Annotated in this window: 43 protein-coding genes; 18 read left to right on the top strand and 25 right to left on the bottom strand. The window is 44.7% G+C overall.

Going from position 1 to position 43,247, the window contains the following annotated elements:
• The 5 genes from FW758_RS18275 to FW758_RS18255 all read right to left on the bottom strand — a co-directional run.
• On the bottom strand, positions 1 to 1,310 hold a 1,310-nt coding region (locus FW758_RS18275; protein WP_446446138.1), incomplete at its 3' end, for a TonB-dependent receptor plug domain-containing protein.
• 589 nt (positions 1,311 to 1,899) lie between these two features.
• Positions 1,900 to 2,823 (bottom strand): IS5 family transposase, encoded by a 924-nt coding sequence (locus FW758_RS18270; RefSeq protein ID WP_446446137.1) that lies wholly within the window; start codon positions 2,821 to 2,823, stop codon positions 1,900 to 1,902.
• Between the two features lie 335 nt (positions 2,824 to 3,158).
• The gene (gene ushA / locus FW758_RS18265) at positions 3,159 to 4,913 is read right to left on the bottom strand and encodes a bifunctional UDP-sugar hydrolase/5'-nucleotidase UshA (RefSeq protein ID WP_446446136.1); all 1,755 of its coding nucleotides are present in this window, start codon (positions 4,911 to 4,913) and stop codon (positions 3,159 to 3,161) included.
• 363 nt (positions 4,914 to 5,276) lie between these two features.
• A complete protein-coding gene (locus FW758_RS18260) occupies positions 5,277 to 5,948 on the bottom strand; it encodes an alpha/beta hydrolase (RefSeq protein WP_446446135.1) in 672 nt (223 codons plus the stop codon).
• Positions 5,949 to 6,047: 99 nt separating this feature from the next.
• Positions 6,048 to 6,275, bottom strand: a complete 228-nt coding sequence (locus FW758_RS18255) for a DUF3389 family protein (RefSeq protein WP_446446139.1) — start codon at positions 6,273 to 6,275, stop codon at positions 6,048 to 6,050.
• Between the two features lie 252 nt (positions 6,276 to 6,527).
• Here FW758_RS18255 and FW758_RS18250 point away from each other — a divergent pair, with 252 nt between their 5' ends.
• On the top strand, positions 6,528 to 8,471 hold the full coding sequence (locus tag FW758_RS18250) for a M1 family metallopeptidase (protein ID WP_446446134.1): 1,944 nt from the start codon (positions 6,528 to 6,530) through the stop codon (positions 8,469 to 8,471).
• A 233-nt stretch (positions 8,472 to 8,704) separates the two neighbouring features.
• Here FW758_RS18250 and FW758_RS18245 read toward each other — a convergent pair whose 3' ends face one another.
• The 3 genes from FW758_RS18245 to FW758_RS18235 all read right to left on the bottom strand — a co-directional run bounded on the left by FW758_RS18245 (position 8,705) and on the right by FW758_RS18235 (position 10,832).
• Entirely contained in the window at positions 8,705 to 9,193 is a 489-nt protein-coding gene (locus FW758_RS18245; RefSeq protein ID WP_006082096.1) for an FKBP-type peptidyl-prolyl cis-trans isomerase, read from the bottom strand.
• Positions 9,194 to 9,337: 144 nt separating this feature from the next.
• Positions 9,338 to 10,654, bottom strand: a complete 1,317-nt coding sequence (locus FW758_RS18240; protein ID WP_446446133.1) for a lytic murein transglycosylase — start codon at positions 10,652 to 10,654, stop codon at positions 9,338 to 9,340.
• 43 nt (positions 10,655 to 10,697) lie between these two features.
• On the bottom strand, positions 10,698 to 10,832 hold the full coding sequence (locus tag FW758_RS18235; protein WP_259212633.1) for a hypothetical protein: 135 nt from the start codon (positions 10,830 to 10,832) through the stop codon (positions 10,698 to 10,700).
• 253 nt (positions 10,833 to 11,085) lie between these two features.
• Between FW758_RS18235 and FW758_RS18230 the strand changes: the two genes are divergently transcribed.
• Entirely contained in the window at positions 11,086 to 11,445 is a 360-nt protein-coding gene (locus tag FW758_RS18230) for a DUF2750 domain-containing protein (RefSeq protein ID WP_006082098.1), read from the top strand.
• 51 nt (positions 11,446 to 11,496) lie between these two features.
• On the top strand, positions 11,497 to 12,138 hold the full coding sequence (locus FW758_RS18225) for a hypothetical protein (protein ID WP_446446132.1): 642 nt from the start codon (positions 11,497 to 11,499) through the stop codon (positions 12,136 to 12,138).
• Positions 12,139 to 12,321: 183 nt separating this feature from the next.
• Here the strand turns inward: FW758_RS18225 and FW758_RS18220 are convergent, their stop codons facing one another.
• Together FW758_RS18220 and FW758_RS18215 are read right to left on the bottom strand one after the other, a co-directional pair.
• Entirely contained in the window at positions 12,322 to 13,266 is a 945-nt protein-coding gene (locus tag FW758_RS18220) for a chemotaxis protein CheV (RefSeq protein ID WP_012089505.1), read from the bottom strand.
• Between the two features lie 315 nt (positions 13,267 to 13,581).
• Positions 13,582 to 14,196, bottom strand: coding sequence for a class I SAM-dependent methyltransferase (locus tag FW758_RS18215; RefSeq protein ID WP_259567757.1), 615 nt, complete (start codon positions 14,194 to 14,196; stop codon positions 13,582 to 13,584).
• A gap of 101 nt (positions 14,197 to 14,297) precedes the next feature.
• On the opposite strand from FW758_RS18215, the gene FW758_RS18210 reads away from it, so the two are divergent.
• The 5 genes from FW758_RS18210 to FW758_RS18190 all read left to right on the top strand — a co-directional run bounded on the left by FW758_RS18210 (position 14,298) and on the right by FW758_RS18190 (position 17,908).
• Positions 14,298 to 14,849 (top strand): LON peptidase substrate-binding domain-containing protein, encoded by a 552-nt coding sequence (locus FW758_RS18210; RefSeq protein ID WP_446446131.1) that lies wholly within the window; start codon positions 14,298 to 14,300, stop codon positions 14,847 to 14,849.
• A 145-nt stretch (positions 14,850 to 14,994) separates the two neighbouring features.
• Positions 14,995 to 15,657 (top strand): sigma-70 family RNA polymerase sigma factor, encoded by a 663-nt coding sequence (locus tag FW758_RS18205; RefSeq protein ID WP_006086176.1) that lies wholly within the window; start codon positions 14,995 to 14,997, stop codon positions 15,655 to 15,657.
• Entirely contained in the window at positions 15,650 to 16,384 is a 735-nt protein-coding gene (locus tag FW758_RS18200) for a ChrR family anti-sigma-E factor (RefSeq protein ID WP_446446130.1), read from the top strand. The genes FW758_RS18205 and FW758_RS18200 overlap by 8 nt, the downstream gene beginning before the upstream one ends.
• Before the next feature lie 822 nt (positions 16,385 to 17,206).
• Complete coding sequence (locus tag FW758_RS18195) at positions 17,207 to 17,380, top strand: hypothetical protein (protein WP_006082106.1); 174 nt, start codon at positions 17,207 to 17,209, stop codon at positions 17,378 to 17,380.
• A 300-nt stretch (positions 17,381 to 17,680) separates the two neighbouring features.
• The gene (locus FW758_RS18190; RefSeq protein ID WP_446446129.1) at positions 17,681 to 17,908 is read left to right on the top strand and encodes a hypothetical protein; all 228 of its coding nucleotides are present in this window, start codon (positions 17,681 to 17,683) and stop codon (positions 17,906 to 17,908) included.
• Positions 17,909 to 18,013: 105 nt separating this feature from the next.
• Here the strand turns inward: FW758_RS18190 and FW758_RS18185 are convergent, their stop codons facing one another.
• On the bottom strand, positions 18,014 to 19,018 hold the full coding sequence (locus FW758_RS18185; RefSeq protein WP_446446128.1) for a 1-aminocyclopropane-1-carboxylate deaminase/D-cysteine desulfhydrase: 1,005 nt from the start codon (positions 19,016 to 19,018) through the stop codon (positions 18,014 to 18,016).
• A gap of 285 nt (positions 19,019 to 19,303) precedes the next feature.
• Between FW758_RS18185 and FW758_RS18180 the strand changes: the two genes are divergently transcribed.
• Positions 19,304 to 19,711: a YccF domain-containing protein gene (locus FW758_RS18180; RefSeq protein ID WP_006086172.1), complete on the top strand. Its 408-nt coding sequence runs from the start codon at positions 19,304 to 19,306 to the stop codon at positions 19,709 to 19,711.
• Positions 19,712 to 19,715: 4 nt separating this feature from the next.
• Here FW758_RS18180 and FW758_RS18175 read toward each other — a convergent pair whose 3' ends face one another.
• The 3 genes from FW758_RS18175 to FW758_RS18165 form a co-directional block, all read right to left on the bottom strand.
• On the bottom strand, positions 19,716 to 20,657 hold the full coding sequence (locus FW758_RS18175; protein WP_446446127.1) for an alpha/beta fold hydrolase: 942 nt from the start codon (positions 20,655 to 20,657) through the stop codon (positions 19,716 to 19,718).
• Positions 20,654 to 21,682 carry a M14 family zinc carboxypeptidase gene (locus FW758_RS18170; protein ID WP_446446126.1) on the bottom strand — a complete coding sequence of 343 codons (1,029 nt, stop codon included), beginning with the start codon at positions 21,680 to 21,682 and terminating at the stop codon, positions 20,654 to 20,656. Before FW758_RS18170 ends, FW758_RS18175 begins: the two co-directional genes overlap by 4 nt.
• Before the next feature lie 187 nt (positions 21,683 to 21,869).
• Complete coding sequence (locus tag FW758_RS18165; RefSeq protein ID WP_446446125.1) at positions 21,870 to 22,616, bottom strand: substrate-binding periplasmic protein; 747 nt, start codon at positions 22,614 to 22,616, stop codon at positions 21,870 to 21,872.
• A gap of 271 nt (positions 22,617 to 22,887) precedes the next feature.
• On the opposite strand from FW758_RS18165, the gene FW758_RS18160 reads away from it, so the two are divergent.
• On the top strand, positions 22,888 to 23,160 hold the full coding sequence (locus tag FW758_RS18160; protein ID WP_006082112.1) for a PGPGW domain-containing protein: 273 nt from the start codon (positions 22,888 to 22,890) through the stop codon (positions 23,158 to 23,160).
• A 102-nt stretch (positions 23,161 to 23,262) separates the two neighbouring features.
• Here the strand turns inward: FW758_RS18160 and FW758_RS18155 are convergent, their stop codons facing one another.
• Together FW758_RS18155 and FW758_RS18150 are read right to left on the bottom strand one after the other, a co-directional pair.
• Positions 23,263 to 24,975 carry an AMP-binding protein gene (locus FW758_RS18155; protein WP_446446124.1) on the bottom strand — a complete coding sequence of 571 codons (1,713 nt, stop codon included), beginning with the start codon at positions 24,973 to 24,975 and terminating at the stop codon, positions 23,263 to 23,265.
• A gap of 139 nt (positions 24,976 to 25,114) precedes the next feature.
• Positions 25,115 to 25,495: a DUF6508 domain-containing protein gene (locus tag FW758_RS18150; RefSeq protein WP_446446123.1), complete on the bottom strand. Its 381-nt coding sequence runs from the start codon at positions 25,493 to 25,495 to the stop codon at positions 25,115 to 25,117.
• 277 nt (positions 25,496 to 25,772) lie between these two features.
• Here FW758_RS18150 and FW758_RS18145 point away from each other — a divergent pair, with 277 nt between their 5' ends.
• The 3 genes from FW758_RS18145 (at position 25,773) to FW758_RS18135 (ending at position 28,468) form a co-directional block, all read left to right on the top strand.
• Positions 25,773 to 26,234 carry an EVE domain-containing protein gene (locus FW758_RS18145; protein WP_446446122.1) on the top strand — a complete coding sequence of 154 codons (462 nt, stop codon included), beginning with the start codon at positions 25,773 to 25,775 and terminating at the stop codon, positions 26,232 to 26,234.
• A 91-nt stretch (positions 26,235 to 26,325) separates the two neighbouring features.
• A complete protein-coding gene (locus FW758_RS18140; RefSeq protein ID WP_011847087.1) occupies positions 26,326 to 26,670 on the top strand; it encodes a hypothetical protein in 345 nt (114 codons plus the stop codon).
• Positions 26,671 to 27,193: 523 nt separating this feature from the next.
• The gene (locus tag FW758_RS18135) at positions 27,194 to 28,468 is read left to right on the top strand and encodes a hypothetical protein (protein WP_446446121.1); all 1,275 of its coding nucleotides are present in this window, start codon (positions 27,194 to 27,196) and stop codon (positions 28,466 to 28,468) included.
• A 145-nt stretch (positions 28,469 to 28,613) separates the two neighbouring features.
• Here FW758_RS18135 and FW758_RS18130 read toward each other — a convergent pair whose 3' ends face one another.
• Together FW758_RS18130 and FW758_RS18125 are read right to left on the bottom strand one after the other, a co-directional pair.
• Entirely contained in the window at positions 28,614 to 29,408 is a 795-nt protein-coding gene (locus tag FW758_RS18130; RefSeq protein WP_259580654.1) for a TIGR00266 family protein, read from the bottom strand.
• Positions 29,409 to 29,723: 315 nt separating this feature from the next.
• Positions 29,724 to 30,638: a LysR family transcriptional regulator gene (locus FW758_RS18125; RefSeq protein ID WP_006082119.1), complete on the bottom strand. Its 915-nt coding sequence runs from the start codon at positions 30,636 to 30,638 to the stop codon at positions 29,724 to 29,726.
• Positions 30,639 to 30,852: 214 nt separating this feature from the next.
• Here FW758_RS18125 and FW758_RS18120 point away from each other — a divergent pair, with 214 nt between their 5' ends.
• Together FW758_RS18120 and hppD are read left to right on the top strand one after the other, a co-directional pair.
• On the top strand, positions 30,853 to 32,013 hold the full coding sequence (locus FW758_RS18120) for a homogentisate 1,2-dioxygenase (RefSeq protein WP_338727959.1): 1,161 nt from the start codon (positions 30,853 to 30,855) through the stop codon (positions 32,011 to 32,013).
• Positions 32,014 to 32,110: 97 nt separating this feature from the next.
• Positions 32,111 to 33,151, top strand: coding sequence for a 4-hydroxyphenylpyruvate dioxygenase (hppD, locus tag FW758_RS18115; protein WP_011847092.1), 1,041 nt, complete (start codon positions 32,111 to 32,113; stop codon positions 33,149 to 33,151).
• 116 nt (positions 33,152 to 33,267) lie between these two features.
• Here hppD and FW758_RS18110 read toward each other — a convergent pair whose 3' ends face one another.
• The 6 genes from FW758_RS18110 to FW758_RS18085 form a co-directional block, all read right to left on the bottom strand.
• A complete protein-coding gene (locus FW758_RS18110; protein WP_446446120.1) occupies positions 33,268 to 33,639 on the bottom strand; it encodes a maltose acetyltransferase domain-containing protein in 372 nt (123 codons plus the stop codon).
• A gap of 172 nt (positions 33,640 to 33,811) precedes the next feature.
• Positions 33,812 to 34,294 (bottom strand): Atu1372/SO_1960 family protein, encoded by a 483-nt coding sequence (locus FW758_RS18105; RefSeq protein ID WP_028759588.1) that lies wholly within the window; start codon positions 34,292 to 34,294, stop codon positions 33,812 to 33,814.
• Positions 34,291 to 35,280, bottom strand: coding sequence for a glycine betaine ABC transporter substrate-binding protein (locus FW758_RS18100; RefSeq protein ID WP_446446119.1), 990 nt, complete (start codon positions 35,278 to 35,280; stop codon positions 34,291 to 34,293). The genes FW758_RS18105 and FW758_RS18100 overlap by 4 nt, the downstream gene beginning before the upstream one ends.
• Entirely contained in the window at positions 35,267 to 35,743 is a 477-nt protein-coding gene (locus FW758_RS18095) for a VOC family protein (RefSeq protein WP_263265473.1), read from the bottom strand. The genes FW758_RS18100 and FW758_RS18095 overlap by 14 nt, the downstream gene beginning before the upstream one ends.
• Positions 35,744 to 35,884: 141 nt before the next feature.
• A complete protein-coding gene (locus FW758_RS18090; RefSeq protein ID WP_446446118.1) occupies positions 35,885 to 37,051 on the bottom strand; it encodes an L-dopachrome tautomerase-related protein in 1,167 nt (388 codons plus the stop codon).
• An 11-nt stretch (positions 37,052 to 37,062) separates the two neighbouring features.
• On the bottom strand, positions 37,063 to 37,638 hold the full coding sequence (locus FW758_RS18085; protein ID WP_446446117.1) for a YbhB/YbcL family Raf kinase inhibitor-like protein: 576 nt from the start codon (positions 37,636 to 37,638) through the stop codon (positions 37,063 to 37,065).
• A gap of 233 nt (positions 37,639 to 37,871) precedes the next feature.
• Here FW758_RS18085 and FW758_RS18080 point away from each other — a divergent pair, with 233 nt between their 5' ends.
• On the top strand, positions 37,872 to 38,387 hold the full coding sequence (locus tag FW758_RS18080; RefSeq protein WP_446446116.1) for a hypothetical protein: 516 nt from the start codon (positions 37,872 to 37,874) through the stop codon (positions 38,385 to 38,387).
• Positions 38,388 to 38,585: 198 nt separating this feature from the next.
• Entirely contained in the window at positions 38,586 to 39,209 is a 624-nt protein-coding gene (locus tag FW758_RS18075; protein WP_012089517.1) for a LysE family translocator, read from the top strand.
• Between the two features lie 130 nt (positions 39,210 to 39,339).
• Here FW758_RS18075 and FW758_RS18070 read toward each other — a convergent pair whose 3' ends face one another.
• Complete coding sequence (locus FW758_RS18070) at positions 39,340 to 40,770, bottom strand: GNAT family N-acetyltransferase (protein WP_446446115.1); 1,431 nt, start codon at positions 40,768 to 40,770, stop codon at positions 39,340 to 39,342.
• 108 nt (positions 40,771 to 40,878) lie between these two features.
• On the opposite strand from FW758_RS18070, the gene ggt reads away from it, so the two are divergent.
• The gene (gene ggt, locus FW758_RS18065; protein WP_446446114.1) at positions 40,879 to 42,618 is read left to right on the top strand and encodes a gamma-glutamyltransferase; all 1,740 of its coding nucleotides are present in this window, start codon (positions 40,879 to 40,881) and stop codon (positions 42,616 to 42,618) included.
• Positions 42,619 to 43,247 lie beyond the last annotated feature (629 nt).

The raw sequence follows: 43,247 nt of genomic DNA, 5'->3' as shown, positions 1-43,247 counted from the left end.
ATTCCAGAGGTATTGAAAATATCATATTGCTCTGAATCTATTTCTTGCTGAATAATATTGTCATTCAGTAAATTGTAGTTAAAACTGTTTGTTGTTGAGGTCGCATGCTGGGCATTTAATTCCCAGTCGATACCATTACCGGAATCTATTGTGCCAACAAAGCCACCAAGAATATCAAAATTGTTGGTTTCAGTTAATGTATCTCGCTCGCCAAGTTGTGCGCCTCGCATAGAAATCACTAATTCTTCGCCAACTGGGTTGTACTTATTATCGGCACTCATCACAGGGGTATTAGTTGATACTGGCGTACCGGCATAACGGGTTTCAGTTTCAGCTAATGAAGCAGAAGCTCGGCCTCGGAATTTTATATTTTCTGAAATCTCATAGGAGAAATTAGATAACAGCGAATTACGAGTTTGATCGCCAAATAGCTTAGTGACATTACCATGATTATATAAACAACGACCATCACCTGAGTCTATGGTATTTTCCGTTTTTTCACATATATCTGAATTACTATACCAGCTACCATTGCCTGGTCCATATTTACCATTTGGTACTGAGCTATATCCGCTATAGGCGTTATAACTTGAGTCATCCATTCGCCAAATATCACGGTCCATTACCGCTTTTGTATCATAATATTCATAGGTGAGAGTGATATTGCCTTTATCTGTATTAAAGCCAGTTGCAAGCGATAAACGGTTAGCATCGCCCCCTTCTACGCTTGGTTGCTCTGTACTGTAATCAAGCTGAAAACCTTCAAACTCTTTCTTAGTGATAATGTTTATCACGCCCGCAACCGCATCGGAACCATAGACTGCTGAAGCGCCATCCCGCAGGATTTCAATACGCTCCACGATAGCCATAGGGATAGAAGATGTATCCGCCACTGAGCCAGAGCTCGAGCTTGTCCCTGGCATACGGCGTCCGTCTAATAACACTAAGGTCGCAGACGATCCTAAACCGCGTAAATTGACATTGCTGGTAGAGCTTGCACCAGATCCATAACCTGAAATACCACGCCAAGAACCAAAACTGTTTATCGCAGAGTTATTCAATACGTCAGCAACGGTCTTTTCCCCCGTCATAGCAATATCCGCGGCATTAATGACTGTCACGGGTGAAACAGTTTCCATATCAACTTGTTTAATACGAGAACCCGTCACTTCAATGCGTTCAACTTTCGTATTTTCTTCTGCTGCATTTCCCATTGCAGAAAAGCCTAATCCCGAAAAAACCACACTGCTTGTCGCCACTGTAATTAAACTAGCACGAACGGCTTTGGCCGTTAAACTTAAATAGCGCATTAATCTCTCCTTGAGGTAAATAAAATCTTATGTTTGTTATTTTTATATTTAGCTAGCGAACTCTATTTCGCTGTAGGGATAATGTTAATGTGCAACATTTAAGTCAACCATTAAAAAGTTAATTCATGAATAAAACAAATTGATACAAAGTAAAAACATAAAGCACTAAATTTAGACATAGGAAAATTAATACGCATCATGGACTTAAGGAGTTTGGGTTGGTTAAATATATTAAAAAAATAACCTGATACAATAAAACTTATTTGTTACCAAAAATAGCACAACCAAGTTTAGTGTCACAAATAAATCAATATGTATCATTGATAGGCCCCTGAACATTAAATTACACTTAATTCAATATTAATTAGCCATAAAAATGCCACTCCATTGAATGGCATTTATATTTAAACACTGAGTAATGATTGATTACTTAAAGTTGACAACCTTCAACACTGTTTGAGTTTTCATAAACGATATCGCCTATCGGACTGTAGTCAGCAGCTTTAATCGCTTGTTTCTCTTTCAAGAAAGAATAGGCTTTGTTTCCTAAATCGAGTCAGCGAACAAAACTCTCATCATTGTTCAAATATCAAGCTACATAGTGGGTTTCAGGCATACCTAGCCCAGTAAGCTTGTTCAAAGCCCTAATCATCGCGTAAGTTTCTCCCACCTGAGCGTTATAATTCCGCATGCTTAACGTGCCTCCTAGCAGTTGTTTTATCCTGTATATGGCGGTTTCTGAGATTGAACGGCGATGATAACCATACCGTTTTTTCCACTGCTTATTTGAGCCATGAAGCTGTTGCCAACTGACGGCTAAGTTTCGTGGATGCCCTTGTTCCCATAGCGCAGCACCTTCCCTAGGTGGAATGAGCACTAAAGCGCATTTTCGACGAACGGCTTCGTGACAGGCTTTCGTGTCGTAAGCACCATCACCCGAGATATTGCGGATTTTTCGATGGGTTTGCTTAAGTAAATTCGGCATCACTTCAGCGTCTGTGACACCTGATAAACTGAGTTCAGCTGCAATAATTTCATGGCTATGTGTATCTACGGCAATATGCAGTTTACGCCACACTCTGCGCTTTCCATCTGTGCCATGTTTCTTCACTTTCCACTCACCTTCGCCATAGACCTTCAAGCCTGTTGAGTCGATAGCTAAGTGCTCAATGGCGCCGCGAGTCTTGGTTTTAAAAGCAATATTGACCGTTTTCACGCGTTTACTGATGCAGGTGTAATGCGGGCAAGATAATGGGATGTCACCCAGTTTAAACACCGAATTGATAAAGCCCTGTAAGGCTCTCAGTGGCATAGAGAAAATACGCTTAACCATCAACGCAGTGGTAATGGCTAAGTCGCAAAACACTCGAGGGCGACCTTTCTTGGGCTGCTCGACCTTGGCTTTCCACTTAGCAATTGCATCCTCATCAATCCAGAAGGTAAGTGAACCGCGGTTGATTAAGGCTTGGTTGTATTGCTTCCAGTTGGTTGTTTTATAGCGAGGTTTTGACACGGTTGATGGGTAAGTTGATAGGCTATGCCGATCAGATCTGCGGCTACGGTTTTAGTTCCAGTTATTTAGGAAACAAAGCCATTCCTGAGACATCACTATATACTGTGCCGTACTAACTCCTAGATAAATAAGCTCACAAATAAAAGTTTCAATTATCAAGGAATCACTAAATTATGCTAAAACCACTAAATCAGAGTAATCTTAACATTAAAAATATTCTGACGACTCAGACTAAATAATGGCGATAAATTAATTTAGATGCTTAAATAAAAACACCAGTTGATAATAAAATCAACTGGTGAGCACATTTACATAAATGTTATCTAAGCCTTATATTACAACTTAGGAGCAGCAGGACAACCTTTAACTTCGCCACCAGCTGATGTATAAGTTATATCACCAGCAACAGGATTAAAGTCAGCAACCTTGATATCTGTTTTAGTTTCAATAAAGTCTCGCAAAACTAAAGCATCAGCAACCTCAATAGATGTCGCACTGATCACTGGATATTTGTCTCCACCAGCGGCACTAAATGTAGAGATTGAGAATGTATATTCTTCATTGTCACTAAACCCTTTACCATTGATATCGTTTACAGTGACTTTTTTTGCATCACAATCAACGGCCATCTTAATACCGTCGAATTGAGCATATCCGCCACTATCAACACTGATTGTTGCAACAGTGTTTAAGTATTTCGTAATATCTGAGCCTTTCATCTTAGCTTTAGCAACCATGTTGCCAAATGGCTGGACTGTTAGTACATCACGATATGTAATGTTTCCTGCCGGAATAGATGCTCTTACACCACCAGAATTCATGATACCAAAGTCACTGTTAACTAGTTTATATTGGCTTTGAGCTCTAGCTAATAAATGGCCAAGATTAGTCTGTTCAAAACGAACAATGTTTCGCTCTCCAACTAACATTCCATCCGTATTACCAATGATAACATCTAATAACGCTTGTCCTTTCTCCTGATAAGGTCTTAGGACTTGTAACACTCCGATATCTTCATCAATTTGTGATGTACCTGGTACTAATGTTGTAGATTTTTTGTCGCCTTTAACTGCAAGTGCAGGAGTACCATATGCATCTAAAACCATTAAATTGACTGGCACTAATTTGTAACTTGCTAAATGCAACTCACCATTAAAATATTCAAAATCGGCACGACCTACATATTTGCCCCATTCATGGGCCTGCATAATGTAAGTACCTTTTTGCTGATCAGGCTTACACTCGTCGCCACGGTTAAATGCTGCATAAGATTCATTACCTGGTTCCATGCACACAGGATTTTGTGAATGTCCACCAATGATCGCTTGTAAATCACCTTCATTAAGTGCTCTTGCTAGCGAGACATCTCCTGGCGCATTACTTCCACTTGCTGCATTAGCATAATGTCCCATATGTGTTGTGGCAAAAATTAAATCAGCAGCTTTTGCATCTTTAATTTCTTTTATCACTTTCTTGATTTCAACTTGAGGATCGGTAAATTCAAGGTTAGTCAAATACTCTGGATTACCGATTTTAGCGGTGTCTACAGTAGTGAGACCAATAACGGCTATACGTAATCCATTTATATGAAAAACTTTATAAGGATCAAAATAGCGTTTCCCTGAAACTTTATCGTATATGTTAGCGGCTAACATAGGGAAATCAGCAAGTTTCCTCTGCATTTCAACAATATCTAATGGATTATCAAATTCATGATTTCCCACTGCCATCGCATCATAACCAATCAGGTTCATACCAATAAAATCTGGTACAGCATCTTGCATATCTGACTCAGGGACTCCGGTATTGATATCACCACCAGACAGGAGTAATACTTGACTACCACGTGATTCAACTTCATCACGGATCTGATCAATTAGCGTTTTACGAGCTGCCATACCATATTCACCATACTCACTCTGCCAGAAGCGGCCGTGGTTATCATTGGTGTGTAAAACGGTAAATGTTGTGCAAGCGCTTCCCGCTTCAGCACACGTTGTTGGGACTTTATCATCATCACTATTATTACAACCCGTAAGCGCAGCGACAACAGCAGTTGCAACTAGTCCTTTAATAAGCATATATCTCATTACATCAACCCCTTGATTTTAATTATTTTATCATAGAAAGATTGCCGTGAACTCCATCAAGTTCAGCGTCACGGATAATAACAAAGAATAAAGATAAATTGTGTCATTTTTATTAAAAACTTGACATTTATAGGGGAATTCGCGGGCGCTTTAAGACAGATTTGTTTCATATAAAAAATAAGCTGAATGACTGATTTATATATATTTAGAGAATTAAAAATAAAAATGAAATAAATTAATTTAAATCGTTAAGTATAAATGACTTAGAAAATATTACAGATAACAGTGATTGTTCCCATAAAAAAACAAGCATGGGCAATTTTCAATTTACCGCATGCCGTTTTTATCAGCAATTAGACTTCTCTACATTTCAAATCGCTGTAATAACCACTTAGAAATCTCTTTTAACTGCGCAGGGATCACTGAATGCGGCATAGGATAAGTCTGCCACACCACATTATAACCGCCCGTAATTAAGGCTTCTTTGGCTAATGTTCCAGCGGATAATGGCACTACATCATCTTGAAGACCGTGTTGCTGTAATATGGGTGTATTGCGATTCGCTGCGCTTAATTCAGCGGGTAATACATCGCCCGTCGGTAAATAGCAAGACAGTGCCATAATCCCTGCAAGTTGCTCGGGGAAACGCAGTCCAGAGAATAAACTCATGACTCCGCCCTGACTGAATCCTGCTAATACGATACGTTGGCTCGCAATACCCGCCGCGATTTGTTCATTAATTAATGCAGCAACCCTTTTCTCCGACTCAAGCACGCCTTGCATATCAGCTCTGTCGTGCAAATCCATGCTTTTAATATCGTACCAAGCGCGCATCACATAGCCGCCATTGATGGTCACGGCTTGCTCCGGTGCATGGGGGAAAATAAACCGGATAGCATGATCGGCAGGCAAACCTAATGCAGGCACTACGGGGGCAAATCCGGCACCCGAATCCCCTAATCCATGTAACCAAATGACCACGGCGGTAGCAGGCGTCTTAGGTTCAACGACAATACGCTCAAGAAAAACTGACATTCTAAAAATTCCCAATTCGATATTAAACACTCATCAACTAAAAACTGATGATAAATCTATAAGTTAACCACTATGCACTATGCACTATGCAGGCGTACTTTATTCCGCGTCCATTCCCAGCACATCTTGAATCGCACGTAACTGGGCATTTGAGTCCAACACTAAGCTCCAACGCACACCGCCACCATCGGCGATTAACATAGGTGGCTGACGTCTCAAACCGATATCCTCAGCACTCGCTTGCAGCACGATACTGGCAACATTGAGCCGCACTTGCACTTCGAACTCAGTGACGATTAACTTACCCTGCGAAAAAACTAACACCATTTTGATAACCGCCCTATGTGAAAACGCCGACATCATAGCAAACTTGTGGTCTTTTACCGATGGCATTTCCTTGCCGGCATACGAGCCATTAAAGTTTGATTACATTTGAGCTAACAGTGAGATAACAAATCCAGTGGATTATCAGGTAAACTTTTGCCCTATATAGATAGAGCCGATAGAAAACCAAGCAGCATTGATGCTGTTATCGGCCCAAACTCGAACCAAAATACTTTATCATTAGGCTGTTAAATAATGCTTTCACTTCGCCGTAACGTCCTGAGCAGTGCCCTACTTTTTGCGCTGCAACTCCTTCCTAGCACTGATGCCAATAGCGCTCCTAATACGTTAACTACTGAGCCGACTGCCACTGTTGTACAAGCACAGACGCAGCAGAACCTAGATGCACTGACCTATGCCAATTACATTGAAGTCAGCGTGAGTCATGTGGAGCTAGCACTTGCCGTCGATTTTAAGCAAAACCGCTTATCCGGTGAAGCCACCCTCGATTTAGCTTGGCATAAACTGGGGAAGGAACTCATCTTAGATACCCGAGATCTGACGATTAACAGTGTGAGTGCTTTGAATAGAAATGGGAAATGGCAAAGCGTGCCCTTTACCTTAGCCAAAGCGGACGCTGTAAAAGGCGCGGCACTGACCATCAAACTGGCCGATGAAGATACCCAAAAAGTTAAAATAAAGTACCACACGTCGAATAATCCATCCGGTATTCAATGGTTAACTCCTGAGCAAACCCAAGGTAAACAGTTACCTTTTATGTTCAGTCAGAGTCAGGCGATTCATGCTCGCAGCTGGATCCCACTGCAAGATACCCCAGCCGTGCGCCAAACCTATAGCGCAACGATTACTGCCGATAAAACCATTACTGTGGTCATGAGTGCCGATCGTAAAACCCTGTCGAGCACGCAGACCCAATTCACTATGCCGCAGGCGATCCCAGCTTATTTAATCGCCATTGCAGCCGGGCATTTAAAGTTCGCCCCTTTAGATAACATCTCGGGCATTTGGGCTGAGCCAGAAATCCTCGACAAAGCCAACAAGGAATTTGCCGACACGCCGGAGATGATCAAAATCGCCGCTAAACGTTACGGCGATTACCGTTGGGGACGTTATGACTTGCTTATTTTTCCGCCAAGCTTCCCCTTCGGCGGGATGGAAAATCCACGGCTTTCGTTTATTACGCCAACAGTGATCGCGGGTGACAAAAGTTTAGTGAGTCTGATTGCCCACGAACTTGCTCACTCGTGGTCGGGTAACTTGGTGACCAACGCCACTTGGCGCGATCTCTGGCTTAATGAAGGTTTTACGACCTATGTAGAGAACCGCATCATGGAAGATCTCTACGGCCGCGACCGAGCGCTGATGGAGCAAACCATCGGCTATTCTGAGCTGCTTGCCGAGCTTGCAGAACTCACGCCTGGCGATTCAGTGTTGCATATAGATCTCGGTAAGCGCTCACCCGACGAAGCCTTTAGCGGTGTCCCTTATGTTAAAGGCCAGTTGTTTTTAATCTTTTTAGAGCAGAAATTTGGCCGCGAGCGCTTCGATGCTTTTGTGAAAAGCTACTTCAATCATTTTGCATTTCAAAGCATTACCACAGCGCAGTTCCGTGAGTATTTATCTTTGAATCTATTAAACAAATATCCCAATGTTGTCAGTGAGGCCGAAGTGGATACTTGGATTGAAGGTCAAGGTTTGCCGTCATTTTTAGTGCCGCCCAATTCCCACGCCTTCGATGATATCGATGCCCAAAGACAAACTTGGCTTGACGGAAAACTTAGCGCAAGCGAGTTGAAAACCAGTACTTGGACAGTGCACCAGTGGTTAAGGTTTATCAATGAAATGCCAAGAGTCAATCTAGACCAAGCCAAGCTTGCCGAGCTGGATAAGGCGTTCCATTTTACGGGCACAGGCAACAGTGAAATCGCTTTTACATGGTATTCACTCGCCCTAGACAACGGCTATTACGCGGTACTACCCGCATTAAAACAGCACTTGACCCATATTGGTCGCATGCGCTTAATCGTGCCGTTATATCAAAAGCTTGCAAGCACAGATCAATACGACTGGGCCAAGAGTGTCTATCTCAAGGCTCGCAGCGGTTATCATCCACAAACCCAATCAAGCCTAGATATGATGTTTGCCGACAAACCACTCGAGCATGAACATAGCCATTAGCCAGATAAAGAGCCATTAGCGAGATGAAGTGCCATTATTAGTGTTAAGTGCCATTAGCGGTTGCGCTAATCATTAAGCCATTAGCACCATAAAAACAAAAAAGCCCAAACCTAGGTTTGGGCTTTTGCTATTCAATCTTCTGCCTCGACTCATTCAACTTATTCTGAACTTATATTCATCTCACATTGAGTCAGATAAAAGCCTAGTTCGAAGCTGAACCCGAAGCATAAAAATTAGTGGTGATGACCACCAGCGCCATGGGCATGGCCGTGGGCGATTTCTTCATCACTCGCGTCACGAGCACCAACGACTTCGATATCAAATGTCAGTTCGCGGCCCGCTAATGGATGGTTTACATCCACAGTCGCCATAAACTTACCCACTTTAACGATAGTCACTTGGCGTTGACCTTGGTCAGTATTAACCACAGCAGTCATACCCGGTTTCCACGCAGTCGCGCCCAATAAGTGCTTAACCGACACACGTTGGTGCGCATCAGCATCCGCTACGCGCTCACCGTAGGTTTCGGCAGCAGGTAAAGTCACAGTGAATTTTTCACCTATGGCTTTACCATTAATGGCGTTTTCTACACCTGGCATCATATTGTCATGACCGTGTAAATAGGCAATCGGATCGCGACCTTCGTTCGTCTCAATTACTTCGCCTTTCTCGTCACGCAGTGTGTAGTTAAACTGCACAACCATATCGTCTTTAATGCTCATCGAATATCCTTTGATTTTCTTCGATTTCAATTGTGGGCCGAGCTTAACAAAACTGAGCTTTTCACTCCACTTTTTTATCCGGCCTAAAAGCGCTCAAAACCCGCAGCGAGCGCTCTTTGGCTACAGTAACGACAGTGACAGTGGCTACAGTGATAGTCCTAAAGCGCTAAACACCTCTGGGCTTGGGAAGCCATCGGCAATCATCTGTTTGCTCCGTTGAAAGGCTTGCAATCCTGCCACAGAGTTACGCCCTAACACGCCATCTGGCTTGCCAACATCAAATCCGGCCTCATTCAGTTTTGCTTGCAATTGCTTAACTTGCTCACGACTTAAGCGTGGCTGTTCTGGCGGGCTCACTGTCAAAGGTAACCCCCCATTAATGCGATCGGCAAGATGTCCAACTGTAATGGCATAATACTCAGAACGATTCCAACGCATAATCACGTTAAAGTTTTCATAACCTAAAAAGGCAGGCCCCGTATGGCCTGCTGGCAAATACAGCGCGGCTTGAATATCCACGGCGGGCAAAGGTTGGCCATTCGCTTGCGTGACATTAAGGGCGGCCCACTCTGATAAGGCCAATGGCTGTTTCGCCCCTAAATGGCTGTAACTAAAATCCTTTGGCAATAAGACTTCACGGCCCCAGCGTTCATTTCGCTGCCAGCCTAAGTGCTGTAAAAAGTTCGCGGCGGAAGTCAGCGCGTCAGTGGTGCTATTCCATAAATCGGCTTTACCATCGCCGTCACCGTCGACGGCATATTTGGCATAGGCCGACGGCATAAATTGCGTGTGTCCCATGGCGCCAGCCCATGATCCCACCATAGTGTCATCATCGAACTGATACTTTTCTTTCAGCTTTAAGGCTTGCATCAGTTCTATGGTGAAATAATTGCTACGGCGTGGTTCACAGGCCAAAGTCGCGAGCGAATTCAATACCGACATCTTGCCTTTATAGGAACCGTAGTTGGTTTCAAGCCCCCAAAAAGACAAGACATATTGCGGTGGCACGCCATATTCTTTGGCTAGTTGATTGAGTAAAACGCTGTGTTTTTTCAGTAAGCGACGGCCTTCATTGACGCGCCATTCGGTGGCGCGCTTACTGAAATAATTATCGAAGGTCTGGCTGAATTCAGGTTGTTGCTGATCGAGCTCAATCACCCGAGGCACAAATTTCAAATTTGCAATGGTCGAGTTAATCGTCGCCTCTGACAGCCCTTCAGTGCGCGCCCGCGCTTGTAGCCCAGTCACACAAGTCGGAAATGCCTCGGCATTTGCTTGTACGCTAGCACTGATATCGGGCATTTGAGTGGCTTCAGCAGCTATGCCACTTGCGTTGCTACTGATTACGTTAGTACTTGCCTTAGTACTGGCACTCGCCGCTGGCACGCTGGAACAGGCACTCAGACTGACACAGGCGGCAATACTCGCAAACAGAAAAGTTAACCCTTTAATTTTAATCAAATCAACAACTCCAATATTTGATTTCACAATAATGACACAGTAATCACACTGCTGTGGCTAAACACGACAATCTTCCTTCTTCGAGAGGAAATTGCCCTAGAGAGATATTCGCCTTGGCATAACGAGTTAAAGGTTCTACTACAAAAAAACCTTTAACGGCCAAGGGTATAGATGACATGTTTCTCCCCCACGGAAAGCCTCTATCTGAGCCACTCTTGAACAGTAAAGCACACTGCATCAAGGCTTATCATCGCCAATAATCCTGACCCATAGCGACACGTAACACAATCTTTATCACCATAAATACCTTGTGGCACCGGCTTATTGCTCAGTTATCCAACACAAGAAAAATCTTAACAAAGAATCCCTTGGTATCGCAGCATGTTACCGTATAATGGATAAGTTAACAGCACACATCAAAGAGACCTATCATGACTGAAATCAATGCGGCTTTGGCTGGCTTTATCAAAAATGTAAAACAACATCAGACGCTTTGGGGTCTAATGGATGAAACTGGCGAAGGCTGGGTCGTTTGTGACTCTTCAGAATTTGAAGACACAGATGTGATGCCATTGTGGTCAAGTGAAGCCACTGCAAAATCCCATTGCAGCGACGAATGGCACGACTACCAACCGGTTGCTATTTCATTAGAAGAATTTCTGGAATATTGGGTGTCTGATCTCAACGACGATGGTGTATTGATCGGTGTGGATTGGCAGACTGATGAAGACTGCCTTGAACTTGATCCAATTGTTTTAGCAAAAGATTTGGTTGATGTTGAAGAAGTTTAATCCCTTCAATATGCCATTAATGACATCAAGGACTGAGGTGCTCATTCCTTGATGTCTGCTATCCCGCTTATCGATATTCCCTTCGACCAACGTCATACCTGTTGGTTTTGCGGCGAACCGAGCAATCAACGCTTCGAATATATTGCCCACACACATACACCACATCCTTCATTAGCTGTGCCCGCCTGCAGTGAATGTTTGCGATTAGCCAAACAACATACCCTAAGTTCAATTTGGGATTGTCGTATAGCCGTCAAAGATGCACTGATGCGCATTTATGCAAAACACCTCGCGATTGGGATTAATTGGACCGAAGAAGAACTTGCCGAGTCTGAATTTTCCTGCAAAGTGTTTGAAGGCTTTAAGAAAAGTGCTTGGATGATGTACCAGATTGCCCGCGACCGTATCAATGCACCCGGCTGGCCACTGGTATTAGAAGGCGAAGAAATTGACGACCAAGGTTATAACGCAGGTTTCGAATTTGATGGCGTGACCTTTAACTCAGTCAATGCTGCAATCCAGTACTACTCGACGCAATTCACCTTAGATCCTCAGTTTTTTGCCGAACTGGTACGCCTCGTCGGCCGAGCAAGATTCAACTACGCCCTACGACTCGCCCGCATCCATATTGCCGCCGCCAAAGAAATGAAATGCCAAGTATTACAAGATGTAGAAGCCGAATTCGCCTCGTAATCGAGCGTAAAATAAAAAGGTTATTTGGTAGGATTTGCACAGAAGCGATGGAAAGGTTGCAATTGAAGGGCTGATATTAAAAGTCTGATATAAACAGGCCACATTTAAAGCAATTATTAAAAGCGCTGAGCCTACCGATGACCAACACAAGGTCAATCACCGATAGTTCGAATCTCAAGATGCTTAGTGATTGATCACTTGTCTTAATCTTTCTTGTACCACTTCCACCAGCAAATCAGGCTGGAACTTAGAAATAAACTTATCACAGCCCACCTTCTCAACCATGGCATGGTTGAAACTGCCGCTCAGTGAAGTATTCAAGGTAATATATAGATCTGACATAGCTTTATCACCGCGAACTTCAGAGGTCAGTTTGTAGCCGTCCATCTCGGGCATTTCGGCATCGGTAATCATCATCAGTAATTCTTTAGATACTTGCTTACCTTCATCACGCCATTTCTGTAATAACGTCAGCGCCTGCAAGCCATCCGAGGCTTCAATGATTTCTATACCTAGTTGGCTTAAGGTTTCACGCACCTGACGCCTTGCGGTCGATGAATCGTCCACAATCAAGATTTTTCTGCCTGGCATTTCATGGACTAAAGTTTCATCGAGCACACCTTCAGATAAACTAATATCGTAGTGAATGATCTCCGCCAGTACTTTCTCTACGTCGATAATCGACACTAATTGCGATTTGCCTTGATGTTCGATGCGGGTAATTGCCGTCAGATAATTATTGCGCCCCGCCGTTTTCGGCGGCGGCATGATGTCACTCCATGTCATGTTGATAATGTGCTCAACCTTGCCGACTAAGAAGCCCTGCACGCTGCGGTTATATTCTGTGATGATCATATTAGCATCATCATCTGGCGGCACAGGTTTAAACCCAATCGCCGAACGTAAATCAATCACAGGGATAGAAATACCGCGAATATTAGCAACACCATAAATATGAGGATGACTCCCAGGCATGGCATTAAGGGGAGGAAGCTTAACCACTTCTTTGACTTTGAAGACGTTGATGGCAAATAACTGCGTGGAATTAATGCTAAAGAGCAACAACTCGAGGCGGTTCTCACCCACGAGTTTGGTACGCTGATCTACGGTTGCAAGTACGTTTGCCATAATGCTGCTTCTCTACTCTTGAGGAAAATCCTTTCCTCACATGCGACGGATTAGCTCAAATTATAGCGGTAAACTCCCATGAAGAACCATGCCGAGGTGCTATTTTATCTAAAAATTACAACCACTCTCGCAAAATCACGCCGCTAACTTGGTTTACTCCACCTCGAATATCAATGGTGCTGCTGGCTCATGTCGGTGCTCAAGCGGCGAAATAGCCAAAACATTTGGCTTCGGCATAAGTGTTAATATTAGCAAAAGCACGAATATTCAATCCATTCAAAACGAACATTCAATTTGCGTCAGCGGCGCTGCCACCTAACGCTGCACTTTCTGGGCAAGCACCATGCCCGCAAGATCCAAGGCATTTCTGTCGCAGACTATCTCAAACCCCGCTTGACGCAACACAAGTAGCCACTCGCGGTGATTAAAGCGATTTTGCTGTGGATGCTCAAATAGGCGTCGACTCAGTGGATTACAAATCGCAGCGCGATATAAATCCTCTACCACAAAGTAACCGTTTGGTTTCAGTACTCGGGCAACGTCCTTGATGGCCGCCTGCCAATCTGGAATATGGTGGAATACAGCAAAATCAAACACCATATCGAACTCGCCATCGGCAAAGGGAAGACAAGAGGCGTCGGCAACCGAGAAACTCAGCCCTTTCAAACCTTGTGGCCGAGCTTGCCAGCGAGATTGCGCCGCTGCGACCATTTCAGGGTCGATATCCACGGCCGTGATATGTCCTGCGCCAAAATGCTCGCGGATCAACTGAATACCATTACCAAACCCACAACCGATTTCTAATGCACGCTCGCAGCGAGCCATAGGTTTAGGCATCATAGACGTAAGCAAAGGCGCTTCGACATGATTTTGTAGCCAAAAACGTATTGGATGCTGAACGAGCTTTTTCTCAAATGGATTTAATTTCATGCCATCCTCTAAATATGGGTAAACTATTGTTGAATAATTTTACTGATCGAACTGCCACTATGGTACGTAATGATAGGAACATAAGTTCACCAGAGGCCACGATGAAATTACCTCTTTTTCCACTACCCATTTGTTTATTGCCCGAAGGTTACACACAACTGCGGGTATTTGAACCTAGATATAAGCGTTTAGTCGCCGAATCGTTAAAGTCAGGCGAAGGCTTTGGCTTATGTATGCTCGAAGAGGATGGCAAAACAATTCAGCCCATAGGTACCTTAGTGCATATTATTGATTTTGAAACCCTACCCGATGGACTATTAGGGATCAGCATTCAAGGTTCAAAGCGCTTTAAAGTTAATGAAATCAGTGTCGAAGACGATGGCTTGAAGCGCGGTGATGTTAGCTTTATCGTCAATTGGCCTGCGACACGTATTGCGACCGATGAGCGTTACTTGAGCCAAATGTTACAAAACATCCTCAAGGAATATCCGCAACATCTCAAGCACTATCAAGCGGAACAGTTTGAAGACATTGCTTGGGTCTGCCAACGCTGGCTAGAAATATTGCCCGTGCAAGCCTCTGAAAAGTACAACTGCATTAATACCTTAGATCATATTATGACCCGAGACCTATTACGGGCCGTGATAAAATAATCCTGTGAATGATCCTTTATATAAGCCACTCCGTATTGATTGACAGTTTGACAGTAAAACTGGGCTCAGAAGTGAAACAAGCCTCTCAATTTTGTCGTTACTGATCTCAAACTCAGCACTAACGACTGGGATAAGAGCGAAAATAATGGAAAATATTCAATCACAAAGCAGGCAAAATCGGTATCATGGCCCTATCACGTCTCTGACTCATTCGGCTATGGATAACGACATTCCCGCTCTCAAAACCTGCGAGCCTCAAGCGGATACTTTGATCACGTTTATGCTACAAGTAGCAGACAAACGAGACAGAGCCGCCTTTGGGCATTTATTCCAGCATTTTATGCCCAAGATCCGCGCCTTTGGTTTACAAAGACTGAATCAACAAGGCTTAGCCATGGATTTAGTTCAAGAAACCATGACCAGCGTGTGGACTAAGGCCCATCTGTACAATGCAGAGAAAGGCTCAGTGACAACTTGGGTGTTTACCATAATGCGTAATCAGTGTTTCGATATGCTGAGACGAGTACAACACAATAAAGAAGATACCTTTGGCGATGATATTTGGCCGCTGTGCGATGCGACCATGGCTCAAGACACACTCACTGATCATAAATTGACGGCGAAACTCCTCCAACATCTTGATGCCCTTCCCCTAGCGCAACGACAAGTCGTGCAAGGTATCTACATGCAAGAACTCACTCAACAAGAGCTAGCCGATGCCCTCAAGGTGCCAATAGGCACCATAAAGTCACGATTAAGACTCGGGCTAGAAAAGTTGAAAAGTTTCTTGGAGACACACAATGATTAAGCATCATCCCCAACAAGAATTACTCGTGAGCCATGCGAACGGGGTCTTACCTTTATCGATGGCCATCGCGGTATCAGCGCATTGCGCGTTATGTGAGACGTGTCGTGAGCAACTTGCCCTGTTAACCGAGCAAGCCGCCAATTCAGCATTAAATCCAGATGGCGCTCATGCTCATGCTCATGCTGCAAATAATACAGACCAAGAGTCGATTCACACTGCGCATATTGATGCTGAAAACACTCAAGCGACTAATGTACCAGTGATGGATATTGACGCTATGCTGGCGCAAATCATGGCCCAGCCTGCGGCAACGGATGTGCCTAATAATGCTCCTCTGGATGTTCAAGTAAAACAACAGCATTACACAGTGCCATCGGTGTTTCGCCAGCATTTGGCCCGTCCTTGGCAAATCTTAGGCAAAGTCAGTCGTATGCGTTTTGATGTGGATGAAATGAACACCCGCGCGAGCTTATTGCACATAGATGCGCAAGGTGAAATCCCCCAACATACCCATAAGGGCTATGAGTTAACCCTATTGTTAGCGGGAGCGTTTTCGGATCTTAACGGTGACTATGTGCCAGGTGATTTTATTGTGCTCGATAGCCAACATCACCACTCACCTAAAACCGTTGACGGTTGCTTATGCTACACAGTGTTAGATGCGCCGCTGCATTTTACCAAAGGCCTAAGCAAGCTGCTTAACCCCATAGGTGAACTGATTTATTAAGCCTGTAGCCAGTGCTTTAATATGACTTATTTACACCGTTTTTTAAATGAGTCCGTTACTAATTTTTCAGTTACTGAATCTTCAATTACTAAATTTTCAGTTACTAAATGACAGCCATTAATCCCATTGAAATAACCTATTTCAGTGGGATTTTTTATTCTATTCGCGTGAGTTTTTTATTCAGTTTGCTAGAATTTTTAATTCAATTGGCTAACAGTAGCCACATCTTTTTCGCCTAAAAAGCCGCAATATGGACACTCAGCATTACCGCCAAATACAAAATAAGAACATGATCTATGCCAAGCTTTATGCTTTAAATCAAATGAATAGCCAGAAAAAATTCACGTTAATTCAACATCAATCAACAAATAATCACATTGAATAAAAATTAAACTTGCATAAGCTATTTTTATTGATATACTGCACGTCGTTTTGAGAAACACCTTGTTGTTTACCTTTTTAAAACCAGCCTGATCATTAGCAATCAGAGTTCGGTCCTCATAAAGAAAGCCTACTACAAGCAAAACCCCATAAGCTCAAGCATTCGATACCACTAAAATCATGTGGTTATGTCTGTGAACTTACTGTTCTCCACACTGTCATAGTATTGTCATTAAGCTATGGTCAACTGGCAGAATCAAGTTAGTCCATTGGCATAATCGACAGCATGTATTATTTATCGATTAAGCATCTCTTGATTAATGAATCAAAGATGGGGTAACCTCGATACTCAATAGAACGAATCTTTCGCAAATTGCTAAGGATATTTTATAGTTACAACTATCTCACCTATGGGTGAATTAACAAAAAGGAGTGTGGCATATGTCATACAAAATTAATGGACATGAAATTACAGTGAACTTCCCTGTAGATTCAATCTCAGTAAATAAAACCTCAATTGCTTTTACCGATCGTCAAGGTAAAAACAGACAGACTTTTTCAAAACGTACAGAAGCCATCAGCTTTATGAAATGGTTATTGTCCGCAAACAAATAAGTCAAAAAATAAATTAGACGATAAGTTAGAAATAAGTACTGTAATACCCCGTTTGCTCAAGTGTATTTAATCGGTTTCCATTCTCTTCGCAGTACCGAGCACTTAAGTAAACTGATAGCCGAATGTCACGAACACGCTATCCTTTTTTACGTCATCATGACGAACACATTTGGTTCAGGCTGTATCTCTCTCACACAGATACCTGCCGAACCAAATGAGTCAAATCCAGCTTAGATCACCTACTTCCACTGCAGCATCCGCTAATATTTATCCCTATGAATACTGTTCAGCACCTCATCTATGCCAAAACCCAATACCCAAATCGCCATGCAAAGCTTGATAAGCCAGATCAAAGCGACAATTCCGCTCAATCTAGCGGAAGCTCAACTGTGCCAAGGACAATGTTTAGGTTGTTCGAAAAAAATGCTGGAAATGTTAGATGCTGAAATCAGCTATTGGCAGTTTAGCGATGTAATACCTAGCCTAAAAGATTTAAAAAATCTCGAGAATATAGGCCAACGTACCTAGAAAATCCTTAAGCGAAACCATCTACTATCTTAAGAAACCATCTGCCGTCTTAAAAATGCAGTCTTAATCTATTGCGCTGGTTATATTACTATTCTTTGAAAAGTCTTATACTCCAGCAAACTTACGCTGATAACGCGGCAACATGGTCTCATTCCCTAATATTCCGCCTTGATGCAAATACATCACATGACCTAATTCACTACGCTGTAAGTAATCCTCAAGCACAATAAAGCCTAAGGGATCGTAGAGTAGTTCAAACTGAATCCCTGAGGCACAAACGCGCTGCCACATGGCATAAAATTCTGGGTAGAGTTTACCAAAGTGATATTTTTTGCCGACATTCACTATCTGTGGATGCTCGAGAGTATTTGGATTAAGCATAGAGAATTGCAAACGTAAATAATCATCGCCGCCCACCACAGCGCAAGTCACAACGCGAATCGCCGTTTGTTGACGAATAAAGTACTGATTTAAAAATAACGCCGTCGTCCCCGTCCCCGACGGTAAAAATACCGTTAAATCGACTAAATCATTCGCCTGCGCAAATTGCACTATTTCTTGCGCTAATACATTTACCCCGTATTCAGCGTAGGAACAACGCCCGCCCTCTGGGATAAAAAGCGCCGTCGGCTCATTCGCGAGTACCTGAGTCTCGATATACTCTTGGCAACTCAGTCGCGCACTAACCGTTTGCAGAGTAGGCTCAAAATTAGCATTAAGGCCTGATAAAACCTGAGGTTCACCTTGTGACGGAGTGAACGCCTGCTTTTGCGCCATTAACTCACTTAAATCGATAATATTGACACCATTTTCCAATGCAGCAGCGTAATTCCCCGTGGGATGCTTAACAATTTGACTGGCAATATGGTCAACATAAAAGTCACACTGCCAGCCTTTCATCTTGGCTAATGTCGATAGGGAATACAAAGAGTTTGCTAAGGGTGAACCATGACCTATCACCTTGTTGATGCCTGCAAAATCATGATTTAAAAAATAGCCGAATTTGCGCGCTTTATTACCGCTAAACGCTGGATGCAATAAATCATCACGTTTTAGAAAAATGTCTCGCCCTGCAAAGGCAAAAATATCGACGGGGGAATTTGCAAACATCAAGGTACTCAAACGATAAAAAACTCGGGCTTTTAAGCCATTGGATGGAATGGATAGTGTAACTGCGCCTTTGCCCTTCTGCTCTTAAGAAATTAGCAATTTAGCGAAGAATTAGTGAAAATCACAAATAAAGCTTAAACAGGCGGATGTAAGATATTGATTTTTGAAAATAAAATAATTGGCACGTTTCTCGCTTAGTCATTGGTATATATTCAGTTTATCAAAGCTAACAGCATTCATTACAGCTAACGATAAAGGCTAAAAAAGTAACATAAGGAGTTTTCAATGGCAGTATTACGCTTAATATTCAACATCGCTTGGTTTGTGCTCGGTGGATTTGTGATGGGACTCGCTTGGTGGCTCGCAGGTATCCTGTGTTTTATCAGCATTATTGGTATTCCCTTTGGCCGCGCCTGCTTTGTTATCGGTGAAATGACCTTCTGGCCCTTTGGCCAAGAACAAATCAGCCGTCGTCACTTAACCGGTCGTGATGATTTAGGTACGGGTGCCCTAGGCATGGTGGGAAATATTATTTGGTTCTTGCTGTTTGGGATCTGGTTAGCCATAGGCCACCTGGTCCATGCCTTAGCCTGTTTTGTGACTATTATCGGTATTCCCTTTGGAATACAGCATCTTAAACTGGCATTACTCAGCCTAACACCGATAGGCCAAACCGTTGTGGCTAAAGCCTAATCGATTATGAGTTAACCGGCTTAGCGCTGTTCATTGCCGATGATTTACTGTGGAGAGTGGATAGCGCTTTTTCATCCCACACTGAAAATATCGCCTCGTTAAAGGCCATTTCTTCCTCCAGTAAATCGTTGCAATTATATTGAGTATGGGCATATTGAGCATGGGCAGGTTCATCATCCTCTTGGACCTCAGTTTGCGGCTTAGTCGGCGCCACAATTGCCAACAGATAATGTGCCAGTTTTGCAGGGGCATCAATGGCCGCATCATGGCCGCAATAAGCTAATACAATCAAATCCGTGTGAAAGTGCTGTGCCAAGGCTTTGCTCGATGCCATGCTCACCAAAGCATCACGGTCGCCACAGAGTACACTTATCGGCACTTCCACGGTCAATGGACACTGATATTGAAAAGCCGCCCACAGTTGCCGCCAGGCGTTACGAATAGTTGGCGACGATTGGCGGCGAAATTCACTCCATTCGGCAATTAAACTGCAGTCTCGCCGATGGCGAAAACTGGTTAAACGCACTATCGTCGACTCGATGGGATGTAAGGCTTTACCTCGAGCCCGCAAGAAAAACGCCTTCAATGCATTCAGTGGATTAAATCTTTGATACCAAGCAGATAAATTTGCCGCACTGCTGTTTAGTACAAATACATGCCTTATCTGCCAAGGTCGCTGACGCGCCATTTCCAGCGCTAACATACCGCCCATAGACAAACCGAGAAGGTAAATGGCTTCTCCTTCTTGTACCTGCTCATCCAATTGCTGCCACACTGCATGGGCATAGTCAGCAATCTTAAGCGGACTGGCCTCGGTTGATAGCGTTCCATTGCCCAGCAAGTCAGGAGTCAGTACTCGCAGCCCCTTTTGTCGCAGTCGCTGATCGAAGCCATTCCAGTGGCGTTGATCACGCATTAATCCCCGCAATAACACCCAAGTTGTCATGACTGTGGCTCCCGATACCAATACTGCAGCGCGCACTCAGTAAGTTCAGTCAAGCGTTCAGGCGTTAACTGCTCTAACGATTGGGCGTAGGCCGCTTCCATCATAAATTGCATCAGCACTGTGTGCCTGCGTAAAATTCTGTGGTGACGATGTGTTTTCTGCGGATTGAAAAAACCTGCAAAATTAAATATTTGTCTGGGATTTTTCTTTATCCAAGCCCAGGATCCCATCTCTAATGTCAAAGGCAGAAACGGTACCTGAGCATGGGGATCGGCAACTTGATGTTGGCGATAGAGGTAATCCCAAATATCCCCATGGGTGCGATAAAACTGACTCTGGGGTGCGAGCCTATAATGGCCATGATGAGGATAACTTTGTTCAAACAATTGTTTTAGATGAAGAATATAATTGGCATTTTCGAAGGCGGTACGCGTATGGGCGTAGGGGAACCAAATATGATCACTCAAGCCAAAGCCTGAGTGAGCATCGAGGGAAATTAAACTGGTGCTGCGGCTCAGCAATTGCTGTACATAAGCAACTAAGCCAGTAGTTTCAAGCTCCATTCCCCCCATGCCGCGATACCATGGTAGCCGCGACGATATCCGCTGCCCTCCGACCATAAAAGAGACTTTTTCGCTAGATTCTATCGGGGCGTTACGCATCAAATCCACTTGATTGCCATTGCCCCGCGTTCCCATAAATAAACCAACGGGATTCACCACAGGCACAAAAGCTAGCCGCACGCCCGTTAACATCTGTTGTAGATGTTTATCCCACACCAGCCGCTGCAACAAACTGTTCAGCAATGCCAAGATGACTTGAGAGCCAATACGTTCAACCCCATGCACGCCGCCCACAAAGAGTACTGTCGGACAGGGCTTATCTCCTCCACCCAGTTCAACACTGTAGAGAGGAAAATGTTCATGACGAAATGGAATGTCGGCAAGAATTTGATACTGCAACTTAAGATGATGAGTATCAATGAGTTGTTGCAGCGTATCTAACTCAAAGGGAAGTTTATTCATGTCACCTTAATCAAAAAATGAGAGAGCAACTCATGCCGTTAAGGTCATGCCGTTAAGGTCATGCTAATAGTGAACAAAGACAGAATGATGACAAGCGGAATATCTGATGTAATTTTGAGAGGAATTGGCTGAAAATAGAGGAAAAAATAAGGGGAAAAATTGAGAGCACACTAACCTAAATCATGCATTAGTCTTCACGATACAGTAGCTCTCCGATGATGGTTTCGACATCAATTTGCGCCAAGCCTTGGTCGAAAATATCTCGCCAACGTCGGCCTTCTTCGGTATTACGAAACGCGATATAAAGCTGCTTATTCGCTAAAATTTGGCGGTTGATTTGCAGCTTGTCCGCCAATGGCTGCAAGGGCTTTTGCTTAAGTAAATAGTGCAGCACGTTGACATCGATTACCGCGGCATCAATACGGCCTGCAGCCACTTTCTTAATATTGTGCTCATCTGAAGTCACCGCTTCAGTCGGCTGAACGCCTGTGGAAATCATGCGATCTAAAGCCTGAGTATTCACATAATCTTTCACCACACCTAAGGTATAGCGATTCATATCTTCGACATAATTCCAACTCACAGGATGGGCTTTTTGCTCCACCAGTCCCAAAGGACCGTCGCCAATCGATTTAGAAAAAACAAACTTTTCAGTCTCAAAATAATATTCAGGGAAATAACCCAGATAGTCAGAATTAGGCATACTGGCGAGCTTTACTGCGCGGCTCCATGGGTAAAAATCCACTTCTAATTGGTGCCCCATCACTTTGAGCGCCGCCCGCGCCACAGCAATACTCGCGCCCTGCTCTGCTAACTGCTGCCCCGAATAAGGCGGCCAAAGTAAGGATGTCAGCATTAAGGTATCCGCCTTCACTGTGCTCAATCCCATGGAGGAAAGGCAACACGCAAGGAGCATTGAACGCCATCGAACCATTTGGGACTCCTTAGCCTGCAGAATGGATTGACTACTAAATCATCGACAAATTGAGCTTTAGTTTTTATCTGCCAAGATTTTTTCTCTGGTTTTAGTATAGCCATGAAGCCACTGCGGGGAAGTGAAGTTTTGTTACAATTAGGCTGACGACATAAGCTGCCAATAAATGAGCAAAGGATTAGACTGAAAACTGATATACAGTTAGCACACAACTGATAGTACAGCTGATAGTACAGCTTGATTCGATTAACTCACCATAAGGCCAACTCCTATGCGCAAAGTTACCTTTTTCAATCGCGCGCCGTCCTCCCATGCAAAAGGCGCGATAACTAAAGCGGGGATCACTGTGATTGGTGCAGCTTTAACCTTGCTCGGGCTAGTCTTTTTACTCTTACCCGGCCCAGGTTTACTCTTGATTATCTTAGGATTGGCGCTACTCAGCACACAATATGCGTGGGCAAAGCTGGCGCTACGTCGCAGTCAGCGAAAGTTAACTCAAAGTGCCGCTTGGCTTGATGGCATGACTCGTCGACTCTTACGTTAACTCGTTAACTTGTCGGTTAAACGACATGGGTAGACAGAATAAAATTCAAGCCGCATTGTGCGGCTTGAAAGTCAAAAAAGCAGGCTCGCCAAATCACATCACTTAAGCATTAATATCTTCATATAACTCTTGATACATCAGCTCACGCATTTTGAATTTCTGAATTTTCCCCGTCACTGTCATTGGATACTGATCCACAAACTTGATGTAACGCGGCACCTTAAAGTAGGCAAACTTCTCAGTAAGGAAATGACGAATATCTTCCTCGGTAATCGTCGCGCCAGAGCGGACTTTAATCCAAGCACACACTTCCTCTCCGTATTTATCGCTTTGAACGCCAAAGACCGCCGCATCCTGCACATCTTTATGGGTGTAAAGTTTCTCTTCAATCTCACGGGGATAGATATTCTCGCCACCGCGAATAATCATATCTTTAATGCGACCCACAATTTGCACATAACCTTGCTCATCCATTTGGCCGATATCGCCCGAATGTAGCCAACCCGCACTGTCTATGGTCGCCGCTGTTTTTTCGGGATCGTTCCAATAGCACTGCATTATGCAATATCCCCGACTACAGACTTCACCGGGTTGATTAATTGGTAACACTTCACCAAATTCATCGACAATTTTCACTTCGGTATGGGGCAAAGCACGGCCAACAGTGAGCACCCGTTTCTCAACTGGCGAATCGATTTCAGTAATATGATTGAGCGGACTGCACTCAGTCTGACCATAACCAATTAGTACTTCCTTCATATACATGAGATTTTGTACTCGGCGCATCACTTCTTCTGGGCAAGTTGCCCCCGCCATCACCCCAGTTCGTAAAGAACTCAAATCAAAACGCGTAAATTCAGGATGCTCAAGCTCGGCAATAAACATGGTCGGTACGCCATGTAAAGCGGTGCAACGCTCTTGTTCAACTACTTGCAATGTCGTCAAGGGATCGAAGGATTCGCCGGGGAACACAGCCGCGGCGCCTTTGGCTAAGCAAACTAAACTGCCGAGCACCATGCCAAAGCAATGATATAAGGGCACAGGAATACAGAGTTTATCGTGGCAGGTAAACTTCATCGCCTCTGCGACTAAATAACCATTATTCAAAATGTTATGGTGGGATAAGGTCGCACCTTTTGGGCTGCCCGTCGTGCCAGAGGTAAACTGGATATTGATTGCATCGTACGGGCTTAATGCTTTGCCGATACTCTCGAGTGCCGCCTTATCATCGGCGGTCACATCGACGAGCAAATCATCAAAATTCAGCATGCCGACGGATTTTTCAGCACCCATGCGGATCACAAACTCGAGATCAGGAACGGCCTTCGCCTGTAGTTGACCCGCAGGGCAAGAAGTTAGCTCAGGCGCCAATTCGTATAGCATTTCGAGGTAATTGCTGGATTTAAACTTGTCGGCACAAATTACCGCGCGGCACCCCACGTTACTCAGCCCGTATTGCAACTCTTCAGGCCGATAAGCGGGGTTAATACACACCATGATGGCGCCAATTTTAGCGGTCGCATATTGGGTTAAGCACCATTCAATATTGTTGGGTGACCAAATGCCCACCCTATCACCGGGCTGAATGCCAAGCTTCAATAACCCTGTGGCGAGCGCCTCGATTTGAGCGAGATATTGGCGATAGTTCCAGCGGATATGTTGATGATGTACGACAACGGCTAATTGGTCGGGATAGGTTGCCGCAACCTCATCAAGATATTGACCTATGGTTTTCTCAACGAGTTTCGGTGATCGCACACCATGAAACTCGCTAACGTTGAGCGGACTGATAACTTGGCTTGTTGGAACTGACATTAAGGCCTCCGTGCATTTATTATTATGATTAGCGAGCTCCAAACTAACCAATCCACGGATCATGTCACAAGCAAAAAAGCACTTTATTAGACTAAAGAGTAAGATAATCGATTAAATAACAATCCATTAAAGTGCGAGGTTAGCGGCTGATAAATTCAAGATGAGTACTCGACTTAGGCACATTTAAACTTTGCAAGCGCTCAACAATGGCCAGTAAAATCCCTTGGCGGCGCATATTCTCTAACACGCCAGGGCTAAAGACCTCAAGTCGCGTCATGGCGGTCAGCAGCAACTTGCATTGTGCTATGCTCGCTTCACGAATGTAGGCGGGTTTATCGACTAAGTAACTGTTGTTATACCAATAGTCCCAAGTGAAATTTGCCAATAACCAACCTTGGGTTGTCAGGTCATTAATAAATTCCAGCATCCGCTCATGGCTTAGGATCACATCACCGGCTGTAAAATCCTTAAGATATTTATTGTATAAACCACAGTCGGACGTCATTGTTGAAGTTCCCATAACACACCTCACAGGTTTTGATTGCCACTGCTGCCACAACTTGTATGGCACCAATCACAACCCGAGATCGAATTTGACGCTTTGCCTTAGTATCGAGAATCTGCATAAGGCATACCAAATAAGATTGCAGCCCACAGGCTAAGCCACCTTATCTGAATCGAAACTTAATCAAACTCACAATGCTTGATATGAGTGGCGAACTGGGGTGTTCGACTAAATTAAGATAAACTCAGGGATATTGAAGCGCTTAACGGCCACTATGAATAAAGGAAACAAGATGAACTACTGGCTTATGAAATCGGAACCCGACGAATTCGGCATAGATGATCTTAAGGCTTGCCCGAACCAAACCGAAGCTTGGCATGGGATACGTAACTATCAGGCGCGTAACTTTATGCGCGATGAGATGCAGATTGGCGATCAGGTATTTTTTTACCATTCAAGCTGTAAAATACCCGGTATTGTTGGTATCGCTGAAGTCGTGACAAATGCGTATCCCGACAGCACGGCCTTCGATCCCGAATCTAAGTATTTCGACCCTAAGTCAGATCCGACCAAACCAAGATGGCTACGAGTGGATATCCGCTTTGTCGAAAAATTTAACGATATTATTCCCTTAAGCTTGATTAAAAACCTGCCGCAATTGGCCGACATGTATTTAGTGTCTAAGGGCTCAAGGCTGAGTATCCAACCTGTGACCGCCGAACAATGGCAAGCTGTGCTAATGTTAACCCGTTGAGTTTAAGCATCTCGACTCAGTAACGTTCAGCTAAGGTTCATTTAAGATACACTATCGTCACAGTATTAACTCAATGCCCTTTGGAGCACAGATGAATAAATCAACGTCAGTGGTTATCGCAGGACTAGTGCTCAGCTTAATGGCGCCTATCTCAGTTTTTGCTAAAGATGGCCATGAGCACGAGCACCACAAAAAAGAGAAAGGCTTACCACCTGGATTACAGAAAAAGGTCGACCACGGTGAACGTTTACCACCCGGTTGGCAGAAAAAACTCCATCGTGGTGATGTGCTTGAGCATGATATTTATGACCGCGGCCGTATCATTGTGCCCTTAGACAGAGATGGGATTATTAGCATTCAAGTTGAAGGCGCATTGATCAAACTCGATAATAACAGCCGTAAAATCCTCGATATCGTTAATATCATTACCGAATAGTTACGCATAACATGTGCGAAATGGCTAATCACGGCAGTTTTATTAGCACGCCCAGTTCTTATTAGGGCGTGCCATCATCCCAAATCATGATGCTTTCAAAACCCTATCCCTTGTCTGTACTTCTATTTATCCCACAATTCCTCGCGAGTTAACGACTACAGTTACAATTAAGCAACATACTGATATTTATCATATCTTTACTATCAGACGCTTGGTCACCTATCGGCTGAATGCTAGACTCAGCCAGTGCTAATATGCGTATAAACTTAAATGAAATTTCTTCGGCGGTACTCAAGGTTTTAGCCTGAACAGAAGGCTAAGCCCCTGACATCAAAGCATTTGGTATCAAGCTCTTTGCATAAAGTTATAGCATCGAACCGAATCAGATAAGCGTTATCAAAAGGTACTCACGCAGCTAAAGTAACCAAAGCAGCCAAAGCAGCCAAAGCAGCGACTAAAGCAAAACCTTAACGACACCCATAGCATCCCTATAATAACCGCAGACTAAAGCTGGATTTTGACAATGGAACACACCACATCACTTCAACGGGTTAAGCAGGCGATTATTGCGGGGTTCTGGGCATCACTCGCCAGTATTTCTGTGGGTTTTCTCTTTAAGCTTTGGTTAGCACAATGGGTTGCTAAAGCAGATCTGGCTCTCTATCACACGGTTATCGATATTATCTCACTGTCGCTGATCCTGATGACAGGATTTCGCTCCTCTATGGTGGTGACTTACTCCCAGACCAAGCAAGATGTGGATATCACCAATATATTCCGCTACAGCTTGATAGCTATGGTGCTGCTGACATGGGGCTTAGTCTTGCCCTATATCAAACACAAACTTCACCTTAACGTTGAATATTTTCAATTGGTTGGCATTGTTTTGAGCATGGGGCTCAAGGTGTATTTTACCAATCAAATCGCTATGTACCGGCTATATGCCATCTCCAATCGAGTGACTTGGCTGGAACCGATAGCGCAAGTTACCAGCTTTTTCTTGTGTTTCTATGGGTTAAAACAAACGGCCATTGCCTCACTCTTTTACAGCATGACACTGTCATCGCTCATCGTTGCCTTATATATGTACTTAAAACGGCGCAAAGATATCGCCACGCCGCCCTTAAGTGCGGTGCATTTTGATACGGGTTTACGCAGTTTTATGAAGAAAAGCCTGACAGCGTCCATGGAAGCGGGTGCCAGTATCTTGATGATTTACATCACAGTACTGCTGACCATTGCCTATTTCAGCATAGATGAACTGGGTGATTTCCAAGTAGTGGTGCGGCCGATGATCACTTACCTCACCTTGCTGTTTGTATTCCCCATCTACCGCTTTGTACTACCCGAAGTTGCTGTGTGTGTACGAGAAAAACGCTTTGACGAAGTCCAACAAATTAAGTCATGGCTGACTAAAGTTTCTTTGTGGATCAGCGGTATTTTTTTTGTCGTTATGGTCTTTGCGAGCAAGCCATTAGTCGCTTGGTTATTCCCCGAGCAATACATAAAAGCGGCCCCAGTATTAATGCATTTCTCCATGTTTTTTATATTCATGATGCTCAATGGCTATCAGTTGGCCTATATCAAAGCTCACGGCTACTTTACCCAAAGCCTGCTCATTCGCCTCGCCGGAATCGCAGTGCTAGTGGGTACTTTCTACGCTTATCGCCTATATACCGAGAATGTCGTCGCAGTGATTTTAGCTTTGGGAACAGGCTATTTAATAATGTATCTGATATCGAAACTGGTGGAAAGACGCATTCAGCAAAGCCTTAATAACGGCCAAACACAGCTTTAATAGCAGCGAAATATGCTGAAAATGATGAAGGAAATAACATCTAGCAACTAAAAAGGCATCCCAGAGGATTATCTGGAATGCCTAGAAGAGACAGCGTAATTTGAAAATAGTGCTGTGATTGAATTACATCGATTCAGCTTAGGGCTTAACGCCCGTCGAGCATGCGGCCAAGACCACCAAGCACTGAGCCTTCGCCACGATCACTGCCACCCGCTGATGGGGCATGGGCGATAATGCGATCCGCCATTCGTGAGAACGGTAAACTTTGCAGCCAAACCGTGCCGTGGCCTTTTAAGGTCGCTAAAAATAAGCCTTCGCCGCCAAATACCATAGACTTTAACGAGCCAGCGCGCTCAATGTCGTAATCTATCCCAGGTGTAAATCCAACCAAACAACCGGTATCAACCCTTAAGGTTTCGCCTCGCAGTTCTTTCTTCACTAAGGTGCCGCCCGCATGGATAAAAGTCATGCCATCGCCTTGTAGGCTTTGCAGAATAAACCCTTCGCCACCGAAAAAGCCCGTGCCTAAACGGCGATTAAATTTCATCGTCACCCGTGTACCTAAAGCCGCCGCTAAAAAACTGTCCTTCTGGCAGATAAGCTCGCCGCCATATTCGGCTAAGTCGATCGCAAGGATTGTGCCCGGATAAGGTGCGGCAAAGGCGACTTTGCGCTTTTGGTTGCCTTGATTGGTAAAGTGAGTCATAAAAATGCTCTCACCGCTTAACGCCCGCTTACCCGCGCCCACCAACTTGCCAAAAAAGCCTGACTCAGGTTCAGAACCATCGCCCATTTTGGCCTCAAAGCTAATGTCTTGCTCTAGGTAGTTCATCGCGCCCGCTTCGGCGACCACGGTTTCGTGGGGATCGAGCTCCACTTCAACCAACTGCATACTGTGGCCGATGATTTCATAATCCACTTCATGACAACGTCTAGACATACTGTTCCCCTTAACTGTCAGTTCCTTGTTACTAGCCTTTAGATTGACCGCGATTGACGACTCTTTACTTATCGCGGCTCAATTTCACTGTTAATCTAGAGCTTAATTTATGCCCTAACTTATGCCTTAACTTATGCCTTAATTTTGACCTAAATCTAAGCTAAGTCTGAATCTAGGACTTATTCTAAGTCTCAATCTAAGCTAAGCCTGAATCGAAACCTTAATCAAACCTCGGCATTAATCTATGACATAAAATGTCAAAATGCGATTATTTTATGCGGTAACTTGTATCAAAAGATCACAAACGGCGACTTATCAACCTAAACCCACGCCATTAAACTGCTCAGCCTTAGCAAACTCCTCTAATATCAACTCGGTAAAAAGTTGTCCTGCACGGCCTAATGGCCGCTCTAAGGTCGAGACGAGCTGTGGAATAAAGGTAAAACGGCTGCCACCGACAAAGTCGATTTCAACTAACTCCCCTTTCGCCAACTCTTCTTGCACGAGAAAATCTGGCAACCAGCCAAAACCTAAGCCTTTTAACAAGGCGTTCTTTTTCATGATAAAGCCTGAAAGATAAAACACTTTATCGCCGCCAAATTGCATTTCATCGCGGTAACTTTTATTGGGCGAAGAGTCTTCGATAGTCAATTCCACGTGTTGCTGCAGTTCAGACAAACTAATTTCGCGAATAAAAGACAAAGGATGCGAAGCACTTGCCACCAGCACACTGGTGATGGCAGGCAAAGGTTGCGGATGATAATAGGGGCCAGTGCGATAATCTTTCACTAACATCAAGTCGGCATTATCCCGCTCGAATCTATGTTGTACGCCGCCTAAAAATTCCATATTGAGCTGAATTTTAGTGGGGATTTGATGTTCAGCCATACGCTTTAAAGCCGTCATAATTGGCTCCATCGGCAAGGCTCCATCTATCACTAGCTCTAACTTTGGCTCCCAACCTTCACTAAAACGGCTGGCAAGATGTTCAATGTTTGCAAGGTGTTGCAACAATCTTCGCCCCTCGGCCAAAATCACCCGGCCCTCTTGCGTCAGCTCAGCACGATATTGCTCACGGCTAAAAAGCTGCACGCCTAAGTGCTCTTCTAGCTTTTTAACTTGATAACTCACCGCCGATTGCGCCTTGTGTAACCGCTCCGCCGCCTTGGCAAAACTGCCCTCTTCCACCAACACTTGCAGCACATTAAAAGCATCAATATCGATGCGCATGGTCACTCCTTGGCTCTTATGAACATGTCACGGAAACACTACGATTCGTAAAGATTAGAATACCATCTAATTTTTAGATTGAGATAACGGATTTATTATTCTTTTTTTTGTTCATTCAAGCAACTAAATTGATAACAAGATCACACTAATGCAACTTGCAGCATAACGACCAGCGATGTAGGTAATCCTGCAACGCAATATTGAAGGAATAACCATGCCATTTTATGTGAAACAAGGCCAGATCCCCCATAAGCGCCATATCGCATTTGAAAAGGAAAACGGCGAGCTTTACCGTGAAGAGTTGTTCTCAACCCATGGTTTTTCCAATATTTATTCCAATAAATATCACCACAACATGCCAACCAAAGCGTTGGAAGTAGCACCTTACAGCCTAGGCCACGGTGCCAATTGGGAAGACTCGCTGGTCCAAAACTATAAACTCGATTCCCGCGATGCCGACCGTGACGGTAATTTTTTCAGCGCCCGTAACAAGATTTTTTATAACAATGACTTAGCACTTTATACCACCAAAGTCACCGCCGATACCGACGAGTTTTACCGTAACGCCTATGCCGATGAGGTGGTTTTTGTCCACGAAGGTGAAGGCACACTCTACAGCGAGTACGGCACGATTAAGGTCCAAAAGTGGGACTATTTAGTGATCCCACGCGGCACGACTTATCAACTTAAATTCAACGATTACAGCAATGTGCGACTGTTCGTTATCGAGTCATTCTCTATGGTGGAAGTGCCTAAGCATTTCCGTAACGAGTATGGTCAGCTATTAGAATCGGCACCTTATTGCGAGCGCGATTTACGCGTACCTACATTGCAAGATGCTGTGGTTGAGCGCGGCGCCTTCCCCTTAGTGTGTAAGTTTGGCGATAAGTACCAACTCACCACGCTCGAATGGCATCCCTTTGATTTAGTGGGTTGGGATGGCTGTGTTTACCCTTGGGCATTCAACATTACTGAATACGCGCCAAAGGTGGGCAAAATCCATCTGCCGCCTTCTGATCACTTAGTCTTTACCGCCCATAACTTCGTGATTTGTAACTTCGTGCCGCGCCCCTACGATTTCCACCCGAAATCGATTCCAGCGCCTTATTACCACAACAACATCGATAGCGACGAAGTTTTGTATTACGTCGATGGCGACTTTATGAGCCGCACGGGCATTGAAGCGGGTTACATGACCCTACATCAAAAAGGCGTGGCCCACGGCCCACAACCGGGCCGCACTGAAGCCTCAATTGGCAAAAAAGAAACCTATGAATACGCAGTGATGGTGGACACCTTCGCCCCACTGAAATTAACCGAACATGTACAAAATTGCATGAGCAAAGACTACAACCGCTCTTGGCTAGAAGACTAGCCCTAAGCCACCAGCGCACCAAAAAGGTTGCGTATCCCAAGGTAATAAAAGGGATAAAGAGTGTCGGCGGTTGAACTAAAATAATGAGGAAAACATCATGGCAAGCGAACTAAATCCACTGGGCTTATTAGGTATCGAATTCACTGAATTCGCCAGCCCTGATACTGATTTTATGCACAAAGTCTTTATAGACTTTGGTTTTTCACTGCTGAAAAAAGCCAAGAACAAAGACATCCTGTACTACAAACAGAATGACATTAACTTTTTGCTCAACACTGAGCGCGAAGGTTTCTCAGCTAAATTTGCTAAATCCCACGGCCCAGCCATTTGTTCTATGGGCTGGCGGGTAGAAGATGCCGGCTTTGCCTATCGCGTTGCCGTTGAACGTGGTGCAAAACCCGCCGATGATGCCAATAAAGATCTGCCTTATCCTGCGATTTACGGCATTGGCGACAGCTTGATTTATTTCATCGACACCTTTGGCGCAGATAACAATATCTATGCCGCTGATTTTGAAGACTTAGACGAGCAAGTGATCACCCAAGAGAAAGGCTTTATCGAAGTCGATCACTTAACCAACAACGTCTACAAAGGCACAATGGAACATTGGGCTAACTTCTATAAAAACATTTTTGGTTTTACTGAAGTGCGCTACTTTGACATCAGCGGCGTACAAACTGCGCTAGTGTCCTACGCCCTGCGTTCGCCCGATGGCAGCTTCTGTATCCCGATCAACGAAGGTAAAGGCAGCGATAAGAACCAAATCGATGAATACCTGAAGGAATACAATGGCCCAGGTGTGCAGCATTTAGCCTTTAGAAGTCGCGATATCGTAAAATCTCTGGATGCGATGGAAGGCAGTTCAATCCAATGCCTAGACATCATCCCTGAATACTACGACACCATATTTGAGAAGTTGCCTCAAGTGACTGAGAATCGTGAGCGCATCAAACATCACCAAATTTTGGTGGATGGCGATGAATCCGGTTATTTACTGCAAATTTTCACTAAAAACCTGTTCGGACCGATTTTTATCGAAATCATCCAACGCAAAAATAACTTAGGTTTTGGCGAAGGCAACTTTACTGCCCTGTTTGAATCAATTGAACGGGACCAAATGCGCCGCGGCGTACTGTAAGCTTTTATCCCCCATAAAAAACGGTACGCACTGCGTACCGTTTTTGTTTCTACGACAATCTAAATCATCATCTAAATCAGCATTGACGCCAATCACACGGCATCGACCTTCCTGCGTTATTCCACATTGATGGGTTTGATAACCTTACAAGGGTTGCCAGCCGCCACACAGTTCGCCGGGGGACCAAACATCACGTTATCGCCAATCGAGACTGAGCAAACATCCAATATGGTTAGATTATGATTAGCGTAAAATTGTTTACCAATATGAATGTTATAACCGTAGTCACAAAAGAAATTGGGCTCAATATGGGCGCAGTGTTGAATATCGAGCAGACCACGAAGGTGATCCATACGGGCATCAAGCAAAGTCGGTTCGGCCAGATTAAATTGATGGCAAACGGATTTCGCCCGCATCCGCTCAGCCAATAACTCATCATCCCAAGCCTTATAGGGCTGGCCCGCCAACATTTTTTGTTTCTCAGTCATCGTATTGTCAACATTCCGTCCATGATGACCTAACCCTAACAATCGATTGATGAAAGTTCAAGAACTGCCTTATATGCTCTTGAATGAACGACCCATCTTGCTGACAGAACATTTAGCTAACAGCCAATGTGAGTCACATTCAAGCATTCAATCTCAATCGAGACAAAGGTCATTACCTTTGTTCGTCATCACAATAGAGTTCTGCAAATAAATACACTAGACACAAACTGTTAAGCGGCATGACAGGATTTGTCCAAATCATCCGGCTGTGACGCCCTGCTTCACCGAAGATTTCAAGCAATAAATCCGAAGCCCCATCGAGTGCTTTAGGATGTTCAAAGCAAGATTGATGCACATTCAGCACCCCTTCCAAGCGGTAAATTTGTTTTATCCGCGAAAGCTCACCGCAAGCCTGTTTCAATTGGGCAATGGCATTTAGGGTCGCAAGACGACAGGCAGCGTAGCCTTCGCTCACAGTATGATCGGCGCCCAATTGTCCTTGATACTGAAGCTCGCCCTCTAAATAGGGAAACTGCCCCGAAGTCATTAACTGACTGCCGACAATTGAATAGGGTTCATAATTCCCAAGAGCCGCAGCAACCTCAGGTAGTTCAAGCCCAGCCGCTACTAGCCGCGATTCAGGTGTGATCATCATAATGTCACCTCCTGAGATGAGGCATTCACAGGATTAAGCTGCGGGGCTAGCCAGGTTGTCAAATGCTGAGGATTGACGGTCAGCCAGTTCGCAGCGGCCTCATCTTCCGTCATTCCTTGTCGATTCACCGCATAATCGAGTTCTGCAACCATTTGATTCGATAAGACTATATTATCAAGCACCTGAATTTGTGCGGGCGAGAAATTAACCACTAACTCGCGTTCACGGGCGAGCAATACCGCTTTATCTTTTCCCCCGAGTAAACCTTTGGGGTCCTGAAGATCGCGAATACCGTATTGATGGTGTAAAAATTGTGGATGCCACAAAGGAACGATCACCCAATCGTTTACCGCTACGGCAGACTCAAAAGCGGCGACACAGTCGGCCTGAGTGCCAGTTCTAAATTGATAACCCGCCGCCGTTAATCCATATTGCGTCATGATATTTTTAGAAAATCGCGTGATCCCCGCCCCCTCACCAATCCCTTGAATGATGGGCCGCATACGTTGCTGCACGTCAGGCTTGAGTAAATCCTCAATGCTCGACACTTGCTCAGCAGGCACATAATCGGGTACGCCCCAGAGCGCATAGGGCTCATAATGTAGCCCGAGTTGCCGCGTAGCAACTCGCTCTTCGACACCTTGTCGATAAATCCCATGGCTATGGGGCAGCCATGCTGAACACAGCATATCCACTTTACCTTCACCTAGCTGCTCAAAATTAGCCTCGTGCAATGCATAGCTTCGTTGCACCTCTTTGCCCATAATCCCTATCACATGGGCCACCACAGCGGCGGTGACTCGATGAAAACTTAAGTCCGTCACTCCCATGCGAATCATCGGCTTACCCTGTGAGCTCTCCATATTTGTACTCTTATTCAATGAATTCATACCTATCGCACCTCGAGGAAATAATGCCAATGATGCCAAACTGCCCAATCCCAGCGTTTGCAATAATTGCCTTCTGAAGACATTAATCTCCGCCATGTTCAGGCTCCTTGGTGTCTGAAATAGCGAGCCTATCCATCACAATTCCAACGATGGCGTTGTCCTTTGCATAGGGGAATATCATCTCTACTTTGATGCCATTCGGATCTTCAAGAAACAACTGATGCTCACCAATTTCAGGCACAATTCGTTCCTGAAAAATCATCCTCTGCTGGCATAAATGCTGCTGCATCTGGTGTAAATCCGTGCCACGAAACGACAAATGGTCAACACGTCCCGAGCCATAAATATTTCTGCTTTCCCCTAAGTAGGCATCTAGCGCTTGATCGCCCGCTTCCACCAAATGCAAAATGGGCTTATTTGAGGCATAGAGCCAATGTCCAGGAAAACCAAACTGTGGCCGCCAACCTAATTTCAATCCAAGGATAACTTGATAAAACAACAGCGTTTCAACCAGTTTGGGCGTTCTGATGGTAAAGTGATCCAATCCGATAATGTTCATATTGTCATCCTCTGGATGTCGTGACTCAGTGACTCGGTATAACCAAGTGCGAATCCAAACCGTTTTAATCCGCAAAAATCGTGGGAATAAATTCAGTTAAGATAAGCACTTGACGTAAGGTTATAAGATTAATGGTTAAGGTTAATTACCACGAACGCCCGCCGCTAACGGCTTAAAACGGAAAATATAATAAGGTGGACTGTTTTCAGCTTTGCCATTATTTAATGGTGCCGATAACGGTAATTGCGCAGCCCCAGAGTACAAGTAACCTTGCTTGCCATAACTCACACCGTCGGGCCAAACCATACGTTCATCATGGACATAAGTGCGATACTGGCGAGAATCTGCAGGGATCACACCAATGGCCCGCTCTCCCACTTCTGTTAGATACAAATTATTCGCTTCATCAATACTTAAGCCACCGTTGTCGGGCTTATCGGCATAAGCCTCCACTTTGGCAGAGAGTGCCGCAGGCGTTAACGAAGGATTGATGAGATCTGTCATCCGCACACGGTAAACTTTGTCTTTATTCATCGGGGCAAAGTAGAGCCATGTTTGGGTTTTATCTAAAGCAATACCATCGGCACCCACATAGACTTCAATCTGCTTTCTATCTTTTGAGTCTTTATCGATAATCAGTGGCCGCTGTAAGTCTGGCATCACACTGTTATCACCCTGTAATAGGCGCCGACTTTTCCCTGTATTTAAGTCCACAACCACCAACGCAGCCTTTTCACCAATGGGACCCGTGCCAATCCCCTCATCGGCAATCACAATCGCTTGGTGTCGAGATGAGATAACAAAGTCATTATGTTGTGACTCAGGAATAGAGACTGGCGCGGGCAAATGAATAATGCGATCTAATTGGTTTTTCTTGGTATCCCACGCCACTAATTTAGGCTCAATACGTGGCGCCTGCTGGCCAGAGTCTAATAGCCAAACTCTGTCTTGATCGTCGGTTCGCAGCCCCAACACCCAATTAAGGCAAGTGTCAGGTTCTTTCGCTTTGCCCTGCGGATCATGGCATTGCTGCCAATCCGAATTAGGGAATGGCTTAGTACTACCATCCGCTAAAAGCTCTGCCACCTTAATGTTAGGTTGATAGAAAGGGTGATAACTGAAAATCAATCGATCATCTGATGTGAAAGTAATACCGCCCACAGCCCCATCAAGTTCGGCAAAGACTTCCATTTTTGCCAGCGGCTCAGTCTGTGTCGCCCATGAGTGAGAACACAACAAACTGCTTGTCAGTAGAGTAAAAGCCTTTGATAACATTAGGTATGTAATGCGCTTAGATAATATGGTCATTTTCATTCCTCCTAACGTGGGCCAGCTAAAAGCGTTAAACTTGCTTCGCCTAATCTATGCTGCCAAAGATAGAATCCCACCAAAGCGGGTGTTGATCCCTTGTCTATCGGCAACTGCGCCACATCCAAAGCATGCACTGTCCATACATAACTGTGTTCACGTCCCTCTGCTGGACAAGGTCCAAAGAATCCAGGTTTACCTAAATCGGTATTAGCTTCAATGGCACCACTGGGTAGCACTCCGCCATTCACACCACCTGCGAGAGTCGACACCTGTGCCGGAATGTCATACACAACACGGTGCCAAAAACCACTGCCAGTCGGCGCATCTTTGTCATATAAAGTGACAGCAAAGCTCTTGGTACCGGCAGGTACATTTTGCCAAGTTAAACGCGGCGCAATATTTTCGCCCGAACAACCAAATTGATTCCAATAATACTCAGGAGGGAAGCTTGAATTATCGGCAAGATTACTTTGTAAACTAAACACTTTGGTACTGTTGTCAGCCATAACGTTATTAATGCTGGCAGCCAAAACAACACTCAGTAAGAAGGTATATTTACTTGCGGATAGAGATGATTTGATCATATACAGAATCCATTATTAAACTGTTCTATAACAGTTATTGATAATTAATTTAAGAATGGGGTTAGCATATCAATCAAATAAATATTGATAAGTCGTGTCTCGCTGATATGAGTTTCAAAAATTATTAGATAATCTAAACATGCTTCAGCGTTATTTTTCGATTATAGTGTTGGCAGCACGAGTGAATGAATAACTGTAAGCCGCAAGATAACGATAATTAAGCGAGTAACCTAATGACCGAACAAGAATGCGCTATGACTCAGGCAAACTATCAGCCTTGGTTCCCCGCAGAAAGAAAGCTTAAACCCCATCCTGATTTGAGCTGCAGATTAGAGGGGTTATCCTTGACCTTACAGTGGCAAGAGCCTGATGACAGTGCGTTCTCGATGGAAATTCACTTCCCAACGATCGCAGGAATTCTGGTGATTGATGAATCAAGTTATCAAACTTTTTCAAATAGCATCCATGTTAATCTGAATGATGATTTAGGCAGTAATATCAATAATGAAAAAATCAATACGCCATTCCCTATCGATACCGATTTAAATATGACAAACCCATCCAGGTCCGATTATTTTTCTTTTCCTTGGCCAATATGGAAGTCGGTAAAAAATGCACGTCGTCCTTATTATGGCGAATTAGGCGAACATATTTACCAGAGTCTATACAGTTATTATATTGTGGGTGCCGATAGCGTGTATTTGATCGATACTGAAACAAAACCTGAAATCAAAATCTTATCTTGTTAGCAGCAGGATGACTCTGCACATAATTCACGCCATTGCACTAACCGCTCACACCCCAAATGGGTAACCGACAAAAAATATCGTTCGCTAACACAACCGATTACATTTATGTGTTGTCAGGCCAAAACAAGCGCATTGGCTAAACCCGCGGTTTTCATTACACTATCAGCCTTCCTATCTTCACCCAAGAATGACCAAACCATGCCAGATTTTGCTTTACTTGCAGTGTTTATCCCGACCTTCTTCTTTGTTTCTATCACGCCGGGCATGTGCATGACGCTCGCCATGACACTGGGCATGAGCATAGGTGTGCGCCGCACCCTGTGGATGATGCTGGGTGAACTGGTAGGCGTAGCGTTAGTGGCGACCGCAGCCGTGATGGGCGTTGCCAGTATCATGCTCAACTATCCCGAAGTCTTTCAAATTTTTAAATGGGTTGGCGGAATTTATTTAGGCTTTATCGGCGTACAGATGTGGCGCGCCCGCGGCAAGATGGCCATGCTAAGCGATGACGACACTAACCCCAGAGCCAGCAATGTTACCTTGATCTCCCAAGGCTTTATTACCGCCATTGCCAATCCTAAAGGTTGGGCATTTATGGTGTCGCTACTGCCGCCTTTTATCAATGCCGAGCGCGAAGTTGCGCCGCAGCTGCTCGCACTGCTGAGCATTATCATGGTGACCGAGTTTACCTCTATGCTCGCCTACGCCAGCGGCGGTAAAAGCCTGCGTATTTTCCTAAGCCGCGGCGATAATATTCGCTGGTTAAACCGCATTGCAGGCAGCCTGATGATAGGCGTGGGCGTGTGGTTAGCCATGAGCTAACATTCATAGCCAACATTCATAGCTAACCATTTGAATTAACAGCTTAGATAGAACTGCTTAGGTTGTACTACATAGGTTGAACATGAACGACATAAATGAGAGCCCAATAAGGTCCCGTTAACTCGGTCTTTTATTCGGGCTCTTTTTTGTAGGGCAAAACAGCTCGCATCTGCGCCATATATTGCTGCATTTGCTGTGCTTCTTGCTCAACAAAATCGGCAATCGCCGCCCTAAATCCTAAGTGGGCAATATTATGGTAGGAATACATTTCAACAGGTTCAAAGCCGCGCAGCACCTTATGCTCACCCTGTGCGCCCGCATCAAACATCTGGAACCCATGTTCAATACAGTATTGAATACCTTGGTAATAACAGGCCTCAAAATGCAAGCCGTCGAGCTCAACCGTTGTACCCCAATAACGGCCATATAAGCATTTCTGCCCTTGAGTATTCTCGCCTTTGAGATACAAGGCGCCTGCTATCATCTCGCCCTTGGCATCTTCGACCACCAACAGTAAGACTTGCGCAGCGAGTTGTGCCCCCAACTGCTGAAAAAACACGGGCGTTAAATAGCCGCGATGACCGGAGCGCTTAAGGTAAGTTAATTGATAACATTGGATAAACGTCTGCCATTGTGAAACGGTAATATGTTCACCTTCGACAAAGTGAAACTTAAGATTAAATGGCTGTAACTGCGCCCGCTCCTTCAAGATATTCTTACGTTTGCGCGAACTAAAGCCCGCCAGAAAATCATCAAAGTCGCGATAACCGCGATTATGCCAATGGAACTGCGTGCCTAAGCGTTTTAACAGCGGATTGGGCGAGCCTTCAAATAACGGTGTTTGGCTTGGGGTAACAAACAGGCTATGCCATGAAGAAATTGGGCTGTCGCCCAGCTCTTTAACGCTTTGCACTGACCCATCAAGATCAGATTTATCAACAATGGGCTGATCGTCAATGGACTGATCAAGCTCTGACTCATCAAAAACCGAATCACCTTTCTCTAACGCACAAGGCTCTGACGCAAACAGCTCTGATGTTAGCCGGCGATTCAATGTCAGCAGCAGTAATTGCGCCACGCGCAGTTGCTCAACGCTATCGAATGCAGGATGAATGCCCATCCTTCTCCCTTGCACTGGGGTAAAAGGAATCGCATTCACCCATTTAGGATAATAATCGAGTCCATGGCGCTCATAGGCCTGCGCCCACGCCCAATCGAACACATACTCGCCGTAGGAGTGAGACTTTTGATACAAGGGCATCACCGCCACCAGCGATAATGGATTGAAGTGCTTAGCCGCTTGCTGGCTTATTAGCGCCCCTGCAGCCAAAGGCGACAGGCTTTTATCGGTGCTTACGACATCACTTAATGTGTCACCCACATCAAACACGCATAAATGCCGCGGCGTCCAACCCGTTGCAGCGCAGGCCGAATGGCTTTGCTCTAGCGCTAACAAAAATTCATGGCGACAGAAGGGATTCGCCTCCCCCATAACGGCATTCCACGCACTGGCCGAAATGTCCGACATTGAGCTCGCAAAGGCCAAGATAAGCTGTCTCATTGGGTAAATTCTCGTCCTTTACGGATCTTAACTAATATACAAGGTTGCAATTAAGCCTAATTCTCGGCACATTGCATAGCCATAATGAAAATAAATTCAGGATTGAGTATGCGTCCAACAAGACCTTTTAGACCTCTTATTCTCGCCATTGCCATGGCGCTTCCCCTACTATCATCACCCAGTCTGCTTGCCGAAGAATCGTCAATTTTCAGCCAGATGGCCACAGCACAACCTGTGTGGGCCAAGCATGGCATGGTTGCCAGCCAAGAAACACTCGCCAGTCGCACCGGCGTTGAGATCCTAAAACAAGGCGGCAATGCCGTTGATGCGGCCGTGGCCGTGGCCTTCAGTTTGGCAGTCACCTTACCACGTGCCGGCAATATCGGTGGCGGCGGTTTTATGCTGGTGCATATTGCTAAAGAAAACAAAACCATCGCAATCGATTACCGTGAAATGGCGCCATCTAAAGCCAAAAAAGACATTTTCCACGATGAGAATGGCGATGCAGTTGAGAAGCTGAGCCGCGAACACGGCCTTGCTGTAGGTGTCCCAGGTACAGTGATGGGCATGAGCTTAGCCCTCGAAAAATATGGCACTATGACACTCGCCCAAGTCACTGCTCCCGCAATTAAAATGGCGCAGGAAGGCATTAGCGTGACGCCAGATCTTGCCCAATCCCTTGCAGGTCTAAAACGTCGCATGTCCCAATGGCCAACCACGGCAGCTATCTTCTATAAAGCCGATGGCAGCGATTATCAAGTTGATGATATTCTTAAACAACCTGAGCTTGCCCATTCATTAAGTCTGATCGCTGAAAAAGGCACCAAAGGATTCTACGAAGGTGAAACCGCCACTAAGCTCATCAATGCGGTGAAGGATGCTGGCGGCATTATGACTTTAGACGACCTTAAAAATTATAAGGTTGTAGAACGCGAACCCGTGCGCGGCGAATACCGTGGCTACGAGGTTGTATCTATGCCACCACCATCATCGGGCGGCGTGCACATCATCGAAATGCTTAATGTGCTGCAGCAATTCCCGATTGATAAACTCGGCCACAATACGGCGCAGACGATTCATTTGATGGCAGAAACCATGAAGCATGCCTATAGCGATCGCAGCGAATACTTAGGCGACCCCGACTTTTATAAGGTGCCCGTCAAAGCCTTAACCAGTAAGGACTATGCCCAAAAAATCGCCAGCCAAATTGCGATGAATAAAACAACGCCAAGCGCCGAAATTAAGCCAGGTAAACTCGCGCCCTATGAGAGCGACCAAACCACTCACTTCTCGGTAGTGGATAAATGGGGCAATGCGGTTTCAAACACTTACACCTTAAACTTCAGCTACGGCTCAGGTTTAGTGGCCAAGGGAACTGGCATTTTGCTCAATAACGAGATGGATGATTTCTCGGCCAAACCCGGCGTGCCAAACGGCTACGGTTTAGTTGGCGGTGATGCCAATGCGGTCGAAGGTAATAAGCGCCCATTGAGCTCCATGAGCCCAACAATAGTGATGAAGGATGGCAAACCCTTCCTCGTCACTGGCAGCCCAGGCGGCTCACGCATTATCACCACCACACTGCAGATCATCATGAATGTGATCGACCATGGATTAAACATCGCCGAAGCCAGTAATGCAGCGCGGGTACACCATCAATGGCTGCCCGATGAGCTACGAGTAGAATCCAGCTTAAACCGCGATACCATTTCCCTGCTCGAAGCCAAAGGCCACAAAGTGAAAGTACAGTCCGCTATGGGCAGCACACAATCAATCATGGTGACTGAACAAGGGATTTTTGGCGCGTCTGACCCTCGTCACTCAGGTAGCGAAGCCATCGGCTACTAGCATCTCCATGATGCCAATGTTACTGAAATAGATGAGTGTAAAGAGATGAGTGAGAGAGATAGGTAAATGAGATAAAAGGATTTATGACTTATTCGAACTAGATCATAAACTCTGAGTAAAGCTCGTACTTCCGCTCAACGAATACAAACTCGCAATCAAAAAGCCCTACTATACATCACTGCGTAGCAGGGCTTTTTATTGTGTGGAAAAGTTATTATGCTGATTTGCATTGTTTTTACTTTAGTGACGCTCCAACTGAGTCATGAAATATCATACTAAACGCAACTCACTTCAGGACAAAACATGTAGGTAAATTCAGTTATTGGGATATTAGTGTTGGCTGGTATCCACTCATATAGGCTTGCCATGGCATTCGCTCGTCGACTCGCAGCCAGTCCGTCCGTGGATGCTCGACCGCCCCGTCCATGGGGCGGACGGTCGTCTCGCTAATCACCATGGCACACCTTTTTGGCATCAGTGTAATCTGCCTGTATGAAGGTGATACCCTGAACGCTTTTGGACAAAAGCGTGTTAGATTCTCAACTCTAATTTTTGAGTATCGCATTAAAATTTCTATGGGTAACCTTTTGCTAAAAACGCAATAAAATAGCTAGCAAAAAATTAGCGAG

It is taken from the genome of Shewanella sp. 1180_01, from assembly GCF_052850535.1.
Note: the sequence above shows the minus strand (reverse complement) of the source record. Positions and strands in the feature narration are given on the sequence as shown.

Excerpts from the sequence above, each read along its gene's own strand:
- hppD (WP_011847092.1), top strand. The coding sequence starts at position 32,111 with ATGGCAAGCGAACTAAATCCACTGGGCTTATTAGGTATCGAATTCACT.
- FW758_RS18120 (WP_338727959.1), top strand. The coding sequence starts at position 30,853 with ATGCCATTTTATGTGAAACAAGGCCAGATCCCCCATAAGCGCCATATC.
- FW758_RS18250 (WP_446446134.1), top strand. The coding sequence starts at position 6,528 with ATGCTTTCACTTCGCCGTAACGTCCTGAGCAGTGCCCTACTTTTTGCG.
- FW758_RS18160 (WP_006082112.1), top strand. The coding sequence starts at position 22,888 with ATGCGCAAAGTTACCTTTTTCAATCGCGCGCCGTCCTCCCATGCAAAA.
- FW758_RS18075 (WP_012089517.1), top strand. The coding sequence starts at position 38,586 with ATGCCAGATTTTGCTTTACTTGCAGTGTTTATCCCGACCTTCTTCTTT.
- FW758_RS18175 (WP_446446127.1), bottom strand. The coding sequence starts at position 20,657 with ATGACAACTTGGGTGTTATTGCGGGGATTAATGCGTGATCAACGCCAC.
- FW758_RS18180 (WP_006086172.1), top strand. The coding sequence starts at position 19,304 with ATGGCAGTATTACGCTTAATATTCAACATCGCTTGGTTTGTGCTCGGT.
- ggt (WP_446446114.1), top strand. The coding sequence starts at position 40,879 with ATGCGTCCAACAAGACCTTTTAGACCTCTTATTCTCGCCATTGCCATG.
- FW758_RS18260 (WP_446446135.1), bottom strand. The coding sequence starts at position 5,948 with ATGTCAGTTTTTCTTGAGCGTATTGTCGTTGAACCTAAGACGCCTGCT.
- FW758_RS18215 (WP_259567757.1), bottom strand. The coding sequence starts at position 14,196 with ATGAAATTAAATCCATTTGAGAAAAAGCTCGTTCAGCATCCAATACGT.
- FW758_RS18190 (WP_446446129.1), top strand. The coding sequence starts at position 17,681 with ATGCCAAAACCCAATACCCAAATCGCCATGCAAAGCTTGATAAGCCAG.
- FW758_RS18090 (WP_446446118.1), bottom strand. The coding sequence starts at position 37,051 with ATGACCATATTATCTAAGCGCATTACATACCTAATGTTATCAAAGGCT.
- FW758_RS18165 (WP_446446125.1), bottom strand. The coding sequence starts at position 22,616 with ATGGTTCGATGGCGTTCAATGCTCCTTGCGTGTTGCCTTTCCTCCATG.
- FW758_RS18245 (WP_006082096.1), bottom strand. The coding sequence starts at position 9,193 with ATGAGCATTAAAGACGATATGGTTGTGCAGTTTAACTACACACTGCGT.
- FW758_RS18085 (WP_446446117.1), bottom strand. The coding sequence starts at position 37,638 with ATGATCAAATCATCTCTATCCGCAAGTAAATATACCTTCTTACTGAGT.
- FW758_RS18155 (WP_446446124.1), bottom strand. The coding sequence starts at position 24,975 with ATGTCAGTTCCAACAAGCCAAGTTATCAGTCCGCTCAACGTTAGCGAG.
- ushA (WP_446446136.1), bottom strand. The coding sequence starts at position 4,913 with ATGAGATATATGCTTATTAAAGGACTAGTTGCAACTGCTGTTGTCGCT.
- FW758_RS18185 (WP_446446128.1), bottom strand. The coding sequence starts at position 19,018 with ATGTTTGCAAATTCCCCCGTCGATATTTTTGCCTTTGCAGGGCGAGAC.
- FW758_RS18110 (WP_446446120.1), bottom strand. The coding sequence starts at position 33,639 with ATGACTGAGAAACAAAAAATGTTGGCGGGCCAGCCCTATAAGGCTTGG.
- FW758_RS18080 (WP_446446116.1), top strand. The coding sequence starts at position 37,872 with ATGACCGAACAAGAATGCGCTATGACTCAGGCAAACTATCAGCCTTGG.
- FW758_RS18220 (WP_012089505.1), bottom strand. The coding sequence starts at position 13,266 with ATGGCAAACGTACTTGCAACCGTAGATCAGCGTACCAAACTCGTGGGT.
- FW758_RS18100 (WP_446446119.1), bottom strand. The coding sequence starts at position 35,280 with ATGGCGGAGATTAATGTCTTCAGAAGGCAATTATTGCAAACGCTGGGA.
- FW758_RS18205 (WP_006086176.1), top strand. The coding sequence starts at position 14,995 with ATGGAAAATATTCAATCACAAAGCAGGCAAAATCGGTATCATGGCCCT.
- FW758_RS18225 (WP_446446132.1), top strand. The coding sequence starts at position 11,497 with ATGTCTGCTATCCCGCTTATCGATATTCCCTTCGACCAACGTCATACC.
- FW758_RS18125 (WP_006082119.1), bottom strand. The coding sequence starts at position 30,638 with ATGCGCATCGATATTGATGCTTTTAATGTGCTGCAAGTGTTGGTGGAA.
- FW758_RS18200 (WP_446446130.1), top strand. The coding sequence starts at position 15,650 with ATGATTAAGCATCATCCCCAACAAGAATTACTCGTGAGCCATGCGAAC.
- FW758_RS18195 (WP_006082106.1), top strand. The coding sequence starts at position 17,207 with ATGTCATACAAAATTAATGGACATGAAATTACAGTGAACTTCCCTGTA.
- FW758_RS18070 (WP_446446115.1), bottom strand. The coding sequence starts at position 40,770 with ATGAGACAGCTTATCTTGGCCTTTGCGAGCTCAATGTCGGACATTTCG.
- FW758_RS18255 (WP_446446139.1), bottom strand. The coding sequence starts at position 6,275 with ATGGTGTTAGTTTTTTCGCAGGGTAAGTTAATCGTCACTGAGTTCGAA.
- FW758_RS18145 (WP_446446122.1), top strand. The coding sequence starts at position 25,773 with ATGAACTACTGGCTTATGAAATCGGAACCCGACGAATTCGGCATAGAT.
- FW758_RS18170 (WP_446446126.1), bottom strand. The coding sequence starts at position 21,682 with ATGAATAAACTTCCCTTTGAGTTAGATACGCTGCAACAACTCATTGAT.
- FW758_RS18105 (WP_028759588.1), bottom strand. The coding sequence starts at position 34,294 with ATGATGATCACACCTGAATCGCGGCTAGTAGCGGCTGGGCTTGAACTA.
- FW758_RS18140 (WP_011847087.1), top strand. The coding sequence starts at position 26,326 with ATGAATAAATCAACGTCAGTGGTTATCGCAGGACTAGTGCTCAGCTTA.
- FW758_RS18150 (WP_446446123.1), bottom strand. The coding sequence starts at position 25,495 with ATGGGAACTTCAACAATGACGTCCGACTGTGGTTTATACAATAAATAT.
- FW758_RS18135 (WP_446446121.1), top strand. The coding sequence starts at position 27,194 with ATGGAACACACCACATCACTTCAACGGGTTAAGCAGGCGATTATTGCG.
- FW758_RS18130 (WP_259580654.1), bottom strand. The coding sequence starts at position 29,408 with ATGTCTAGACGTTGTCATGAAGTGGATTATGAAATCATCGGCCACAGT.
- FW758_RS18095 (WP_263265473.1), bottom strand. The coding sequence starts at position 35,743 with ATGAACATTATCGGATTGGATCACTTTACCATCAGAACGCCCAAACTG.
- FW758_RS18230 (WP_006082098.1), top strand. The coding sequence starts at position 11,086 with ATGACTGAAATCAATGCGGCTTTGGCTGGCTTTATCAAAAATGTAAAA.
- FW758_RS18235 (WP_259212633.1), bottom strand. The coding sequence starts at position 10,832 with ATGTCATCTATACCCTTGGCCGTTAAAGGTTTTTTTGTAGTAGAACCT.
- FW758_RS18210 (WP_446446131.1), top strand. The coding sequence starts at position 14,298 with ATGAAATTACCTCTTTTTCCACTACCCATTTGTTTATTGCCCGAAGGT.